This window comes from Photobacterium sp. DNB23_23_1 (assembly GCF_052873815.1).
Window position 1 is genome coordinate 57,672 of sequence record NZ_JBNNXT010000010.1, and the last position, 57,671, is coordinate 115,342.

The window sequence follows — 57,671 nt, forward strand, 5'->3', positions numbered from 1 at the left end:
CCATCAACAGAGGTGCTTGCCCTGCAACTTCCAGACGGTGAAGAAATAATACCGTCTGATGCGACAGCACCGAACAAAACAGCCAGCAACTAATCTGCACTTCCCCCCTGCTCTGGCAGGGGGATCTTGCTCACACCTTTCTGTTCTTATGTGTGAAAAATGATCGAAAAGCGTGACCGCTACCGTTAGAGAGATAACAGGGAATAAGAGATACTAGCCCTAATACGGTTTTTACTCGCTCCGATTCCGAGCGGCTCTAATACCAACCTACATAAATATTTGATCAGTCTTGCAGGTTAAAATCGCTGTTCTCTGCGTTAGATATTTTGTAATTAGAGCCACTAGTTACTGCAATATCTGCCTTAATAACAACGATTTTTCCAGTGCAAATACTTGATCAACGACTTATCCAGATTGGTATAAAGGAGAGGCTCTATGCGCTTTTCGAACAAGAAAATCAGTAATAACATGCGCATGCGGATAGCATCCGCTGCCACTCGACGCAAGCGACTTAACGCGAATACCCGCAAGAAAATTCTTTGGCGTCAACGAAGCTATATCATTAACAGTTCGGCAGGGATCTAATCGCTTCAATCGACTGAAAAATATGGGGGGAGTGGTTAGCTAGATTTATCAGCGGCCTGCTGGCGCGCTTTCTTTTCAGCTTTTTTCTCGGCCCGACGGCGCTTGAAAAAAGCCTGCAACTGATGACGGCACTCATCGGCTAACACCCCAGACTCAATTAACACATGATGGTTGACCTGCTCGTAGCTAAGCAAGTTCATGATGCTGCCTGCTGCGCCAGTTTTCAGATCATGGGCACCAAAAACCACCTTGCCTATACGGCTGTGCACCATGGCACCAGCGCACATAGGGCATGGCTCTAGCGTCACATACAAAGTGGCATCGATCAGACGGTAGTTCTGCAGCACCTGACCGGCTTGGCGCAGAGCCATGATTTCGGCATGGGCAGTGGCGTCATGCTGGGTAATGGATCGATTCCAGCCCTCCCCGACAACCCGCCCCTGATAGACCACCACAGCACCGACCGGCACTTCACCGGCCTCTTCGGCACGGGATGCGAGCTCCATGGCACGGCGCATAAAGTCTTCATCGTTAAATTCAGGGGCTGCATCTGTCCTGGTTGGCTCTGACATAGATCGCTCTGACATGAATGATTTTACTCGCTATTACTTGTGGCCGCTGATTATACCCAAAAGCCCGAGGGATGCGAGGTATTGGGCCTCCCTGCGGTTATCCTACGCCAATGATTCGGCCAAAAAATCCACCAGTAAACGAACCTTAGGCGATAAGTGCCGGTTATGGGGATAGAGCGCCCAGATCCCTTCATCAGGCTCACGGAACGTATCCAACACCGTAACCAATGCACCTTTCTCCAGATCATCACTGATGTAGTAATCAGGTAACTGCACCAAGCCAATTCCCTTCAACACGGCATCACGCAAAGCATGTCCACTAGCACAACGTAAAGTACCGTCAACCCTCATACTGCGCGCTTTACCTGCTTCTTGAAAACGCCAATGATCATAATTACCCATCAAGCAATTATGGTGACGAAGTTCAGACAGCGAGTGCGGTACGCCAAATTTTGCCAAATAAGCCGGTGAAGCACAGACAAACTGAGTACGACTAGCCAAGCGCTTGGCCATCATGGTCGAGCTACTGAGCTTGCCAAGACGGATCGCCAAGTCATATCCCCCCTCAACCAAATCCACCGTTTGATTAGTCAGCACCATATTTACATCTACTTCGGGGTACAGCTGCATAAAATCGACCACCAGCGGCATGATGTACTGCTCACCATAGGTATAAGGTGCCGTTAGTTTAAGGCTCCCCTGTGGGGTATCGCGTCGATCGCTGATCGCCCTTTCGGCTTCTTCCAGCCCATCCATCAAACGGCGGCAATGCTGGTAGTAAATGGTGCCTTCTTCGGTCAGCGAGACCTTACGGGTTGTACGGTAAAACAACTTGGTATTGAGTCGGTTTTCCAACGCACTGACCTGGCGACTAACTTGGGCCGTGGAGATACCGAGCTGCTTGGACGCGGCCGTAAAACTCTCGGATTCTGCTACCGCAACAAATTCACTCACCCCTTCCCACAAAAACATACCCCACCATTATTACACAATGGAAAAAGTTATTTGCATTATAGAGCAATTATCATCCACCAAGAAACAAATATACTAAGCCCATCACAACGAAGCAGCACCACACACACTCGCTGCACCATCGGTAAACATTCTCTCCTACTGTTATAGCAACCGTAGGAACAACATAGGGCTTAGCCCAACGATCATAAGAGAGAAATGAAATGTCTGAGCAATTTATCAAATCCAAAGCTGCCATCGCATGGGGTCCGAACCAGCCTCTTTCTGTTGAAGAAGTTGATGTGATGCTGCCGAAAAAAGGCGAAGTACTGGTTCGCATTATCGCAACAGGTGTCTGCCACACTGATGCATTTACACTATCAGGCGATGATCCAGAAGGGATCTTCCCGGCAATCCTCGGCCATGAAGGCGGCGGTATTGTTGAAATGGTTGGTGAAGGCGTGACGAGCGTAGCAGTCGGCGACCATGTTATTCCGCTTTACACCCCTGAATGCGGCGAGTGTAAGTTCTGTAAGTCAGGCAAAACTAACCTATGCCAGCAGATCCGCGAAACCCAAGGGAAAGGCTTGATGCCCGACGGTACCACCCGTTTCTACAAAGATGGCCAGCCAATTTACCACTACATGGGCTGCTCGACGTTCTCCGAGTACACGGTACTGCCTGAGATCTCACTGGCTAAAGTCAACAAAGAAGCACCATTGGAAGAAGTCTGCCTGCTAGGCTGTGGCGTCACTACCGGTATGGGTGCAGTGCTGAAAACAGCCAAAGTACAAAAGGGCGATACTGTTGCTATCTTTGGTCTTGGCGGGATCGGCCTATCGGCAATCATTGGTGCAACGATGGCTGGTGCAAGCCGAATCATCGGTGTCGATATCAACGAAAGTAAATACGCATTGGCGAAAGAGCTCGGTGCGACAGACTGCATCAACCCTAACGACTACGACAAGCCTATTCAGGAAGTGATTGTCGAAATGACCGATGGTGGCGTGGATTTCTCATTCGAATGTATCGGTAACGTCAACGTCATGCGCTCAGCCCTTGAGTGCTGCCACAAAGGTTGGGGCGAGTCGGTGATCATCGGTGTTGCCGGTGCTGGTCAGGAAATCTCTACCCGTCCGTTCCAGTTGGTAACTGGTCGTGTATGGCGCGGCTCTGCGTTCGGTGGTGTGAAAGGCCGCTCAGAACTACCTGAGATTGTTGAACGCTACATGGCAGGTGAGTTCAAGTTGGATGACTTCATTACCCATACCATGGGTTTGGATGCCATCAACGAAGCCTTTGATCTGATGCATGAAGGTAAGAGCATCCGCTCAGTCATCCACTACGACAAATAATGCTACCGGCTAGGCTCCCGCGGGAGTCTAGTCTAGTAACTTAGGCTACGAAAGAGACGCTAATGACTATCGAAAACATAAGTTGGAACAAAAGCTTTGGCGGCTGGCACAAACAATACAGCCATCACTCTGCAGTACTGAACTGCGACATGCGCTTTGCCATTTTCCTCCCGCCGCACATAGCCCAAGGGGCAAAAGTCCCAGTACTTTACTGGTTGTCGGGCTTGACCTGCACCGATGAGAACTTCATGCAAAAAGCCGGTGCCCAGCGCCTGGCAGCAGAACTAGGTATTGCTATTGTGACGCCGGATACCAGCCCACGCGGTGAAGGGGTACCGGATGATCCCGAAGGGGCCTACGACTTCGGCTTGGGAGCAGGCTTCTATGTCAATGCAACCCAGGCACCATGGAACCGCCACTACCAAATGTATGATTATGTCGTGAATGAGCTACCGGCGTTGATCGAAGAACACTTCCCGGTGAGTGATAAGAGAGCGATCAGCGGCCACTCAATGGGTGGTCACGGCGCTTTGATGATTGCCTTGCGCAATCCATCTCGCTACAGCTCAGTGTCTGCCTTCAGCCCGATCAGCAACCCGGTAAATTGCCCTTGGGGTGAAAAAGCCTTGAGTGGATACCTTGGTGACGATCGCACCAGCTGGCTGCAATACGACACCACAGAGTTGCTCAAGAATAACCAGCAGCCCGTTCCTGCGCTAGTTGACCAAGGGGATCAAGACAGCTTCCTAGAGGAGCAGTTGAAACCTGATTCTCTTGCTGAAGCCGCTCAAAGCATCGACTACCCGCTCGAACTGCGTATGCAGGAAGGCTACGATCATAGCTACTATTTCATCGCCAGCTTTATTGACGATCACCTGCGCTTCCATGCCCAGCATCTTCTGTGAGCAGTTGCCTGAGGTTATCGACTGACATAAAAAAGCCCCAATCAAGGGGCTTTTTGTTCAGCAAAGTAAATTACATGCCGTAAGTATAAGGTGCTTGGATACCTAGAGGAATGCCGATTGCCCAGTAGATAAGTAGGAAGATAGTCCAACCAATCAGCATTGCAATCGAGTAAGGCATCATCATTGAAGCCAGAGAGCCGATACCTGAGCTCTTCACGTAGCGCTGCATGTAAACAACAACTAGCGGGAAGAACACCATCATTGGAGAAATGATGTTAGATACAGAATCACCAACACGGTATGCCGCCTGAGTCAGCTCAGGAGAAATACCAACAGCCATTAGCATCGGCACCATGATAGGACCGATCAAGGCCCACTTCGCAGATGCTGAACCAACCAGTAGGTTAACGAATGCTGTTAGTAGAATCATACCAACGATAGTTATCTGACCCGGTAAGTTCATCGCTTGAAGAAGCTGAGCACCAGAAAGAGCGAGTAGCGTACCAAGGTTAGATTGAGTAAAGGCAACAAGGAATTGCGCGATGAAAAACGCCATAACCATGAAGCTACCCATGCTGCTCATCGTGGCAGACATTGACTTGATAATATCGTCACTTGCTTTGAACGTACCCGCAACCTTGCCGTAAACCACACCAGGGATCACAAACAAGATAAAGATTAGCGGTACGATAGACTGCATTACCGGTGCGTTGAATGCGGTGATTTCACCTGCTGGGTTACGCAGTGGTGATGTCTCAGGGATCAGCGCCACAATCAGTACGGCAATACCGGCCATCATCGCCCAACCAGCACGAGAGAAAGCTTTACTTTCTAGCTCTGTGAAAGAGCCCATATCCGGTGCTTCTTCTGCATCATCATCAATAGCCGTCTGAGATAGACGAGGCTCGATAACGCGATCAGTGATGTACCAACCAATGCTCACAATAAGCAGTGAAGACAAACCGGTGAAGAATAGGTTTGATAACGGGTTAACAATATACTCAGGGTCAAGAATTTGTGCCGCCTCTTGGGTGAAGCCAGCCAATAGTGGGTCGATACCTGAAGGAATAAAGTTTGCTGCAAAGCCACCTGATACACCCGCAAATGCAGCTGCAATACCCGCTAGTGGGTGACGGCCTGCTGCGTGGAAGATGATACCACCCAGAGGGATTACCAGTACGTAACCTGCATCAGCAGCTGTGTGCGATACGATAGCAACTAGAATCAATACCGGAGTAATGAATTTAGCTGGTGTTACGTTCAGCATCTTCTTCAAACCAGTATTGATAAAGCCAGAGGCCTCAGCAACACCCACACCCAGCATTGCTACAAGCACAATACCCAGTGGTGCAAAACCGGTGAAGTTAGTCACCATGGTCGCAAGGAAGTTTGCAAACGCTTCACCCGTCAGTAGGTTGTTAACTTCTACTGCTTGGCCAGAAACAGGGTGAATTAAGCCAAATTCGAACTGAGAGAAAACTGCAGATAAAACCCAAACAAGGATCAATCCCCAGAAGAAGAGCAAGGCAGGATCAGGGATCTTGTTACCTGTACGCTCGATAAAATTAAGAAACTTATTCATCGCACTTGGCGATTCATTCGGTGTCTTGTTGACAGCTTGATTGCTCATGGGAACTCCATGGTCATTAGTGATGTTGTAAGTTTGCGGCGTTAGATTGTGGTTTTATCGCCGTCAATCCGTTTTTTCTGCAACAGAAAAAGCTTGCGGCGAATTGTAATGAAAAGTTCAAACAAAAACGCACGATTCACCATGCATTCGGCAAATTCAACAATAGCATATTGTAATAAAATATTAACGCAAAACATTACACTAACAAGCACGTTACAAGCCCCATCCCAAAGCACAACAATACTTTCATTTGTGTAAATTATTTCCTTATCTCATTCCTAAGTCATCCCCACGGGTATCACATCTATTCGAATACCACACAAAGCAACTTTTCGTCACTACAGTTTAGCCAAAAAAAAGAAGCACCCGAGGGTGCTTCTTGTTATTCAGTCAATCTAAGCAACGCTTAGTATTCGCGAGAGGATTATTCCCACTCGATCGTCGCTGGTGGCTTACCCGATACATCGTAAACAACACGTGAGATGCCGTCGACTTCGTTGATGATACGGTTAGACACCTTACCCAGGAAATCGTATGGTAGGTGAGCCCAGTGTGCCGTCATAAAGTCGATAGTCTCAACCGCACGCAGTGACACAACCCAATCGTACTTACGGCCGTCGCCCATTACACCCACAGAGCGAACAGGTAGGAACACAGTAAATGCCTGCGAGACTTTGTTGTACAGATCCGCTTTGTGCAACTCTTCGATGAAGATAGCATCAGCACGACGTAGCAAATCACAGTATTCTTTCTTCACTTCACCCAGTACACGTACACCTAGGCCAGGACCCGGGAACGGGTGGCGGTAAAGCATGTTGTAAGGCAGGCCAAGCTCAAGACCAATCTTACGAACTTCATCTTTGAACAACTCTTTTAGCGGCTCAACCAAGCCCATTTCCATATCATCAGGCAGGCCACCAACGTTGTGGTGCGACTTGATAACATGCGCCTTACCGGTTTTCGATGCTGCTGATTCGATAACATCTGGGTAAATCGTACCCTGTGCCAACCACTTCGCATTGGCTAGTTTCTTCGACTCTTCATCGAACACATCAACAAATACGTGGCCGATGATCTTACGCTTAGCTTCCGGCTCTGCCTCACCCGCAAGTGCATCGAGGAAACGATCTTCGGCTTTGACGTGTACAATCTTCAAGCCAAAGTGATCGCCAAACATTTCCATTACCTGCTCACCTTCGTTCAAACGAAGCAGGCCATTGTCGACAAACACACATGTCAACTTGTCACCAATCGCACGGTGGATAAGCATCGCAACAACAGAAGAATCAACACCACCTGACAGGCCAAGGATCACTTCATCGTCACCCACTTGCTCTTTGATACGTGCAACAGCGTCATCAATGATGTTCGCCGACGTCCATAGCTTCTCACAACCACAGATGTTCAGAACAAAGTTCTCAATAATGCGCATACCCTGACGAGTATGGGTAACTTCTGGGTGGAACTGCACACCGTAGAAATTTTTCTCTACATTGGCCATTGCCGCGTAAGGGCAGGTTTCAGTTTCCGCGACCTTAACGAAATCAGATGGGATTTCGACCACTTTGTCACCGTGGCTCATCCATACATCTAGCAGTGCCTTGCCATCTTCAGCAATTGAATCTTCGATATTTTGGAAGAAAGCAGTTGGCTCAACCACTTTAACCTGAGCATAACCGAACTCACGTTCAGTTGAACCCGCTACTTTACCACCAAGCTGCTCGGCCATTGTCTGCATACCGTAGCAAACACCGAATACAGGTACACCAGCATCGAACACATACTGCGGTGCGCGAGGGGAACCTTCTTCAGTCACACTTTCCGGGCCACCAGAAAGAATGATGCCGTTAGGGTTGAAGTCGCGAATATCCGCTTCATCAACGTCCCAGCTCCATAGTTCACAATAAACACCAATTTCACGGATACGGCGTGCAATAAGCTGGGTGTACTGGGAACCAAAGTCCAGGATCAGGATACGCTGGTCATGAATATTTGTGGTCGTGGTCATTCGAGCTGTCTCAAAAAATAATGGAAAGGTGGGGGCATAAAAACGCCCCCGATCTTATACAAGTTTCGCGTTTAGGCAAACGTTTTCGTCAGTTGCAGGTGCAGCTGATGAAAATTAACCCAAGCGGTAGTTTGGTGCTTCTTTGGTGATCGTCACATCGTGAACGTGTGATTCATTCAGACCGGCACCTGAAATGCGAACAAATTCAGCTTTGGTACGCAGCGCCTCGATAGTCGCAGAGCCGGTTAGGCCCATGCTTGAACGCAGGCCACCCATTTGCTGGTGAACGATTTCTTTCATGTGGCCCTTGTAAGCAACACGGCCTTCGATACCTTCAGGAACCAACTTATCAGCTGCGTTATCCGTCTGGAAGTAACGGTCAGAAGACCCTTTCGACATTGCGCCCAAAGAACCCATGCCACGGTAAGATTTGTAAGCTCGGCCTTGGTACAACTCAACTTCACCCGGTGCTTCTTCCGTACCTGCGAACATTGAACCGACCATGACACATGATGCGCCAGCAGCAATGGCTTTACACATATCGCCAGAGAAACGGATACCACCATCGGCAATAACAGGGATATCGAACTGGTCAGCCACAGCAACTGCATCAGCGATAGCCGTTACCTGAGGTACACCCACACCGGTAACGATACGGGTAGTACAGATAGAACCTGGGCCAATACCCACTTTCACAGCGCTTACACCAGCGTCGATAAGCGCACGAGCACCTTCAGCCGTAGCGACATTACCACCAACAATTGGCAGATCAGGGAACGCTTCGCGCGTTTCGCGGATTCGGGTAAGTACGCCTTCAGAGTGACCGTGTGAAGAATCGATAAGTAGTACGTCAACGCCTGCTTCTACCAGCGCCTTAACACGCTCTTCGTTGCCTGCACCAGCACCTACGGCTGCACCTACGCGAAGACGGCCACGCTCATCTTTACATGCATTAGGCTTACGCTCTGCTTTCTGGAAGTCTTTCGCGGTGATCATACCACGAAGCTGGAAGTCATCGTTGACTAGCAGTACTTTCTCAACGCGGTACTGCTGCATGATAGCTTCAACTTCTTCACGCGATGCGCCTTCTTTAGCAGAAGCCAGTTTATCTTTTGGCGTCATCACTTCTTCAACCTTCATCGAAAGGTCAGTCACAAAACGAACGTCACGGCCAGTGATAATACCAACAAGCTCATTGGTATCAGAAACAACAGGGTAGCCGGCAAAACCGTTTTCAATTGTCAGACGCTTCACATCTTCAATTGTGTTGTAAGGCTTCACGGTAACAGGTTCAGAAACCACACCGGCTTCGAATTTTTTCACCATGCGAACTTCATTGGCTTGTTGCTCAATGGACATGTTCTTGTGGATAAAACCAATGCCGCCTTCCTGGGCAAGGGCAATTGCCAGGCGACCTTCTGTCACTGTATCCATTGACGCAGACACCATAGGGATGTTCAGCGTAATGTCTTTCGTCAGGCGGGTGCGCAGATCGGCAGTGTTAGGCAGTACAGTAGAATGGGCTGGAACCAGTAGGACATCATCGAAAGTCAAAGCTTCTTGTTTGATTCGTAACATTGCAATATCTCACACCAAGTAGAGGTTTAAAGAAGGATAAAATATTGCGGACGAATTATACGGGTGAAGCAATCGATTGGCTAGACTTTTTTTAATTTATTTAATTGACAAATTTGTCTTGCTGTGTAGTATATTTCGGTTAAGTTTCCGGTGCTGCGGTCAGCATATTACGACCAAGATCTGTCCATAGATCTGCCCAGGCTTTTTTCACCACGTCCTGTCGCCCGTCTACCGCACACCCCAGCCTTCCAATACAGGTATCTTGTCTCGTGACGTTATTTGCTCAACAGAACCAGACCAATGACCGTATCTACACCGTTTCCAGCCTCAATGCCCAAGTTCGTTTGATCCTTGAAAACGAAATGGGAGTGGTTTGGCTGGTCGGTGAGCTATCGAATCTCTCCATGCCCGTTTCCGGCCATTGGTATTTCACCCTTAAAGACTCACGCGCCCAAGTTAAATGCGCCATGTTCAAAGGCAGCAACCGACGTGTGACCTTCAAGCCGGCAAATGGCACTCAGGTACTGGTCAAGGCCCGCCTTTCACTCTACGAACCACGTGGTGATTATCAGTTGATCATCGAGAGTATGCAGCCCGAGGGGGATGGTCGCCTCCAACAGCAATTTGAACAGCTAAAAATGAACTTGGCTGCCGAAGGTCTATTTGCCCAATCACTCAAGCAGCCACTGCCAGAGCAACCACAACGTGTGGGGATTATCACTTCCAAAACCGGTGCTGCCCTACATGATATTCTTAATGTCCTGCAACGCCGCGATCCAAGCTTGCCCATTGTCATCTATCCAACAGTTGTCCAAGGGGAAGGTTCCGCAATCTCGATCGCCCAGGCCATTGGCCGTGCCAATGCCCGCCGTGAGTGTGATGTGCTGATTGTCGGGCGAGGTGGCGGTTCACTGGAAGATCTCTGGGCCTTTAACGAAGAAATCGTGGCGCGGACCATAGCGGCCAGCCAGATCCCAATTGTCAGTGCTGTGGGCCACGAAGTCGATGTCACTATCGCAGATTTTGTTGCAGATGTTCGAGCACCAACACCATCAGCGGCTGCAGAACTGATCAGCCGAGATATGGGTTTCCAAACCCAAAAAATTAGCCAAAAAAAGCAGCAACTTCAGCATGCAATGCGTCATTACCTATCTGCTAAGCAAGCACAAACAATCCGTCTGCAGCATCGCCTTGATCGGCAGCACCCGCAAGTGCGCCTCAACCAGCAGCAACAGCAGTTGGACGAATTGTCAGGCAAGCTAGAATTGGCCATGAAACAGCATCTGGGCCGTCACCAACAGCACATTGACCGTATTGACTACAAACTGGCTCTCAACTCACCGGCACAAGTTGTCAAAGCGCAACAGAATCGGCTTGAGAAATTGCAGCAACGACTTCAAGATGGAATGGATCGCCGCCTGCTCAATGCCAGCCATAAGCTCGCTATGGCAGCTGAAAAACTGGAAACAGTTAGTCCACTGGCGACCCTAGGCCGCGGCTACTCAATTACCCGCAATCGCAAGGGACAGGTCGTCCGTAGTGCTGGGCAAGTCAAACATGGTGATAGCCTGCGGACAACCCTCGCCGACGGGGAAATCCATTCGATTGTGTCTGAAACAGCAGACTAGCGGCCGTAACACGCTGATAAGTACAAAGCGTCAAATCAAAAATGCCGCCAGTAATCACACCTGGCGGCATTTCTATTTCAGCGACTTATTCCGATTGAGATTACGCTTGTTCAAATATAATTCTGACCCGAGATTTGGACTTCAGCTCATTGCAGCTATTGCAGAAATAGCTCGCCGCCCCGCACGCCTGAAGCTTATCCAACTCGGCCTCGCAATCAGGACAAAAAGCCTTTTTGATAAACGTCGTGCTGCAGCACCCGCAATGGTACTTCCCTTCCTGCCACTCGAGATCTTGTTGACAACTCGGACAAATATTCTGGTTCATTTTCTCTCCCTTAAGCCCAATAATAATTCAATTTGCCAGCCTGCGCCTTTGATCCGGCTCAGCAACCGTAAAGATGCGCTGTAATACAAAACTCAGTAATAACCCGCATCCTGATCGTACTTCAAACCGGTGATCAACGCTAAAAGCCACGGTGATCAGCGATCAGGTACCAAAAGAACATTTATCAATACGCATCCCGAAAGCATAAGTTACATGTTCTGTTTTTCAATTTTTAACGATATTTAACACTGAATCTTCCGCTATAAATCCAGTTGATCAAGAATATTAGAAATCAGCAGTAAAAAGATCGTACTTATAACAAGCGACTCAACCAAAAAATATAATTAACTGATAAATATAAAAAAATCGCCATTAGGCGATTTTTCCTGTCTTCAGACGGTTGATCAAGCTGGATTGCTATATGTTAACATCACCAGTTCCTGATCGCTGTCTATACGGAACTCTACCCGCAATGCCGCATATTCTGCGAGTGAGCGGACATGAGTACCGCCACAGGGGATCTCCACTACTTGGCCTTCCTGCAGATCACAGCGCCAGTAACGTGAATCGGTCAGCGCTTCCCCTTCCCTTCGCAAGTGCACCGGATAACCCGCCTCACACCACAACGCAAGTTGCTGATTGATTTGCTCAGTGATAACAGGCAAAGCTGCCAGCATATCGGCCGCGTTGAGCCCACGTTTGCGTAAGGTTTTACCAATACGATAGGTATCTGTACTGCAATCTTCGGTTACCCTGCTCTCTGTCTGCGCGTAGCTATGAAAATCATAATGCCCGAGTTCATCTTTACGTGATGCGTCCTTACGCCAAAAGTCATGGTGCAGCACCTTATTCAGAGCGAGTGACGACAGGTGGCCGCCACTGTGGCCCCGGCTCAGGGCGAGCTGATAGTGCTCATCAACATTCAGCATGACCTTGCAACCTGCGTGAAGATCGACAACTTCAGCCAGCTGATGCACCACCACAAACACCCATCCTGGCTCATCGCGTTTCACCGGGATATCTGCACCAACGTGCAGCTGACCGCTCTGCTGTTCAACGGCGCCAACGAGGCAATCGACCACTTCATACGCCTGCCCTGCTAGTGTCAATGTACCGCGATCAGCTGGGTGATCTGGCCAGATATGGCTAACAGGATGGAATGGCGTCTTATCGGTAACAACGTAGCAGCCCTGGGACGGAGTGGCCACTGCTGTCAGTTGTACGTCCGCTTCACATTGGTAAATACGCTCAGGAAAAAGTACATGGGTCGCGCTGATCACAATGATGGATATCCTTGCAGGTAGATGGAAAAGTGTAATATCAATCTGGATAAGTCGTTGATCAAGTATTTATGTAGGTTGATATCATAACAAAAAACCCGACCAAGTGGCCGGGTTTGTCTATACAGCTTAATAAGTAACTTGGCGCTACTTCAGCAGTAATTAACTGTCGCTGTCGCGATCACGGTTCTTCAGAGCTGTTGCCAGACGCTTGCGCTGACGCTCCTGAGAAATCGTTAGCTTTTGCTTCTTGGTTTCGAACGGGTTCTCGCTGTTCTGGAACTGAATACGGATTGGCGTACCCATCATTTCCAGTGACTTGCGGTAGTAGTTCATCAAGTAGCGCTTGTACGAGCCCGGCAGTTCATTCACCTGGTTACCGTGAATAACAATAATCGGTGGGTTATAACCACCAGCGTGGGCATACTTCAGTTTCACACGGCGACCACGGATCATTGGTGGCTGGTGATCGTCCTGAGCCATCTGCATAATACGGGTTAGCAACGATGTACTGATACGTTTGGTCGCAGACTGGTAGGCTTCCTGTACTGATTCGTAAAGGTGACCAACACCAGTACCATGCAAAGCCGAGATAAAGTGAATACGGGCAAAGTCGACAAAGCCCAAGCGACGGTCCAGTTCTGACTTCACACGCTCTTTGACTTCGTTATCCAAGCCATCCCACTTATTCACGGCAATAACCAGTGAACGACCGGCGTTCAAGGCAAAACCAAGCAGGCTCAAGTCCTGATCAGAAATGTTTTCACGCGCATCGATGACCAGCAGAACAACGTTGGCATCTTCCACCGCTTTTAGCGTTTGGATCACCGAGAATTTTTCTACCGCTTGACTCATGTTCTTACGACGACGGATCCCTGCCGTATCAATCAGAACATACTCTTGGCCTTCGCGCTCCATCGGAATGTAGATGGAATCACGGGTCGTACCCGGCATATCGTATACAACAACACGCTCTTCACCCAGAATACGGTTCGTCAGTGTCGACTTACCCACATTCGGGCGGCCAATAATTGCCAACTTAATTGGCTGCTCTTGCAAACGCTTATACGCTGCTTCCGCATCCGCTTCAGACAGATTGGCTTTCTCGATATCTTCAACCGACGTAAGATCTTCGATGAACACTTCATCGCTTTCTTCATCTGTTGACTCGTTCAGGCTATCTGCGAACGGGGCCAGTGCACGCTCCATCAGTGCCGTCACACCACGGTTTTGCGCCGCAGCGATCTGGTACATGCCGTTCATACCCAGCTTCCAGAATTCAGCACATGCGCTGTCGCCATCAACACCGTCAATCTTGTTTACCACCAAGAAAGTCGGTTTTTCGCGGCTACGCAGGTGCTTAGCAATCGCTTCATCTGACGAAGTCAGGCCAGCACGACCATCTACCAGGAACAGAACAACATCCGCTTCTTCAATCGCCGCCAGTGACTGCTCGGCCATTTTGGTTTCGACGCCTTCTTCAGTTCCGTCGATACCGCCGGTATCAATCACAATAAATTCATGCTCTTCGAGCTCAGCCTTACCGTATTTACGATCCCTTGTTAGGCCAGGAAAGTCAGCTACCAGCGCATCCCTTGTACGGGTAAGACGGTTAAATAACGTCGATTTACCCACGTTTGGGCGCCCGACAAGGGCAACAACAGGAATCATAAGTACCTCTTACTTTTCATAGTCATAATGACATATTTCCATTCATTCTTGCCTCCAGCCAGGCCAGCGGCCTGTACCTTCATCCGACAATAATATCGCGAACGGATATAACAACAACGGCTCCTGACTGTGTCCACAGCAGGAGCCGAAAATAATAATGGCGCGTATTATAACGGCAAATTACGGCATTTGCATTTTGTTAATACGTCCATTGCGGGTGATCACCAAGTAACCATCACTCATCCGGACCGGTGGTACCGCAATACCGCTGCCGTCAGTTTCCTGCTGGGCAACAAAATCACCGCTGTAAGGGTCAAGCCAGTGCAAGTAACCTTCACTATCACCCACAACCAGGTAACCACCAATCACAGCGGGGGCGCTAAGCAAGCGGTGCTCCAGTTGGCTATTCGACCACAGCTCCGTGCCACTGCGTGTATCTACCGCAACAACATGGTCTTTATCTGTGATCAAATATAGCTGACTACCGTCAATAGCAAAATCAGTGGCCGAAGAATAGTTGCGTTTCCATGCAGGCTGACCGGTACGCAAATCAATCGATACCAAGCTACCATTGAAGCCAAGGGCTAACAGGCGCTCGCCATCAATAACTGGGGTCGCATCGACATCAACCAGACGGTCAATTTCGGTACCACCTTTTGGCGAACCAATCGGCTGTTGCCATAGCATCTGGCCATTGCCCATCAGGGCTCCCGCCAAACGCCCATTGGCCTGTCCCCAGAATACACCACCAGAGATCGACACTGGCGAGCTGTCGCCGCGCAGAGTCAAGGTGGGTACTTCACTACCTAGCTGCCAGCGGCTTTCACCGCTGTCTGCATCCAGTGCCTGCAAAATGCCACGGCTGGTATTAACCACCACCAAGCCTTCATCGACCAATGGCTTTGATAATACCTCGCCTTCTACCGTCTGACGCCAAATGACTTCACCGGTTTCTTCATCGAGGGCAATAACCTCGGCATTTTCCGAGCCAATGAACACTTTGCCGTAAGACAAGGTCATACCGCCAGCCAATCTTGCGGGTATATCTCCTTCAAGATCCTGCTGCCAAATTTCCTTCCCTGTATCAGGCTCCAGCGCTTTGACCAAACCATTACGGTCAGCAACAAACACCTTACCGTAACCTACTGCCGGGCTCAGCTTGGAAAAGAAATGGCCAACACCATCCCCTACCTTGCTGCTCCATCCCTGCACTGGGGTAAACGTGCTTTCAACCACAGGCAACGGTGCCATCTGGATAGTGTCTTCCTCACTGGCACAACCGGCAAGTAAACCGACGGCCAATGCGACCGACACTGCTTGCTTCAACACCTTCTGCATACGCTCTACCTTACTGTGCCAAGTCGTCTAGCTTGATCTGCAAGGCCGGAGATGCACCAAGCTGCTGTGCGCTAATATAAGCTTCACGTGCCGCTTCAGCATCACCTTTTTGCAACAGAACATCACCACGTAGCTCAGCCACTTTGGCCTGCCAGCTTTCAGCTGTCACTTTGTCCAGCTCTGACAAGGCCTTATCGAAAGTATCCTGCTCGGCGTAAATACGTGCCAAGCGGGTTTGAGCAATTGGCAAGATCGCAACATCTTTGGTATTGGCGATAGCCCAGCTCAACTGCTCGGCGGCACCATCCAAGTCACCACTATCAACCTGCGCTTTCGCTAGTTGAAGTGCAGCCAAAACAGAGTACTGGCTGCTTTCATGGGCTGCGATAAATGCTTGTACATCTGCAATGGCTGACTCATTACCACTTTCCAGGCGGTTAACCACTTGGGTATATGCATCGGATGCCTGCTCCTTGGCTGACTGAACTTCCGACTGGTAGTAACGCCAGCCAAACAGCCCCCCCAAACCAATCACAGTACCGAGAACAACGGCTTTACCGTTTTCTTTCCACCAAGCCTTTATCTGTTCAACTTGTTGTTCTTCTGTGATATTGCCGTCCACTTCCTGTCCTCTCTTAAATCAATTCGGCCAGCTTCGCTGCCACTTCGTCTTGCGCCATCGTGGTTTGCTCACCGCCGCGAAGATCTTTAACTACCACGGTATTTTCAGCGATTTCGTTTTCGCCCAGTACCAATGCTACTGCTGCGCCGACATTGTCAGCGCGCTTGAATTGCTTCTTGAAGTTACCACCACCGAAGTGGCTCATTACACGCAGGCCAACAACTTCTTCGCGTAGCTTCTCAGCCAGCTTCATGCCTGCCATCATGGTGCCTTCGCCCGCCGTTACCATGTACACGTCAACCGGACGGCGTACATCAGTCAGCTCTAGGGTTTCCATCATCAATACCAGACGCTCTAGACCCATAGCAAAGCCAACGGCCGGTGTCGCTTTGCCGCCAAGTTGCTCAACCAAGCCATCATAGCGGCCACCGCCACATACCGTACCCTGCGCACCAAGGCTCTCGGTGATCCACTCAAATACTGTACGGTTGTAATAGTCTAAACCACGTACAAGACGTTCATTTACCTGGTATTCGATACCAGCAGCGTCCAATAGTTCACACAAACCGGCAAAATGTTGTTTTGACTCGTCATCAAGGTAGTCAGACAGCTTAGGAGCATCAACCAACACAGTCTGGATGGCCGCGTTTTTGGTATCAAGTACACGCAGCGGGTTAGTGTGCATACGACGCTTGCAGTCTTCATCCAAAATATCGATGTGCTGCTCAAGGAAAGCAATCAATGCCTGGCGGTAGTCAGCACGGGCTTCAAGCGAACCGATAGAGTTCAGCTCAAGGCGAACATGCTTATCAATGCCCAGCTCACGCCACATGCGAGCAGTCATCATAATAAGTTCTGCATCAACGTCCGGGCCATTTAGACCAAAGACTTCCACACCGCACTGGTGGAACTGGCGGTAGCGACCTTTTTGAGGACGCTCGTGGCGGAACATAGGGCCGGTGTACCACAGACGCTGTTCCTGGTTGTATAGCAGGCCATTCTGGATGCCGGCACGTACACAGCCAGCCGTTCCTTCCGGACGCAAAGTCAGGCTATCGCCGTTGCGGTCCTCAAACGTATACATTTCCTTTTCAACAACATCCGTTACTTCACCGATTGCCCGACTAAACAAATGCGTCGACTCGACGATAGGCATACGGACTTCACTGTAACCGTAAGCGCTTACAACTTGTTTAATGGTCGATTCCACTTTCTGCCAAAGTGGAGACTGGGTTGGAAGGCAGTCGTTCATGCCTCGAATTGCTTGAATTTGTTTCGCCACGTTTATTCTCGTTAACCGATGGGGAATGGAGTTGAATATATAGGTTATAACGCAAATAGTGAACCGCCCCAACACGTGTAGGGGCGATTCTTGCTAATTTCGTTATTTTTCTGTCACATCTATGCGGTTTGCTGTATCCAGCATCGATGCTTTCGCGCGAATTTTAGCTTCCAGCTGCTCAATCACGTTATCGTTATCGAAACGCTCTTTCTGGCGCAGGCCGTCTTCATAAAACGCACTTTTGCGGTTACCACCAGCAATACCAAGGTGTGACACTTCTGCTTCACCCGGGCCATTGACCACACAACCGATAACCGAGACATCCATAGGTATTGTGATGTCTTCAAGTCGCTGCTCCAGCTCGTTCACAGTGCCAATTACATCAAACTCTTGGCGTGAACACGTTGGGCAGGCAATAAAATTAATACCGCGAGAGCGGATACGCAGGGATTTGAGGATATCAAAACCGACTTTGATTTCTTCAACCGGATCGGCTGCCAAAGAAACACGCAAAGTATCACCGATACCTTCAGCCAGCAGCATACCCAAGCCAACAGCGGATTTCACCGAACCTGCACGTGCACCACCGGCTTCGGTGATCCCCAAGTGGAGTGGCTGTCTGATCTGCTGGGCCAACCTGCGGTAAGAATCTACCGCCAAGAAGACATCAGATGCCTTCACGCTGACCTTGAATTGGTCGAAGTTTAGACGGTCCAGTATATCGACATGGCGCATCGCCGATTCCACCAAGGCATCTGGTGTCGGCTCACCGTATTTCTGCTGGATATCTTTTTCCAGCGAGCCACCGTTCACCCCGATGCGAATAGGGATGTTGTTGTCACGGGCGCAGTCTACAACCGCACGGATACGATCTTCACGACCAATATTACCCGGGTTGATACGCAGGCAATCAACACCGTACTCGGCGACTTTAAGCGCGATACGGTAATCAAAGTGAATGTCAGCCACCAGAGGAATATTCACCTGCTGCTTAATTAGCTTAAACGCCTCAGCCGCGTCCATGGTTGGCACCGAAACACGGACGATATCAGCACCGACATTTTCCAATGCTTGGATCTGCGCGACGGTCGCTGCCACATCGGTGGTGCGAGTATTGGTCATTGACTGCACCGCAATAGGTGCACCATCACCGATTGGCACATCACCGACATAAATACGGGTGGACTGACGGCGTTTAATTGGAGACTCGTTATGCATTACATCTACTCTTTACTGCGGCAGTTTCAATCGCGCCACTTTACCTGCAGGGTACCTGCTAAGATCAACAGGTTTACCTTTATAGCTCATGGTGACGACGCTCGGTGCACCTAGCACCACACGGAAAGGCTCACTGCCATCAAGCTTCAGGACATCGCCGGCTTTCTTAATACCAGTATCCAAGCGGCGACCATTGGCATCACGGATGTCGATCCAGCAATCACCGGTAAAACTCAGTTCAAGATCAGAACTGGCGACGACGGTTTCCTCTTCAGAGACCACCTCGTTCAACTGCTCGGCAGCCAAGCTGTCAGCGCTGTCTACATCGGCATCTGCCTGCTCTTGTGGTTCGGTAAAGCTGTCTTCGAAGCTGGCCTGAGGCTCAGGTTCGATCGATGGTAGCTGTACCTGTTGCTCAGCATCGACCGTACTCACGATACTCGCATTATCGTCCGAACCCGGCTCGGTGACTGCCGTCAGCACTGCTGTACTGCTGCCGTTGCCAGCATTGGCAATCGCCTCATCCAGCGCCTGCACCTCTGCAGGATCGGCGGTAAGCTCTGCTTCTGGGGTCATCTGCAAGCTCTGCCACCACCAGATCCCGGTCAAACCGACAAACAGGGCGCCCAGAGCCCAGGTCAATCGCATGATACGGCTATCGTGCGCTTCACGCTTGGTACGGCGTGAAAAGCTCTGCATCTCCTGCTCTTGAGGTTGAGCGTGACCTTGCTGGTCAAGTTTGGCCAGTATCTCAGCCTCATCAAGGCCGACAAATTTGGCATAGGAACGCACATAACCACGAGTAAACGTGGCCAGTTGCGCTTCTTCGAAATGGTTATCTTCGATATCGCTGACAACCGAGAGGCGGAGCCTCAATCGGCTTGCAACATCCTTCTGTGAATAGCCTAGCTTCTCTCGAGCCTGACGCAGCATATCCCCTGGAAGAATGATATCTTCTGTTGATCGTTCTTCGTTCTGTTCAGTATTCATTGGCTAGATATTTTTGATATTGCTGAGAGTTTGGGTATTGGGCTTTGAGAATACCAGCGTATTTATCCGCTTGGCTATCAGAGCCAGCCAGCTGCTCTAGCTGGATCAACAGCCAAAGGCTGTCGGCTTTATACCCGTATCTTTTGTTAAATTTAAACAGCCTGACGCGGGCTTCCTTGAAGTTCTGCGTCTCAATGTCCAACTTCGACAGATTCAGCATCGACCTTGCCCGGTATGGATCGTAAGACAAGGCCTTTTCAAAGTAGCCGCGAGCTTGTGGTTGGTTGCCTTGCTCTAGACTACACAGTGCTGCATTTTCATAACTGGCCGAAGTCAGGTAGTAATATGGTTGCTTGATAGCACGCTCAAATTCATTGATCGCATCATCATAGCGCCCCTGACTACACAAGAATACACCATAGTTGTTTCTTACATCGCCATTTTTTGGCGAATCTTTCAGCGCCTGGCGATACATGGTTTCAGCTGATTCAGGTTCGTCCACCCGCTGGTAGTAATAAGCCATCGCATTTTGCGCCCGGTAATAACGTGGCGCATAGCGCAGGGCGAGCTCAAAATTATCACGCGCCCGCTGCCATTGTCCTTTCTCTAAATACCCCAGCCCAAGAGTGACTCTGGCTTCTGAAGCCTCAATCTTGTTCATGCTCTGGGGAACATTGCCAGACTCGTCGACGGTAACACAACCGGCCATAAAACTACACAATAATAGGTACATCGTCCATCGCACCATCCCAATCTCACCTTAATATCCATATTAATGTGCAGCCAAAGCAGATATCCTCTCCGCCTTGGCTAGGTAATTTTCTATTAGACTGATTTTACCGGGATTTGTTCAGCTTTTTGAGCCTTAGCTTGCGTGCGTTTCGTGCGGTCAATCACATCACCTACCAATTGTCCGCATGCCGCATCGATATCATCGCCACGGGTCTTACGAACGGTTACCGTAAAGTCGTATTCCATCAACGTTTTCATGAAACGGTCAATACGAGAGTTACTCGGCTTCTTGTACGGAGAACCTGGATAAGGGTTGAATGGGATCAAGTTCACCTTGGCCGGCGTATCTTTCAATAACACACCCAACTGACGCGCATGTTCCATATCATCATTAACATGATCAAGCAGTACGTATTCCACGGTCACACGGCCACGGTTTGCATTGGATGAATCAATGTAACGGCGAACCGACGCGAGAAAATCTTCGATATTCCAACGATCGTTGATTGGCATGATTTGCGAACGCAACTCATCGGTTGGTGCGTGCAAAGAGATCGCCAGTGCCACATCAATAGTGCCCGTCATCTGGTCAAGGCCTGATACAACACCTGATGTTGATACCGTAACGCGGCGCTTAGAAAGACCAAAACCAAGGTCATCAAGCATGATTTCAAGTGCTGGGATCAGGTTCTTCATGTTCAGCAGCGGTTCACCCATACCCATCATGACAATGTTGGTAATAGGGCGACGACCGGTTTCTTTCTCGATACCGATCTCTTTAGCAGCACGCCAAACCTGACCAATGATTTCCGACACGCGTAGGTTACGGTTGAAACCCTGCTGGGCCGTTGAGCAGAACTTACATTCCAAAGCACAACCTACCTGAGAGGACACACACAATGTCGCACGGTCCTCATCAGGAATGTAGACCGTTTCCACATCCTGATCACCGACTTTCATCGCCCACTTGATAGTGCCGTCGCTCGAGTGCTGGGCCTCTGCGACATATGGCGCACGAATTTCTGCCACTCGTTTGAGTTTTTCACGCAATTTCTTGTTGATGTTCGTCATCTGATCGAAATCATCACAACCGAAATGATAAATCCACTTCATTATCTGATCGGCGCGGAAGGCTTTTTCACCCAGTTCATCGGCAAAATACTTACGCAGCCCCTTGCGATCAAAATCCAGCAGATTTGTTTTAACAGTTGTCATCGGTTGTTGCCTCTTTAAATTACGTGACGTTATCTGTGCCTTGGGCATACCGGTGCACGGTATACGACAGGACCTTTAAGCCCAAACTGTGGTCATGCGCTATGAAATAACCCACCTGTTGTCAGTTTGGTTTTATACCCGGGTAACTGCAAGGTGCCTATTCCAGCGAAGATTACCTGAAGCCCCTGAGTATAAGGCGCGAAATTGTACAGGCTTTGGCAGTGAGATGCCACTTGTTCACTCAGCAGGGGTATCGCGGACAAATAAAAACGGGAAACCTTGGCTTCCCGTTTCTTTACTTAAGGCTTAACCTCGTCGCTTAATCGCGAGCACAAATCTCGTCATCAGCAAAGAAGTAGGCAATCTCACGTGCAGCAGACTCTGGGCTGTCTGCGCCATGTACCGAGTTATGACGCAGGCTGAGTGCATAGTCGGCACGCAGGGTACCGCATGCCGCATCTTCCGGGTTGGTCTTGCCCATCAGCTCACGATATCGCACCACGGCATTGTCACCCTCCAGCACCTGAACCATCACCGGCCCCGACGTCATAAAAGCCACCAGATCATCAAAAAACGGCTTACCCTCATGCTCGGCATAAAAGCCTTTGGCCTTGTCGGCATCCATGCGGATCATTTTTGCAGCGACCACATGTAGCCCCGCCTTTTCGATTCGGTGATAAATAGCACCAATCAGATTACGCTTAACAGCATCTGGCTTTACGATTGAGAATGTTCTTTCAATTGTCATTATTATAGTTCCCTCTGGCTAAAATCTACGGCTAAAGCAGCATCGCTGCAATGTTGGCAACCCCAACTCCCGTCGCACCAGCCGCCCAGCGGGCGTCCGCGCTATCTCGGAAGCAAGCCGCCAAATCAAAATGAACCCAACCGCAATTGTCAGTATCAACAAAACGCGACAAAAAGGCAGCCGCATTGGATGCACCACCCATTCCGCCACCTTTCTGCACCCGGCTATTGGCGGTATCTGCGTAGTATGACGGGCAGTTGGCCTGATGCCAGCTCTCCAACGGCAACGGCCATGCTGGCTCATTGACCAAGTCAGACAACTGCTGTGCTTTGAATACCAGCGCCTTGTCCAAGCCAAACAACGCATTATAGTCAGTTCCCACCGCCATCATCGCAGCGCCGGTCAGGGTCGCCGCATCAATGATGAGTGGCGCTTTGGTTTCACTGGCAGCAATCAAACCATCCGCCAGTACCAAACGTCCCTCGGCATCGGTATTTACAATTTCTACGGTCTGGCCATTCTTGTACGTTAGCACATCACCTAGTTTATAGGCGTTTCCGGCAATCATGTTTTCGGCACAACACAAGATCAACTTCACACGTTGACGTAAACCTTGCTCTATCGCATAGCCCAACGCTGCGGTTACCGTGGCGGCACCGCCCATGTCGCACTTCATGGTCACCATGCCAGCGCTCGACTTAATGCTATAGCCGCCCGAGTCAAAGGTGATCCCCTTGCCGACCAAGCACGCCGATACTGGCGCGTCGGTATCCCCTGTTGGGTTGAAGTCCACAGTCAGCATGACCGGTGGACGGCTGCTGGCTCGGCCCACACTGTGGGTACCAATCCAGCCTTGTTCGGCTAGGGCATCGCCAACGACAACCTCGTGAGAAAGGGCTTCGCCAGCAATCGACGACAAGAAGGATAATGCTTCATCCGCCAACTTCTCCGGATACATGTCTTCCGGCGTAGCATTTACCACCTTGCGCACCCAGTCGGCACTGCGACGGCGAGCGTTGAGCAACTCCAGTTCGTCCTCATCGATAGAGGCCCAGCGCAACTGGACCTCGGCTTTCGGTGTTGCGAAACCACAATAAAACGCCCACTGGCGCTCATAACTCCAGCCTTCACCGTCAAGGCTAGCTTGCGTGATCCCTTGCGACTGTAGCTGACGAGCAGCCTGTTGAATACGGCGGAGCGGGTACTCACCAGCAAAATGTACAACGGCACCCTCGGCTTCATACGCCACCAATGCCTTTTCTCCCCATACTCCCGAGTGTGGGACTGACGATAATGAAATCTTTAACATTCTTTCTTCCTGAAAAGCTGCCGCTCATTGGCAGCAACATTATATTTTTAGTTTTAGTCTTGTTCGTGGTCACACAGGATATTTGCTAAGGTGCGGACCCCCATCCCTGTCGCTCCTGCCGCCCACTTATCATTGGCAGATTTGCGATAGGTACCACTGGCATCAATGTGCATCCAGCCATTCTGGTAATCTTCAACAAAGTAAGACAGGAAAGCCGCAGCAGTGCTGGCTCCCGGAAGGAATTCACCCTGTGAGATATTGCTCAGATCTGCAAAATTCGACGGCATCATCGCGCGGTGTTGTTCAGCCAGCGGTAACGGCCATAGACCTTCATTTTCATCACTGGCTGCCATCAGGGCTTTCTGGGCCAAACCGTGATCGAAGCTGAACAGCGCATGGTAGTCATTGCCCAGTGCATTCTTCGCCGCACCGGTCAGAGTGGCACAGTCAATGATCAGTTCTGGGTTCTGGCTACTCGCATAGATCAGACCGTCAGCCAGTACCAAACGGCCTTCGGCATCGGTATTGAGCACTTCAACGGTTTTGCCATTCTTGTAAGTAATGATATCGCCCAGCTTGAACGCGCGACCTGATACCATATTTTCGGCACAACACAGGATCAGCTTGATACGCTTGTTGGTACCACGGGCAATAGCCAGTGCCAGCGCACCGGTAGCCAACGCCGAGCCCCCCATATCAGCCTTCATCGCAATCATACCGGCAGAAGGCTTCATGCTGTAGCCACCTGAATCAAACGTAATACCCTTACCTACCACACACGTGTGTACAGGCGCATCGGCATTACCGGTTGGATTGTAGTCAAGGCGCAGCATTGCTGGTGAGCGCTCAGAACCACGGCCGACGGTATGGATACCGTTCCAGCCCTCATCCAACAGGTCGTTGCCCTTGATAATTTTGTAAGTCACATGCTCCGGCGCTAGTGACTTGATCAGCTCCCCAGCTCGGGATGCCAGTTGCGAAGGACGAACCACTTCTGCTGACTGATTGATAATATCGCGAACCCAGTTGGTTGCCATTAGGCGTGCCTGCAGCTCAGCTTCATCAGCATCTGACAGCCCGCTCCAGCTTATCTCATTCCCCGGTTTGGCATTGCGGTGTCCCTGCACAAAGGCCCAGATACATTCCAGATCCCAGCCGTCACCAATTAGCTCGATGTTCTTGATACCTTGCGCATCCAGTTTACGGCCAGCACGTTGAATGGCAGGCAATGCATTTTCTTCTGTCAGGTGGACTACCGCACCATCAGCTTCGAAGGTTACTAGGGCATTTTCGCCCCATTTAGCGTCAGCTGCTTCCGTAGACAGTAGCACACTCATTTTGGCAGACATGAAAGACTCCTTGGATTGTTGTTACTCCACCATGTTACGGCGCAGTAACGGGATGTGATAGGACGAACCTAACGCCTGAATACATTATCTTGCACGCATTTAGATAACAAATACATGACAATGGCGTTACCCGTTATAACAGATGTTATTGGGGCGCATTTCGGCATTACAAGGGGTTTCACAGCGATTTCAGCACGTTCCGGGCTGTCTTCCCTAGCAAGACAAGACATGACAGATGAAAATAAGGCCATTGATCCAATTTTCAGGATTTATCTTACTCTGCCTTGGTTAATGTCAAGAAACAAGCTGTTTACAACGAGAGTAGGAGCAAGATCATGGCGGGGGAATTAGTGGGAAGGGCGTTTGGAAGAAAGCGGGTTAATCCGCCTCTTCAATCCAGTACATCTGTACGGCTTCGAGCACCCGCTCGCTGCAATGCTCGGGATCATCATCAAATGCCTCCAGTGCCAGGATCCATTCCCTTAAATCAGTAAAACGTAGTGTCACCGGATCAACATCTGGGTGTTGCTCGGACAGCTCGATCGCCAACTCCCGCGAGTCAATCCACTTCAAGCCCATAACGACCTCCTATTCTTCCGTCCATAGCCTTTAGCCAGAATAATTTTTGTTTGGTATTAGTGTAGCTAACCGCAAAGCAGTAACATAAAAAAAGCCCTGATAAATTCACCATCAGGGCTTTCAATACATATCCGTGGGTATTAGTGATTTTCCGACGCTAGGTTCAACGTGTATTTCGGAATTTCCACCACCAAATCCTCATCGGTTACTTTAGCCTGGCAGCCCAAGCGTGATTCAGGCTCCAGTCCCCATGCCTTGTCCAGCATGTCATCTTCCAGCTCATCACTTTCTTCTAGTGAATCAAAACCTTCGCGCACAATACAGTGACACGTGGTACACGCACAGGATTTTTCACACGCATGTTCAATGCCAATACCGTTGCGCAGTGCCACGTCAAGAATAGTTTCGCCTTCTTGCGCTTCTAGCACTGCCCCTTCCGGGCAAAGCTCATCATGGGGTAATACAACAATTTTAGGCATGCCTAAACCTCATCTATCGACTGACCAGCCAGTGCACGGCGGATAGACTGATCCATCCGGCGTGATGCAAATTCCTGACTCGCCTTATCTGTTTTCTTAATTCCGGCTTCAATCGCGTAAGGGTCAGTACCCTGACGCAGCTGAACCAGCTCCATCATGACGGCTTCCAGCTCGTCGCGCTCTTCTTTGCTCAGCAGGGATTCACCATCCTGAGCCAGCGCTGCAATCAACCCTTCCAGAACACGATCCGCTTCCACTTGTTGTTCGGCAAGTGCGCGGGCGTCTTTATCGTTCTGGGCAAAAGTCATTGAATCGCGGAGCATCGTCGCGATCTCATCATCACTCAGGCCGTAAGACGGCTTAACCTGAATAGAAGATTGTACGCCACTGCTCTTCTCCATCGCGGTTACTGACAGCAAGCCGTCGGCATCAACTTGATAGGTCACACGAATGTGTGCAGCACCTGCAGCCATCGCCGGGATACCACGCAAGGTAAACCGTGCCAACGAACGACAATCACTGACCATTTCACGCTCGCCCTGTACCACATGGACTGACATCGCAGTTTGACCGTCTTTGAAAGTCGTGAATTCTTGGGCACGGGCAACAGGGATAGTGGTGTTGCGCGGGATAATCTTTTCAATCATGCCGCCCATGGTTTCGATACCCAAAGACAGCGGGATCACATCCAATAGCAACATATCAGCATCTGGCTTGTTACCCGCAAGGATATCAGCCTGAATCGCTGCGCCAATTGCCACGACTTGGTCAGGGTCAATCGATGTCAGCGGATCTTTACAAAAGTAGCCGCCCACCATTTCACGAACCAAAGGCACGCGGGTCGAACCACCGACCATGACAGTTTCAATCACCTCATCGGTTGTCACATCGGCGTCCTTCAACGCACGACGGCATGACATCAAGGTCTTTTTAACCAGCGGTTGGATCATGGCATTGAACTGCGAACGAGTCACATTCCCCTGCCAACCCAACACATCAACCGCGACCTCGTCAGCATCAGACAATGCTTCTTTGGCTGCCTGTGCCGCATCTTGCAGTTTACGCTGTACAATCGCATCACGTTCTGTAATACCGGCTTGCTCGGCTAGCCAATCCGCCAATAGGTGATCAAAATCATCACCACCCAGAGCCGAATCACCACCTGTTGCCAACACTTCGAATACGCCTTTCGACAATCGAAGAATGGAAATATCAAACGTACCGCCACCCAAGTCATAAACGGCAATCACCCCTTCTTGACCTGAATCCAAACCATAGGCAATCGCAGCGGCTGTTGGCTCGTTGAGCAAACGAAGTACATTAAGGTTAGCCAGTTTGGCGGCATCTTTTGTACCGGCACGCTGAGCATCGTCGAAGTAAGCAGGGACAGTGATCACCACACCTTCAAGTTCACCGCCAAGGGTGTCTTGAGCACGTTGATTGAGCGTCTTCAAGATTTCCGCTGACACTTGCACAGGATTAACATCACCGCCACGGGTGATCAACTGTGGCAACCCGTTATCAGTTGCACTGAACTGGTATGGCATATGCGGATAACGCGTTTGAATATCAGCCAGCGAGCGACCCATCATACGCTTAACAGAAATGATGCTATTGACCGGATCCTGCTGGGCAATCTCGCGGGCCTCATGGCCGACAACAATGCCGCTTTCGCTGTAGTGAACCGCCGATGGCAAAATCGCCCGGCCGTGGTCGTCTTTCAGGGTTTCCGGAACGCCGCTGCGTACTGCAGCCACGAGAGAGTTAGTAGTCCCCAGATCAATACCCACCGCCAATTTATGTTGGTGCGGCGCAGCGCTTTGACCGGGTTCAGCAATCTGTAACAGTGCCATTTTCGTTCCTGTGGTGTTTATACCGGGCTTGGATAAAATCAATCAAGCAGGCTATCTTCCAAGCGCTCAACTTCTTCCCGCAGCTTAACAATAAATTTTAGCTTGCGCACGGCGTCAGCCGCCACTTCCCAGCGTTCATCAACAAGTAATTGTTCAAGCTCAGTCAACTGTGCTTTGTAGAGCGTAGAGGCGTGCTGCTCAAAATCAAACAACGCGCTTTCTGGATCACTCGATTCAGGGATCTCTTCCAACTCTTCACGCAATTCCATTTGTTGCATCAAAAAGGCCGGATCCTGCAGCGTTTTGTTCTCACTGCGGATATCAACACCGTTGACCGACAACATGTACTCGGCACGGGAGATAGGGTTTTTCAATATCTGGAAGGCATCGTTGATCTGCGCGGCTTTCTGGACTGACAACAAGCGGTCTCGCTCGGAAGCCGTAGCAAATTTGTCTGGATGGAAATGACGTTGCAATTCGCGGAACTGAGTTGCAAGAAGGCTACCGTCCAGCTGGAACTGAAAAGGTAGCCCAAAGAGTTCGAAATGATTCATATCGCGTGAGTTTCTGTAAAGACTGAGTCTAAAATAACTGAACCTGATCCTCCCTTAAATAAAGGCAGCAATCAGGTCCAATTGGCTCAGCGATTATACGTTGAAGCTTTCACCACAGCCGCATTCGCTGGATACGTTAGGGTTGTTGAACTGGAAGCCTTCGTTAAGACCTTCTTTGGCAAAGTCCAACTCGGTGCCATCCAGATATACCATACTCTTGGCATCGATGATGATCTTCACCCCTTTTTCTTCAAAGATCTGATCACCTTCATCTAGCTGGTCGACAAATTCCAGTACATAAGCCATTCCCGAACAACCTGAGGTCCGGACACCTAACCGTAGGCCGATGCCTTTCCCTCGGTTTTCCAGGAAACTAGCTACGCGACTGGCTGCCGCTTCAGTAATCGTTATGGCCATACAACAACCTTTAGAAAATTAATGTTCTTCGTGTTTCTTTTTGTAATCGCTAACTGCTGCTTTAATAGCGTCTTCCGCTAGGATTGAGCAGTGAACTTTTACAGGTGGAAGCTCAAGTTCCTCGGCAATTGCAGAGTTCTTGATACTTGCAGCTTCGTCCAACGTCTTACCCTTAACCCACTCAGTGATCAATGAGCTTGAAGCAATCGCAGAACCACAGCCGTACGTTTTGAACTTGGCATCTTCGATAATACCTTCTTCAGTCACTTTGATCTGAAGTTTCATAACGTCACCACAGGCAGGTGCACCTACCATGCCGCTACCTACGTTTTTGTCGCCTTTATCAAATGAGCCTACGTTACGTGGGTTCTCATAATGATCAATAACTTTTTCACTATATGCCATGACAGTTTCCTCGAATACGTGGTGATGACCGCAAGATTAGTGGTGTGCCCACTCGACCGTGTTCAGGTCAATACCTTCCTTATACATATCCCATAGCGGAGACATGTCACGTAGTTTCTCTACCGCACCGCGGATCTGTGAAACTGCGTAGTCTACTTCTTCTTCTGTCGTGAAGCGACCGAAAGAGAAGCGAATTGAGCTGTGTGCCAGTTCATCGTTCAAGCCAAGGGCACGAAGAACATAAGATGGCTCCAAGCTGGCTGATGTACATGCAGAGCCTGATGATACTGCAAGATCCTTCAGTGCCATCAGTAGTGATTCACCTTCAACAAACGCAAAGCTGATGTTTAGGTTGTTCGGTACACGTTGCTCAAGATCACCATTGATAGTCATCGCTTCAAGACCTTCAAGACCTTTCAGCATACGTTCACGCAAAGCAAGTGCGTGTTGGTAATCTTTGTCCATCTCTACTTTAGCAATGTGGCAAGCTTCACCCATACCCACAATTTGGTGAGTCGCTAGCGTACCAGAGCGGAATCCACGCTCATGGCCGCCGCCGTGCATTTGTGCTTCTAAACGGATACGTGGCTTTCGACGAACGTAAAGAGCACCAATACCTTTAGGGCCGTAAATTTTGTGCGCAGACAAAGAGATCAGGTCGATTTTCATTTCCTGAACATCGATTGGCAGCTTACCTGCTGACTGAGCAGCATCAACGTGGAAAATCACTTTCTTGTCACGACATAGCTCGCCGATAGCGGCAATATCTTGGATAACACCGATTTCGTTGTTCACGTGCATGATTGAAATCAATACCGTGTCTTCACGCATCGCGTCACGCAGCTTAGCCATGTCAATCAAACCGCTTTCTTCCGGCTCAAGATAAGTCACCTCATAACCTTCACGCTCTAGCTGGCGACATGGATCAAGTACTGCTTTATGTTCAGTCTTACAGGTGATGACGTGCTTGCCTTTCTTACCGTAGAAATGGGCCGCACCTTTGATAGCCAGATTGTCTGACTCGGTAGCACCTGAAGTAAATATGATTTCGCGTGGATCGGCGTTCAGCAGTTCAGCAATTTGCTCACGGGCGGTATCAACCGCCTCTTCAGCCTGCCAACCGAAGCGGTGAGAACGAGAAGCCGGATTACCGAAGTTTCCATCCATGGTCATGCATTGCATCATTTTTTCTGCAACGCGAGGATCTACTGGGCAAGTAGCGGAATAATCAAAATATATTGGCAGTTTCATCTTCATCTCCGAAAACACGGACGTCTGGTCTCTAGGAGCGAACATCGACACCGATTACGGTGCTGTCGTGTGTATTTTTATGTCCAAATGACGACTTAGTTAGAACCTGATCCTGACGATCTGATATTTCTTGTACGTCATTATCTTGCATCAACTCACCAAGAGTGATGTTGTTCAAAAAGCCGCTGATACGGGAGCTTAAATCACGCCATAGCGTGTGTGTCAGGCATCGAACACCACCTTGGCAATCAGCTTTGCCGTGACACTTTGTCGCATCAACCGACTCATCGACCGCAGCAATTACCATCCCTACAGCGATATTGTTGGCATCTTCGCCGAGGCGATAACCCCCACCTGGTCCACGAACACTGGCAACAAGGCCAGCCTTGCGCAAGCGAGAAAATAACTGTTCCAAATAGGACAACGAAATCCCCTGTCGCTCTGAAATATCAGCGAGAGGAACCGGACCATCCTGAGAGTGCAAAGCCACATCTAACATGGCCGTGACTGCGTATCTTCCTTTTGATGTCAATCTCATAACACACCGCTACCCACGTTTGTCTATGAGAGGGAGTGTCGCATACCCGACTAAAATGGTCAAGTATTTACCTGACTGTTTTAGTCAGGTTTTTAACCATAAAGTTAATGTGTCTATTTGTCTTTATGTTCGAGCGATTTTTCAACCGAGGATAAGATACCGCGCAGAATATTCAACTCCTGGGACTCAGGGCGAGCACGGGTAAATAAGCGACGAAGCTTCGCCATTACCATGCCAGGGTGCTTCTTATTGATAAACTGAGTTTGCTTGGCCACTTTTTCAAGGTGCTCGTAGAACATTTCTAGCTCTGCGGCACGCGGGTACTCTTCGACCAACCCATCGTTGGCGTGTTTTTGTTGCTCGAGAAACGCCATGCGCACTTCATAGCTAACAGTTTGCACCGCCATCGCTAGGTTTAACGAGCTGTATTCTGGATTCGCAGGGATATAGACGTGGCAATGACAGCGCTGCAGCTCTTCATTGGTCAACCCTGTTCGCTCACGGCCAAATAAAATAGCCACATTGTGGGACGGCGCCTCAGCAATGGTTTTGATACCGCATTCACGAGGGTCTAGCTGTGGCCATTCAAGGGTACGTGATCGTGCACTGGAGCCGATAACCAAACCACAATCGGCAACTGCCTCATCAAGGCTAGAGACAATTCGTGCTTGCTCAACAATATCGGCTGCACCCGCCGCCAACGCGTAGGTTTTCTCATCAACCTCACAGGCTGGATCAACCAAAATCAGGTTGGTCAATCCCATAACTTTCATCGCTCTGGCCGCAGAACCAATATTTCCGGGATGCGATGTTCCCACAAGAACTACACTGACTTTATCTAACATAGGAGGTGCAACTTTCAACTCTATCAATCGAACCGACAGATTTTAACACAGAGATTTTAAAAATGGTGAAAACATGTAAAAACTTTATACCTAAACGAGCTCAGTAGTGGGGAGGATCCTGGCCATTGACTTTACAGCGACTGCGCGAATAAAAAATAACCACTTCCCTTTTGCCCTAGCTCTGATATACTCGCCGCCGCTTTTTAGTTCTTTAACATCCGTTGGGAAGATCCTATGCATCCTATGCTGAACATTGCCATTCGTGCTGCACGAAAGGCAGGTGACCATGTCATTAAATCTCTAGAAAAATCACAAGCTATTGAAGTTGCCAATAAAGGCAATGATGTTGTTACCAACATCGATAACGAAGCAGAAGCTATCATTATCGACACTATCCGTAAGTCTTACCCTGACCACTGCATCATTGCAGCGGAAAGCGGTACGATTGAAGGCAAGGACAAAGAATGTCAATGGATCATTGACCCAGTGGATGGCACCAAGAACTTCGTTCGTGGTTACCCTCACTATGCAATCTCTGTTGCACTACGCATGCGCGGCCGCACTGAAGTCGCAGCCGTTTACGACCCTATGCGTAACGAGCTTTTCACAGCTACTCGTGGCTCAGGCGCACAGCTAAATAGCCAGCGTCTACGTGCTTCTCAGCCTCGTGACCTTACCGGCACCACTCTAGCAACTGGCCTACCGTTTGATGCTAAACAGCACGCTGAAAGCTACATCAAGATTCAGAGCGCTCTATTCGTTGAATGTGACGATATGCGCCAATCAGGTTGTGCAGCTCTAGACCTATGTTACCTAGCAGCTGGCCGTGTTGACGGTCTATTCCGCCTAGGTCTTAAGCCTTGGGAAATTGCCGCTGGTGAACTAATCGCGCGCGAAGCTGGTGCTATCTGTACTGACTTCACTGGCAACACTAACTACCTTGTATCTGGCAACATCGTTGCTGGTAACGCTCGCGTAGTTAAGCCACTGCTTAGCAAAATCCGTGAACACGGTAGCGAAGCACTAGCGAAGTAATTCTCGCTAAGCCAAAACAACAAACGCCCCGGTGATGAAAATCACCGGGGCGTTTTTTTATATTTATACCAATCTGGATAAGTAGTTGATCAAGTATTTATGTAGGTTGGTATTAAACAACGTCACTTCTCCTGCGTACCAACAATGCCTTGCCCAATGAGGCGATTGTGGTAAAGCCGTAGACGCTACCATGCCAGGATCTTCAGCCGACAAGAAAGGCGCAAAACCGAATAGCCAATAGCCAATAGCCAATAGCCAATAGCCAATAGCCAATTCTACCCATAAAAAAACGGAGCACATTGGCTCCGCTTTTAATTCAAAGAGTTAATACACCACCATTAAGGCATGGCATCAAACTCTTCACCTTCTTTGTCTACTTGTGGTGGCATCAAGTGCTCACGGACAATACCCAGCTTAAGTGCCAGTGCCGAAGCGACGTAGATAGACGAGTAAGTACCGACAGTGATACCAATCAGCAAAGCTGCGGCAAAACCGTGGATCATGGTACCGCCTTTCAAGAACAGCGCAATAACCACAAACAAAGTGGTCGCCGAGGTGATCAAGGTACGGCTCAGGGTTTGAGTCACCGAGTTATTCATGACCTCTATGGCATCACCCTTACGCATCTTGCGGAAGTTCTCTCGGATCCGGTCGAAGACAACAATGGTATCGTTGAGCGAGTAACCAACAACCGTCAGCAAGGCTGCTACGATAGTCAGGTCGATCTCGATCTGAGTAAACGAAAAGATACCGATGGTGATAATCACATCGTGCGCCAATGCCAGTACTGCACCAGCCGCCAGACGCCATTCGAAACGAACGGATACGTATAGCAAGATACAGATCAGCGACACCAAGATCGCCAAGCCACCCGCTTCGGCCAGTTCGTCCCCAACATTCGGGCCAACAAACTCGATACGGCGCATTTCTACTGGTTGACCGGTACCCACTTTCAATGCATCGATGATCTGGTTACCCAGCTTCTCGCCTTTTGCATCTTCACGCGGCTGAAGGCGAACCATGACATCCCGTGCAGTACCGAAGTTCTGCACGATGGCATCACCAAAACCTGCATCTTCCAGCGATTCACGGATCAGGCCTAAATCGGCAGGCTGTTCGAAGCCCACTTCAATCAGAGTACCGCCGGTGAAATCCAAGCCCCAGTTTAGTTTCTGGGTGGTCACGGTACCAATGGCCGCGAGAATCATAAGAACCGAAAGGACAAATGCCACTTTCGACCAGCGCATAAAGTCGATCACCTTATCCGCTTTCATTATCTGAAACATGTCAGCGTCTCCTTAGATCGACAGTTTATCGACGCGCTTACCGCCGTAAACCAAGTTAACCAGTGCACGAGTACCAATAATGGCCGTGAACATGGAAGTCAAAATACCAATTGATAACGTCACAGCGAAACCTTTAATCGCACCGGTACCCACGGCAAACAAGATAATTGCAGTGATCAAGGTGGTAATGTTGGCATCGGCAATTGTACTGAAGGCATTGGCATAACCCTGCTGAATCGCATGCTGCGGGCTGCGGCCCTCACGAAGCTCTTCACGGATACGTTCGAAAATCAGTACGTTGGCATCAACCGCCATACCTACCGTCAGAACGATACCGGCAATACCCGGCAAGGTCATGGTTGCGCCCGGGATCATCGACATCACACCGATAATCAGTACCAGGTTCATCAATAGCGCCATATTGGCAAATAGACCAAAGCGACGGTAGTAAATAAGGGTAAACAGCATAACTGCAACCATACCCCAGATCATCGCCTGGATACCCATATCAATGTTCTGCTGACCCATTGATGGACCAATGGTACGTTCTTCGACAATTGAGATAGGAGCAATCAGTGCACCAGCTCGTAGCAGTAGCGCCAAGTTATGGGCTTCAGCCTGCGAGTCGATACCGGTAATACGGAAGTTACGGCCTAGCGCAGTCTGGATAGTTGCCTGGTTAATCACTTCTTCGTGTTTTTCCAGGATAACCTTGCCACTTTCTTCACGCTCGCCACTGTCTTTATATTCAGTAAAGACAGTCGCCATCAGCTTGCCCACGTTATTACGCGAGAAGGCTGTCATCTTGCTACCACCTTCGCTGTCTAGCGAAATGTTTACCTGAGGGCGGCCATATTCATCGGCACTTGAGCTGGCGTCAGTAATGTGAGAACCCGATAGGATCACACGCTTTTTCAGCACAACAGGACGGCTATCACGAGTGAACTTCACTTCGCTACCCGGAGGAACACGGCCAGAAGCCGCTGCCGCTAGGTCAGCCGAGTTATCCACTTCACGGAACTCAAGCGTTGCTGTGGCACCGAGGATTTCCTTGGCACGGGCAGTATCTTGAACACCTGGAAGCTCCACTACGATGCGGTTGGCACCCTGGCGCTGAACCAATGGCTCGGCCACGCCCAGTTCGTTAACACGGTTACGCAGGATAGTGATGTTCTGGTCGACTGCGTAATTACGGATTTCCTGCAGGCGAGCATCGGTGAATGTCGCACTTAGCAAGAAGCCGCTAGTTGTGTCGGTAAACAACATATCCGGATGAAGACGCTGTAGCTCACGCTTGGCTTCTGCCAATTGCTCTACATTACGCAGACGAACTTCGACAGCCTCATCGGTTTTGCTGATTGCGCGATAACGAATTTTCGCTTCACGTAATTCGGTACGGAATGTTTCTTCTTGCTGGCCCAGCAATTTTTCCATTGCTGCGTCCATATCGACTTCCATCAAGAAATGCACACCGCCACGCAGATCAAGACCCAGTTTCATTGGGTTAGCGCCGATGGATTCAAGCCAGTCAGGAGTCGAAGCGGCAAGGTTGAGGGCGACAACGAAATCGTCACCAAGCTGTTCGTTAAGAATATCGCGAGCACTGATTTGGGTATCAGTGTCGTTAAAGCGGACCAGGACAGTACCGTTTTCGAAAGCGACTGATTTATAAGAGATTTGATTTTGTTCCAAATCTTCGGTGACGGCATCCAGCGTGGACATATCTGCCGAGGCGCCACGCGCCCCGGAGATTTGAATTGCTGGATCTTCACCGTATACATTGGGAAGTGCGTAGAGCAAACCGATAAGTAATGCGAACACTACCATCAGGTTCTTCCACAAGGGATAACGGTTTAGCACTGCAGTGATCCTTCAAAGCAAATTTTTACAGAGACTTCATTGTGCCTTTTGGCAGAACGGCAGTAACGAAGTCTTTTTTGATAGTCACTTCGGTAGTATCGTTCAGACCGATAACAATGTAGTCGTTTTCTTCAGAAACCTTGGCGATTTTGCCAACAAGGCCACCGCTGGTAAGCACTTCATCACCTTTGCCCATAGAAGACATCAGGGTTTTGTGCTCTTTCACACGTTTCGCCTGCGGGCGGTAAATCATGAAGTAGAAGATTACGGCAAAAAGGCCAAGCATGATAAATAGCTGCATACCGCCGCCCTGTGGTGCACCTTCCGCTGCCGCGTGTGCTTGAGAGATCAGACTCATTTACTAACGTCCTCGATTATTTGTTGTCATTTAATGGTGGAACTTCACGGTTGCGACGTGCATAGAATTCTTCTACGAACACATCGAAACGATCTTCTTCAATCGCACTGCGGATACTTTCCATCAAACGCTGGTAGTAACGCAAATTGTGGATTGTGTTAAGGCGCGCACCCAAGATTTCATTACATTTATCCAGGTGATACAGATACGCCTTCGAATACTTGCGACAAGTGTAACAGTCACAGTGCGGATCGAGAGGGGTTGTATCCGTTTTATGTTTCGCATTACGGATCTTGATCACACCTCCGGTCACAAACAGGTGGCCGTTTCGGGCATTTCGAGTCGGCATCACGCAGTCGAACATGTCGATACCGCGGCGAACACCTTCAACCAAGTCTTCTGGTTTACCCACGCCCATCAGGTAACGCGGCTTGTCTTCAGGTAGCTGCGGACACGTGTGCTCAAGAACACGGTGCATGTCTTCTTTCGGCTCACCGACAGCAAGACCACCTACCGCATAACCGTCAAAGCCAATTTTAGTCAGGCCTTCAACGGAAACATCGCGCAAGTCTTCATATACACCACCTTGGACGATACCAAACAGTGCATTTTTGTTACTAAGTTTGTCAAAGTGATTACGGCTACGCTGTGCCCAGCGCAGAGACATCTCCATCGACTTCTTCGCTTCGTCGTGTGTCGCCGGGTATGGCGTACACTCATCGAAGATCATAACAACATCAGAACCTAGGTCCTTTTGAATTTCCATCGACTTTTCTGCGTCCATGAAAATCTTGTCACCGTTTACCGGGTTACGGAAGTGAACACCTTCTTCGGTGATTTTACGGATATCGCCCAAGCTGAATACCTGGAAGCCGCCTGAATCAGTCAGGATCGGCCCCTGCCACTGCATAAAGTCATGCAGGTCACCGTGCATTTTCATGACTTCTTGGCCAGGACGCAGCCAAAGGTGGAAGGTATTACCCAGCAAGATTTGCGCGCCGGTTTCTTCCACTTCTTCCGGAGTCATACCCTTAACGGTACCGTAAGTACCCACAGGCATGAAGGCCGGTGTTTCTACCGTACCACGCTCAAACTGCAAACGACCACGACGGGCACGTCCCAGGGTTTTATCTAATTCAAATTTCACAAAGCCTCCAACAGCCAGAGAAACAATCTGACATAAATGTCCCCATCCCGCTAAGGTCAGGGACACAACAATGGCAGCACCAGCACACGCCAGTCCTGCCTAAACATACCTGCCAATAAGAGTGCAGGTGTTCCACTCCGCCCTAAAGCCTAGTGGAAGAATATGTCATCGTCTGGGCTTTTCGCCGAGAGATGAAACGTACAAAGGCCGCATTTTAACAAATGCAGCCTTAAGTAACACTGACTTCGTCAATGAAAAATACGATTACACGGTTTTGCGGGTAATGAACATCGAGTCACCATAGCTGAAGAAACGGTATTTATTTTCAACAGCTTGCTTGTAAGCGTTCATCGTATTCTCGTAACCGGCAAAAGCACTCACCAGCATGATCAGAGTAGATTCTGGCAAGTGGAAGTTGGTGATCAATACATCAATCAACTGGTACTCATAACCTGGGTAGATGAAGATTTCGGTATCGCCGAAAAATGGCTTCAGCTCTGTGCCTTTCTGCTTAGCATCTTGGGCGGCACTCTCCAGAGAGCGTACCGATGTCGTCCCTACCGCAATGACACGCTTGCCATTGGCCTTGGTGGCATTAATTGCCGTAACAACGTCTTCAGGCACTTCAACATATTCGGCATGCATGTGATGGTCGTTGATATTATCAACGCGCACCGGCTGGAAAGTTCCTGCGCCAACATGCAAGGTAACAAAGGCAAAGTTCACCCCTTTCGCCTTGAGATCTGCCATCAACTCATCGTCAAAGTGCAGGCCGGCCGTTGGGGCTGCCACCGCTCCCGGCTTGGCGTTGTATACCGTTTGGTAGCGCTCTTTATCAGAGTCTTCATCAGGACGGTCAATGTAAGGAGGAAGCGGCATATGGCCCACTTCTTCTAAGATTTCCAACACCGTTTTGTCGCTGTTAAAGCGGATTTCGAACAATGCGTCATGGCGGGCAACCATTTCTGCCTGATACTCATCATTCTCACCAAGGAACAATTCATTACCCGGTTTAGGTGATTTTGACGCACGTACGTGGGCAAGAATACTCTTGTCATCCAGCATACGCTCAACCAAGACTTCCATCTTACCGCCAGATGCTTTGCGACCAAATAAACGCGCAGGGATCACTCGGGTATTGTTGAACACTAACAAATCACCCGGTTCTACCAGATCCAGTACATCCTTAAAGCCTTTGTGCGCCAGTTGACCAGTATTACCGGTCAACTGTAACAAGCGGCTAGCAGTACGCTGAGGTTGTGGATAACGAGCAATCAGCTCATCAGGTAAGTCAAAGTCAAAATCGGAAACTTGCATCATTAGGGCCCTAAATTACAGCAGGCAGCTAGTATAGGCTGCCACACTGCAATATCAAGCAAAGATCACCTTGACAGGCCGGGGCTGGAGTCGATGCAAAGGCTAAATCGCAACGCGACGGCGTAACCCGATAACAACACTCAGCAATACCAAACTACCGATCCCTATCATTCCCCCCCCGCCGCTACTGCTATTACCTCCGCTGGCGACCGACTGAGAGCCTTCGACGGCATCACCCGCCCCGTCGTAATTGGCGAGGAAGGGATCAACGGCAAACTCCGGTGTCATCTGATTGAGGAAGCCCTGGCCTATTTCTCCCTCCAGCCAGGTCGTTTGACCCGCCACTTCCGAATAGACACCAGGCAGTCGCCCGGCACAGCCTTCGCCAAAGCTGACTAGCCCAACTAAGCGTAAACCGAAGTCGCTATCTCCAGCGGCAAGCGGATCCTGCCACACCAAAGGACCTCCCGAATCGCCGAAACAACTGTCTCTGCCAAGCGTAGGCGATACCGAACCTGCACAGAGGAAGATAGCCGCCTCGCTACTGTTGATATTGCTCCCCCACATAGAGTTAGAGCGACAGATATTATCCGGCACCCCTGAAAGCAAGGTTTGCTGAAGCCGGGTTGCCCCGGAGCTGGAATCATTGGCATCGGTGCTCCCCCAGCCGGATACCAATAGGTTAGGCTGACGCTCACCATCTGTTACCCAACCATTGGCAAAAGCCTCGTCAGCACGCTGCTGCTCAGCCGTAGAGGCGAGGCGAATAGGTAAGGCGTCGTCCGGTAAAGTGCTGGATAGCTTGAGGATGGCCATATCATTGGCAAACCGAGAAGAGTTGTAATTAGGGTGGAGTACGATTTCACTCACTGACACAGAATTTAGCGAGCCAGCACTGAATATACTGGTAATGCCAGCCCACACCCGTACATTTTCGGGTTTGGCCGTCTCGCTACCGTTTCGCATGCAGTGGGCGGCGGTCAATACAACATCAGCACTGATAACAACACCACCACAGATAAATGTCCTTTCGTCCGATCCCTCGCCGAACGTCATATTAAGGTAAGCCTGCCAAGGAATTTCATTCGTTCCAGACTCAATTCCACCAATAATTTTGGCTTGCGGCTCGGGGTCATCACTGTAAACAGAGAATGGAAACAACATCGCCCAAGACAGCAAAATAAACAGCAGCTTACGCATCGACTCATTCCTCTACGGCATCATTTTATTGAGTATACGACACAATCTCTTTTTTAACTTATGAGAAACAAATGAGAAACAGTGAAATAACTTGCCATTCTTTGACTGGCGTCATAGGTCGTGCAGTCAGGATTAGCTACATTCATAGAGAAAGCAAAATAAAGAAAGTTATACAGCCTGCAATGCGGGCAATAACAACAAATAGCTCACCGTTATTGAGGAGGCTCTATGTTTACCGTTTCCGACATGATGACGCCCTGCCCCCATACCTTGACCGCATCCCACACTCTGGCCGATGCCAAGCGGATAATGGCAAAACATCATATCCATCATGTACCTATTACCGACAAAGACAACCACCTTATTGGCTTAGTTAGCCAGCGAGATATCTTATCAGCGCAAGAGTCTAGTCTTGAGCAAATATCCAAAAGCACCTTTATCTCAGCTCTGGATATCCCCCTTGAGCAAACCATGCACCGTAACCTGAGAAGCGTCGAGCCGACGGCTGGGCTGAAAGAAGCGGCACTCTACATGCAGAAACACCAGATTGGCTGTTTACCCATTGTCGACCACAATAAACTAGTAGGGATCATCACTGATACTGACTTTGTCTCCATCGCCATCAATTTACTGGAGCTGCAAGAAGAGGTCGAACCGATTGAAAGCGACTCTGCATCCACCTACTGAAACATCAGCCAAGCACTGTGCCAGAAAGCCCAGCGATATTTAGCCGCGCATGAACTTTCTGGCTCACCTCCACCTTGCCCAGCAGTGCAATAGCCACCTCGCAGGTAACCTGCTAGCCGATTTCGTCAGGGGTGATCCCTATCGGCAATTCGAACAAGACATCGCAGATGGCATCAAGCTTCACCGCTTCATCGACAGCTATATCGATGCGATGCCGGAGGTACGCCAATGCCGGCAACTGTTTGGAGCGGACACCCGTCGGGTCAGCGGTATCGCCCTCGATATGGTCTGGGACCACTTTCTGGCTCGTCACTGGCAGCAATTCCACCCTCAGACACTGCCTGATTTTGTTCGCGAAGCCAGGGCCGAAGTCGAGCAATATCAACACAATATGCCAGAGAACTACCTCCTTACAGTGAACCGGATGTGGCAGCAAAACTGGCTTTTGAAATACCAGTACCCCGAGTCACTGGAAACATCCTTAACCCGGATGGCCAGCCGTAGGCCACGGCTCCACCAACTCGCCCTTACTCCCGCCGTTTTGATGATTAACTATAACGAGTTAGAGCAACAGTTCTTTTCGATTTACCCGCAAGTCGAACAGGCTGCAAAGCGCTTTCGACCTTGAAAAAAAGAGCGCCAATAAGGCGCTCAAAAATCAAAAATAGATTGTCAAAAATACTAGGAGGTTTGGTATACCAGTTATTTGAACTGCTCTTCCTCAGTCGAGCCAGTCAAGGCTGTCACCGACGAGTTGCCCCCCTGAATGGTATTGGTCATCTTATCGAAATAGCCGGTACCCACTTCCTGCTGGTGAGCGACAAAGGTATAGCCTTTATCAGCTGCTTCGAATTCTGGACGCTGCACTTTCTCGACATAATGACGCATGCCTTCGCCCTGAGCATAAGAGTGAGCCAGTTCGAACATGTTGAACCACATATTGTGGATACCAGCCAAAGTAATGAACTGGTACTTATACCCCATATCCGATAGCTCCTGCTGGAACTTAGCAATAGTCTCTGCGTCCAGATTCTTCTCCCAGTTGAAAGAAGGCGAGCAGTTGTAAGCCAACAGCTGGTCTGGGTACTGGGCATGGATAGCCTCGGCAAACTTACGTGCCTCTTCCAGACAAGGGGTGGCCGTTTCACACCAAATCAAATCGGCATAAGGTGCATAGGCAAGGCCGCGGGCAATCGCCTGATCAATACCGGCACGCACGCGGTAGAAGCCTTCTTGAGAGCGCTCACCGATAATAAAATCTTTATCGTATGGGTCACAGTCTGAGGTCAATAAGTCAGCGGCATTGGCATCGGTACGGGCAATAACCAAGGTTGTAGTACCTGCCACATCCGCAGCCAGGCGTGCGGCAACCAATTTCTGTACCGCTTCCTGAGTCGGCACCAGTACTTTACCCCCCATATGACCACACTTCTTCACAGACGCGAGCTGATCTTCAAAATGCACACCGGCTGCCCCGGCGTCAATCATGTTGCGCATTAGCTCATAGGCATTCAGTACACCACCGAAGCCGGCTTCGGCATCCGCGACAATTGGCAGGAAGTAATCGATACCTTCTTCAGGTGAGCTACCGGTTGACCATTGGATTTGGTCCGCACGGCGGAACGAGTTATTGATGCGCTTGACCACAGCCGGAACTGAATCTACCGGGTACAGCGATTGATCAGGGTACATGCTTGAGGCTGTATTGTTATCGGCAGCGACCTGCCACCCGGAAAGATAAATCGCTTCGATACCCGCTTTGGCCTGCTGTACCGCCTGACCACCGGTCAACGCGCCCAAACAGTTAACGTACCCTTTTTTTGCGTCACCGTTGACCAGATCCCACAGTTTGTCGGCACCGCGTTGGGCTATGGTGTTGGCCGGGGCAAAAGAGCCGCGTAGGTTAATGACCTCTTCCGCAGTGTAGGTACGCTTAACATGCTTCCAACGTGGGTTTTCCGCCCAGTCCTTTTCCAATGCTTCAATTTGTTGCTGGCGAGTCAATGTCATAATGATGTCCCTCGTTTCATTTGGCGATAATCGCATCACATTTTGTTATTGGCGAAACTGACTTTTTATTGGCCCGATAAGATTAAACGGTCACGGGCCTTTTCTCGTTATTGGCTTTTTTAATGTTGCTAATTGGTGTACTTATTTCTTTCAGTGCGACCTATCCACCGCTATGAAAGATACTCATAGCCCGGTAAGGTCAGGAAGTTAACCAGCTCATCACTGGTGGTCAGCTGTGACATCAATACCGCAGCCTCGTTGTATCTTCCCTGTTGGAAATGCTCACTGCCCAGCTCCTGCTCAAGCACTTGCATCTCATCTTTCAGCATTTGTTCAAACAGCGCTTTGGTTACCACACTACCGTTACTTAGCGATTTACCGTGCTTGATCCACTGCCAGATTGAAGCCCGTGAAATTTCAGCGGTCGCCGCATCTTCCATAAGACCGTAGATAGGTACACAACCATTACCGGAAATCCAAGACTCGATATATTGCACGGCCACACGAATGTTATGACGCATTCCCTCTTCGGTTCTGTCCCCTTGGCATGGCTCAAGTAGCATATCAGCGGTGATCGGAGCATCGTCGCTGCGCGAGATATCCAGTTGGTTAGTACGCGATCCTAATACCTCATCAAATACCGCTCTGGCGGTGCTGGCAAGCCCTGGGTGAGCAACCCAAGTCCCATCATGGCCGTTGTTGGCTTCCAGTGATTTATCGGTTTGGATCTTGTTAAGTACCCATTCATTACGCTCAGGATCTTTGGATGGAATAAAAGCGGCCATTCCCCCCATCGCAAATGCCCCACGGCGGTGGCAGGTTCTGACCAGCAGTCGTGAATAAGCATTGAGGAAAGGCTTTTCCATCGTCACGACTTGACGATCCGGCAAAATGCGATCGGGATGATTGCGCAATGTCTTGATGTAGCTGAAAATATAATCCCAGCGGCCACAGTTAAGACCCACAATATGCTCTTTGAGGCTGTAGAGGATTTCTTCCATCTCAAATACTGCTGGCAAAGTCTCAATCAGAACCGTGGCTTTAATCGTGCCTCTGGGCAGCTCAAAGGAATCCTCGGTATAGCTGAAGACTTCACTCCACCATGCAGCTTCCTGATAAGCCTGTAGCTTAGGAATGTAGAAATAAGGACCGCTGCCTTTCTCTAGCAGTTTCTGATAGTTATGATAGAAATACAAAGCAAAGTCGAGCAGGCAACCTGGAATGGGCTCCCCCTGCCAAAGCAGGTGTTTTTCAGGTAAGTGCAAACCACGCACCCGGCAGATCAACACCGCAGGGTCGTCGTTAAGTTGATATTGCTTGCCTGATTCGGGATTAGTGTAGGAAATCGTGCCGTTAACGGCATCTTTGAGATTCTGCTGCCCAGCGAGTACCTCTCCCCAAGCAGGTGCGAAAGAATCTTCAAAATCGGCCATGAAGACTTTGACATCGGCGTTGAGCGCATTGATCACCATCTTGCGCTCGACAGGGCCAGTGATCTCAACACGGCGATCCTGCAAGTCTTGCGGAATATTTTGTACAGTCCACTCGCTATTTCGGATTTCAGCGGTGTCTGGCAGAAAGTCGGGTAGGCTACCGGCGTCAATAGCAAGCTGACGGTGCTCTCGGGTCGCCAATAGCTCAGAAACCCGGCCAGCAAAGCGCTGTACAAGCCCCTCTAAGAAAGCCAACGCTTCATCATTGAGGATGTCAGCCTGCTCTGCCGATAACGGTGTCTGTAGCGATAGCTTCACTTCATGGTTAGTAGACATATCGTTTTCCATTCCTCACGCTCCCTTACGAATGTAACTTAATCACCACCCAAACCAAGTACGCTTTCGTCTACACGCAAACAAACTTGACTTTAACGCCCTATTTACGTTGCCGTAACATACGCCCAATTGCAAGACATGACAATTTGAGCTCGCTAGTGACAGCCCACTCATAACCATAAAAAACAATAACTTATTAAAAGTAGAGCAATAACTCAAAACACTGAATTGAAACAAATTTTAGGCAAAAACTCGGTTTTCATGACCGGATCTTAATTCCCGCCATTTCGTAACTACTTACGTAATTAAATTACACAAAACTATAATTCAAACACTTGTCCTGATTTGCGTTTCAAACATCGTTGATTTTTTTAAAAGCAGTTATATGCTTAAAAAATAATCATAAAGTAGACCAAAATGTCTATTTTTTATACACAGCAAGCATAGTACCTTAATCAACAGGTTTCATTTATTTTTAGAGCGAAACATAATAAACCTACAAATTAAAGGCAGTTTCATCAGATTGGGCTATTGGAAAATACCAACAGGGGATAAGAAATTAGCATTTTGTGCTGAGATAGACGGTTTTATCCAAGCACTTAATTCTCAGAAGGGAAATAAGACAAAGAAGCCGCAAAACTTGCGGCTCCATACTAAAAACTGGCGACAGAATGAAGTGCTTACAGTAATTCTTCGACAATATCAGCAAGTTGATGGAAGGTGCGGGTCCGGCTGGACGTCGGCCGCCATACTAAACCTATTTCGCGGTACGCTTCCTGACCCGGAGGTTCGACCACAACCAGATTTTGGTTATGCAGCAAACCATGATCAATAGCCATCTGCGGGATGAAGGTCGTTCCAAGCCCATTGGCGACCATTTGCACCAGCGTATGGAGGCTGGTCGCGGTGAACGGATTGATCTTCTCTTTGGTAGTCAGTTTACAAGCTGAAACCGCATGGTCGGTCAAGCAATGTTCTTTTTCTAGCAAGAACACTGACTCATCAGGTAAATCAGCATAGCGTAATGGCGTGGTAACCAGCTCAGCCTGATTACGGCTGATCACCATCTTGAAGGCATCACGACCGACCACTTGGCTATGCATGCCTTTAATCTCTACCGGCAATGCCAAGATCAGGACATCCATCTCGCCGCTGCGCAAAGCAGCCAGCAAATTAGTCGTAGTATCTTCGCGCAACAATAAGTTGAGATTCGGGTGCAACCGGTTCACTTCCTGTACCAAATCGCAGAGCAGGAAAGGGGCGATTGTCGGGATACACCCCACCCGCAACTGGCCTTCCATGCCATCTCCCATACAATTTGACAGCTCCATCAAATCTTGGCTTCTGGCTAGCAACTCCCTGCTACGGGCGACGACATCTTCGCCGGTCGAGGTAAAGACCAAAGACTTATTGTCCCTTTCAATCAGCTGACAACCTATCAGCTCTTCGAGATTCTGCACCCCGGAGCTCAACGTCGACTGACTAACAAAGCAACGCTTGGCTGCGTCACCGAAATGCCGGGTTTCAAATAAAGTCACTAAATAGTGCAATTGTTTTAGAGAAGGAAACTTGTTCATCGTAAATTTCGATTACATCAATCTATTTATTCCGCTTTTTTGAATTTATCAGTTTCGTTATAGTTTGTCTCGTCCAAACAGAGAGCCGACCGGAAAGGTAGGCGACAAACCGAATATTTAGGAGCACCAAAATGGTACTAGTAGGTCGTCAAGCACCAGATTTTACTGCTGCAGCTGTTCTAGGTAACGGCGAAATCGTTGATAACTTCAACTTCGCAGAATTCACGAAAGGCAAGAAAGCTGTTGTTTTCTTCTACCCACTAGACTTCACGTTCGTATGTCCTTCTGAGCTAATCGCTTTCGACAAGCGTTTTGAAGACTTCCAAGCGAAAGGCGTTGAAGTAATTGGTGTTTCTATCGATTCTCAGTTCTCTCACAACGCATGGCGTAACACTGCTGTTGAGAACGGCGGTATCGGTCAGGTTAAGTACCCACTAATCGCTGACGTTAAGCACGAAATCTGTAAAGCTTACGACGTTGAGCACCCAGAAGCAGGCGTTGCTTTCCGTGGTTCTTTCCTAATCGACGAAGACGGTCTTGTACGTCACCAAGTAGTTAACGACCTACCTCTAGGCCGTAACATCGACGAAATGCTACGCATGGTTGACGCGCTAAACTTCCACCAGAAGAACGGTGAAGTTTGTCCAGCACAGTGGGAAGAAGGCAAAGCAGGTATGGACGCATCTCCAAAAGGTGTTGCTGACTACCTATCTGAGCACACTGCAGACCTAGCTAAGTAATTAGCAATTAACACCACGCTCACGGTGTTAATCAGGCAACAAACGCAATAGCGTAAAGCCAAAGTCAGCCAATAGGCAAAAATAGAATGAGGCCCGGACACACCGGGCCCTTTTTGTATCTGGACGATGTCATTTTACCCACCTTCCACCTTACATCTTCCATTCGGTTTTTGATCTGACTAATCGTCTCAAAACCCAATATCATCTACACTGCTTGACACCCACCCCTTTGTACAGTCGTTGCTATGACCGTTGACCATATTGAAGTTTGTATCGACAACATTGAATCACTCCACCTTGCCCAGCAAGGCGGTGCCACCCGTATCGAACTCTGCTCTTCACTCACGCTTGGAGGGCTCACCCCCAATGCCGGATTAATGCAACTTGCCGCCAAACACGCCAAGGTGCCGGTTTACGCCATGATCCGCCCACGCCAAGGTGACTTCTTGTTCTCGAGCCAAGACAAGGAAATCATGCTGGCAGATGCCCATACTGCAAAACAGGCCGGGCTCGATGGGCTGGTGATCGGTGCGCTAAACAACGACAGTACCGTTGATGAGGATTTCCTTGCCGAGATCCGGCGCCAAGCCAGCGGAATGAGACTGACCTTCCACCGTGCTATCGACCAGTGCCTGGATCCAATGGCTGCCTTGGACATCATCATGAAGCATAACTGCGAGCGCGTACTCTCTTCTGGGCTCGAAGCCAATGCCTTCGACGGCATCCCAATGCTGCGCAAAATGGTGGCGCACTGTGGTGCACATGTCGCAATTATGGCGGGAGCCGGTGTCAATGCAGGCAATGTCGCACAAATAGTCCAACAGGCAGGTATCAGAGAAGTGCATTTATCGGGTAAATCCACCCGCCCTTCCAAGATGCGCAGCTATGCCAACTCTGCCCATATGGGCAATGCCGATATCGATGATTTCGCTATCCCGGTCACTGCACCTGATAAAATTGCTGGCGTGATACGTGCATTAAGCGCCCTTTAAATCACCGCGATTATGTGTGTCTTTCGAGGCCACTGGTCCATACCAATCTAGATAAGTCGTTGATCTCGTATTTATCTAGATTGGAAAAATAGTGCTATCTACCTCAAGCAATTCGCCATCTCATTCGTCAAATTCCAGTTTCCGAGTTACTCTTTTTCTATCAAGTTGAAGCTAAAATAGAGACTCGCTATGCCTTTTGTCCCACCAAAGAAGAAACTCCAAAAAAGCGATTACGACGCCGAGCTGGAACGGCTGCAAATTGAACTGGTCAAGCTTCAGGAATGGATCAAGCAAGAAGGTCTGAAAGTCGTAGTGGTCTTCGAGGGGCGAGATGCCGCAGGAAAAGGCGGAGTCATCAAGCGGATCACTGAAAAGCTCAATCCACGAATAAGCCGTATTGTCGCGTTGGCAAAGCCTACCGAGAGAGAGCGTACTCAATGGTACTTCCAACGCTATGTCGCACATCTTCCAGCAGAAGGTGAAATGGTACTGTTTGATCGCAGCTGGTACAACCGCGCCGGTGTCGAACATGTGATGGGATTTTGTAGCGATGATGAATACGAAGAGTTTCTCCGTTCCTGCCCAGAGTTTGAAAGGATGCTCAAACGCTCCGGGATCATCTTACTCAAATACTGGTTCTCCGTCTCAGACGAAGAGCAAGAAAAACGTTTTATGGAACGCATCAACACCCCGATAAAGCGCTGGAAGTTCAGCCCGATGGACTTGGAGTCCCGTAGCCGCTGGGCCGCCTACTCTGCCGCCAAAGATCGGATGTTCGCTTACACCGATACCAAGCAATGCCCTTGGTGGGTCGTCGATGCCGACACCAAGAAGAAAGCCAGGATCAATTGTATCTCCCACCTCTTGAGCCAAATCCCCTATCAGGATATCCACTACCCAGATATAGAATTACCAGAGGTCAATAAGGAAGGCTACATTCGAGCACCGGAAGAAAACCAGACCTTTGTTCCCGACTTGTTTGCTGATGAGTAAATGCATCAACAATAAAACAATGTTTTAATTGTTGTGTTTCATGTACTATTCCTGATATTCAGTAGTAAAGGAGTAATTGCACTCATGGCCAAGGATTTATCAGCAAATCTCGATTTAAACTTGCTTAAAACCCTACTGGTCATCTATCAGGAGCAAAACCTGCGCAAGGCATCAGAGCGCCTGTTCGTTACCCAGCCCGCCGTCAGTCATGCCTTGCAAAAACTCCGGCTGCATTTCGAGGACGATCTGTTTACCAAAACCCGTACGGGGCTGACTCCAACTCCCTATGCTAAACAACTCTGCCAGGTATTAGCACCGGCACTTGATGGGCTTTTCCAAGCAGTGAACACCAACCAGGAGTTTGATCCACAACAGCTCACTGGCAAATTGCGCATCGCGCTGGCACCACAGTTTATTTACGCATTAAGCAGTAAACTGTATTTAGCCATTCACCAACAAGCCCCCAATTGCCAAATAGAAGTATTTACCTGGAATGAAGCGACGTTTAGCGAACTACTCAATGGCCAGACCCATATTGCCCTTAATTATGATGTTGCTAATACCAGCAAAGAGCTCCATCGCAAGCCTATCCCAGCCAATAAACCGGTTGTTATAGTCCGAAGAGAACACCCGTATACGAAGTCAGAAATCGGCGTCCTTGATGGATATTCAGTTAAAGCAGTATGGGCCTGTTTGATCGTGCCGGAGCGAAATGAACTGCTGACCGATGTAGAACAGTACTATGCCCAACATAATCTAACAGCCAACATCGGTTTTCGCTCCAGTTCACCAGAGTCAATTTTGCAAGTGGTTAAACAGTCTGATCTCCTCTTTCCGACCCTCGATATAATGGTACCTGATGATCACCCCGACTTTCGTAAACTCAAAGCCCGCATCGACGGCCCACCCATTGATCACACCACCGTTTGCTATTATCACCAATCAAAGCAAAATGATCCTAAAACCCAATGGTTATTTAAGCTTATCGAAAGTTTGCTCCTCAAAACCAAAACGGCCGAACAATAAAAACACCATGCAATAAAACCCACTAATCAGTGATATCAACCAAAGTAATTAGATTGTGTACAGCGTTCAATTTAATATTCTTGCTATCGAAACGGGATAACACGTTTATCTGTACGCACCATATCTAACTAACTTTATGAGACTTCACATGAAAAAGACGGTTTTTGCTCTAACCATTGCTTCTCTGCTATCGGCTCCAGCTTTGGCATCAAAAGAAGGCTTCTACATTGGTGCTGACTTGGCATCTAACAGCCTAGATGGTGACTCATTTGATACCGGCGTTGGCTTAGTCGCAGGTTATGACTTCCAAGTGTCTCCTGACGTCGTAATTGGGGTTGAAGGTGAATACCGTCATTATGGTGAGGACAGCGAGTCTTACCTTGGTGACACCGCAAAACTAAAGGCTTACTCATACGGTATCAACGTAAAACCGAAATATTATTTCAACGACAACTTTTATGCCGGTGCCCAAGTAGGTCTGCACAACCTAGAAGAAGAGCTAAAGCTTACCATTGATGGGCATAGCGGAAAGTTTTCGGACAACAACACTGTCCTATCGCTTGGCGTAGAAGCTGGCTACGACTTCAACCGCAACGCTTCTGTCAAAGGCGGTTACAAGTCACTCGATTCAGACTACGGTAGCTTCTACATCGGCGCCAACTACAAGTTCTAACTCTTTCCAAGCTGGCGGTAGCATACCGTCAGCTCTCATACCAACCTACATAAATATTTGATCAGTCTTGCAGGTTAAAATCGCTGTTCTCTGCGTTAGATATTTTGTAATTAGAGCCACTAGAATGAAACCACGTATTATATTGTTACTTGCTGCACTACTCTCGACCAGTGCTTTTGCCAGTTCGGTTTCAGGGCCATATGTAGGTCTGAAGCTAGGATTTACCGATTACAGCAAGTCAACCCTACCTGGCCAATACGGCCTAACGGCAGGCTATGCGTTTGACATTACCCCAAGGGTAACAATGGGGATGGAACTCAATGCCACTGAGCTTGGAGATAGTATTTTCTTCAAAGGTTTTACTGGAATCGACTATAAAACCTATAGCTACAGTGCAGTATTGAAGCCCAAATACCACTTTATGGCATTAGGTCATCAACCTGGTTATGTTGCTGCAGTTCTGGGAGTAAGCCGAATCGAGGAAAGCCGAAAGTACTATGTTGGGGGAGGTGAATATCAAAAAGATCGCGATCAGGATACGACAGGAGTCTATGGCTTCGAGGTAGGTCGTGAAGTCACACTCAACCTTGATATCATTGGCTATTTCAATTACCAAAAAGCTGATTTGTTCGGTGAAGACAACTATTACCGTAGTTATGGAATGGGGATTAATTACCGGTTTTAGTTCGATAAATAATGGCTCGCCATTCACCGAATATGACGAGCCCCTCGAAACCGCTATTTAAGGATATTTTCCAACTCTTCCTGACTGGTATGGCGAATATCTTTACCCTTAACGAAATAGATAATGTATTCGCAGATATTCTGGCAGCGATCACCGACCCGCTCAATCGAGCGTGCCGACCACATTACCTGCAAGACATTCGGGATAGAACGCGGGTCTTCCATCATATACGTCATAAGCTGGCGGATTATCGCTTCATATTCACGGTCGATACGGTCATCTTCCTGATAAACATCAATCGCCGCCTTCACATCCATCCGGGCAAAAGCATCCAGTACCTCATGAAGCATACGTACCGCACTCTGACCCAATGCCTCCAACGACACCAACAAGTTATATTGCTTGTTAGTGAAGTTTTCCAGCGCCACTTTAGCAATACTTTCAGCGACATCGCCGATCCGTTCAAGATCCGTGATGGTTTTGATAATCGCAATCACCAAACGTAAATCGCTAGCCGTCGGCTGACGCTTGGCAATAATACGAGTGCAGGCTTCATCAATGGCCACTTCCATTGCATTAACCTTGTGGTCGTCTTTAATAACCCGGCGCGCCAATTCAATATCTTGCTTGTGCATTGCCTTTAGCGCATCGGCCAACTGCTGTTCAACCAACCCCCCCATCGCCAACACATGGGTACGAATACTTTCCAACTCGGCATTAAACTGGCCAGAGATATGACGGCCAAGGTTCAAACTATCCAACATTACTTTCTCCTTAACCGTATCGACCCGTGATGTAATCTTCGGTACGTTTTTCTTTCGGGGTGGTGAATATATCATTGGTACTGGTGTATTCCACCAGCTCTCCCATGTGCATAAAGGCGGTATTATCGGATACCCGTGCAGCCTGCTGCATGTTGTGAGTGACGATAATCACCGTATATTTGGTTTTCAGATCATTAATCAGCTCTTCAATAGTCAGAGTGGATATCGGATCTAGCGCCGACGTCGGCTCATCAAGCAGTAGAACCTCCGGCTCAATCGCTATTGCCCGTGCAATCACCAAACGCTGCTGCTGGCCACCTGAAAGGCCAAAAGCATTTTCATGCAGACGATCTTTAACCTCGTCCCACAAAGCAGCACCACGGAGCGAGCTTTCCACCGCATCATCCAACACCCGGCGATTCTTGATTCCCTGGAGTCTAAGGCCATAAACCACATTTTCATAAATAGATTTAGGAAATGGATTCGGCCGCTGGAACACCATGCCAACCCGGCGGCGCAGCGAAGCGACATCAACTCGGCCGTCGTAGATATTCTGCCCGTGCAGCATCACTTTACCGTCAACCTTACAGCCTTCAACGAGCTCATTCATTCGATTGATACAGCGCAATAGTGTCGATTTGCCACAGCCTGACGGGCCGATAAATGCCGTCACCTGGCCTTTGGCAATCCGCATATTGATATCATACAGGGCCTGATGGGTACCGTAATGGAGATCCAGCCCCTCGATTGACAGCGCCGTTTTCTCTTCCGGTAACGCTGACAAATCAACAGGCTCAAACAGGCCAATTGGGGAATTAATTGAAAACATACTCTTTCCTGAATCTCACTATTGCTCCAAGGAGCGGAATTTTTCACGCAAGTGGTTACGGATCCCAATGGCTGTCAGGTTCAAACCCACAATAACGGTGACCAACAAAAATGACGTGGCATACACAAGCGGTCGTGCTGCTTCCACATTCGGACTTTGAAAACCGACATCATATATATGATAACCGAGATGCATAAATTTTCGATCCAAATGCAGGTAAGGAAATTGGCCGTCGATCGGTAACGATGGGGCCATTTTCACCACCCCCACCAACATCAAAGGTGCGACCTCGCCAGCAGCCCGGGCAACCGCCAAGATCAAGCCCGTCATGATCGCCGGACTTGCCATCGGCAACACAGTTCGCCACAGAGTCTCAGCCTGCGTCGCTCCCAGTGCTAGTGAACCATGACGGATAGACGTGGGTATTCTGGCCAAGCCTTCTTCTGTGGATACAATCACCACTGGCAAAGTCAGAATCGCCAGGGTCAACGCTGACCATAAAATACCCGGTGTACCAAATGTCGGTGCAGGTAGCTGATCGGCAAAGAACACATCATCAATTTGCGCCCCAACAATATAGACAAAGAAACCTAGGCCGAAGACGCCGTAAACAATCGAGGGCACACCCGCAAGGTTAATCACGGCAACCCTAATCAACTTGGTAAAGATACTTTTCCCGGCATACTCATGAAGGTAGACCGCCGCCAACACCCCCAGCGGAGTCACAATTACACTCATCAGCAACACCATGAACACGGTGCCGAAAATAGCCGGGAACACACCACCTTCGGTATTGGCCTCACGGGGATCATCGCTGACAAAGTGGCCTAGCTGGCTGAGCCAATGGCCTAGCTTACCTGCAGTCGTAAAGTCATTGGGATACCAATAATCCAAAATCTGCTCGAGCGGCAGCGTAATTTCCTTCCCTGTCATTTCCCGAACAATCAAACTGTCACGATTAAGTTTCTGATGTAACGTCAGCAATTGTTGCTCAATGTGGGTGAACCGCTGCTCGAGCAACTGTCGCTCACCAATCAGTTGAGAAGGATCATCGTATTGACGAGCCTTGTCATTAAGCAACTCAAACTGCTGGTTCAGTTTAACCAGATCCGATTGCTCAATTTGACGGATTAAATCACGAACAATATCAGCTTGCTCCAGGCTGTGCTCAAGCTCTTCGAGTGGGATCGCCTCACCATTATCGGTAAGGCCAACCGGATAACCATAGAAGCGCCCATTCTTCAGCCGTTCTATCACGGCAATACCAGCTGCTGGCTCTTGGCTGACAATATGCGGGCCCAGTATGGTTACAAAGTCACTACCCAGCACATCTCGGTTACCGGTTTTGATAACGTAGCGGATAACAGTGTCGCCATCAAAAATCGTGGTATTGATACCGGCTTCTGTCAATTGCTCAACAGGGACCGTTTTACGCTCATACACCTCACCAATAACCGTGCTTTGGTGACCGTTTTGCTGGATTTCAAACTGATAAACAGGTGCAGGCCAGAAGTAGCCAAGCCCCTTCCAGCCAATCAATAGCAATAAGCCAAGCACCACGATCAAGCTAAGGCTAACAGCACCGGCGGTTAGCCATATCCAAGGTGCGCCTGATTTTAACCATCTATTCATTAAATGCGTAATTCATTGTTATTACTGTTTCCAGATCATTCATGGGTGCCTACTTTGCAAGAAATTACAGGGAGCTGTATTTTTCACGTAGACGCTGACGTACTAACTCAGCGACGGTATTAAACATAAATGTAAAAACGAACAGTACAAAAGCGGCCAAGAACATGACCCGATAATGAGAACTTCCGACTTCACTTTCCGGCATTTCAATCGCGATTGTCGCTGACAATGTGCGCATGCCTTCTAAAATGTTCCAATCCATGATTGGTGTATTACCGGTAGCCATCAGCACTATCATGGTTTCACCGATAGCCCGCCCAAGTCCCATCATAATGGCCGAGAAGATCCCCGGACTTGCCGTTAACAGTACAACGCGTGTCAGCGTTTGCCAATGGGTTGCCCCCAAGGCCAATGAGCCGCTGGTCAAATGGCCAGGAACGGAAAAAATCGCGTCTTCGGCGATAGAGAAAATGGTCGGTACCACAGCAATCCCCATCGCAATCCCTACCACTAAGGCATTACGTTGATCGTAACCAATCCCCCACTCGTCGCTCAGGTATGCCCTGACATCTCCAGCAAACCACATTTGTTCAAGCCAAGGACTAAGGTCAAAACAGGCATAGGCTATCAGGACGATCACCGGCATCAGTATGAGGACGTGAAAGCCATTTGGGATCCGACTTCGCCAACTGTCCGGCAGCAAAGACCAACCAATACCGGCCAGCAACATCCCTACAGGGAACATCACGACCAAAGCAACCATGCCAACTAAATGGGATTCCACTATCGGCGCCAGCCAAATACCAGCGAGAAAGCCGAGGATTACGGTCGGTAGCGCCTCCATCAACTCCACGGTGGGTTTCACTATGCCGCGCATCCGCGAAGACATGAAATACGCCGTATATATCGCCCCCGCCAGCGCTAACGGAACGGCAAACATCAAGCCATATAACGCGGCTTTCAACGTACCAAAGACCAATGGTACCAAACTTAGCTTAGGTTCGAACTCATCACTGCCCGATGTCGATTGCCAGACATAATCCGGCTCAGGGTAGCCCTCGTACCAAATTTTCTGCCACAAAGAGGCGAACCCTATCTCGGGATGAGGGTTATCGACATCAAAAACCTGCCAATCATTGCCCTTTAGCGCGACTAAGCGATCTGCCCGTGGCGAAATCATAATTTGCTGCGGTGGGCCATCAGCAAAAACCGGTTCGCGGTATATCGCCCCTTTTACCGTGGTATAAAATGCCGATAGCTGTCCATCCTGCTGCAGGGCAAAAAAGCCCTTGCGGGTATACTCAGGGATCAAAGCGGTTACCGGGCTATCACCAACGGCAAAATTGCGGGTTCTGACCAGTTCACGCTTACCACCTTTACGGGTTTCAAACCACTGGGACAACGATTGATCACTGTGACTGATAAGCAGGGAGTTGGCACCCGATAGCAAAGCCAGCTGTTGTGCCTGGCTACCTGTAGGTTCAATCTCAACCACTTCACGAACCCAGCCTGAAGTACTACCAAACGCGATAACGTATACCTTTTCACCCGCGAGAACATAGGCTGTACGGGCATCAGGTGTCACCGCAATGTCTTTGACTTCAGTTGGCAATCCGCTGATAGCAAAAGAAAAAGATTGCCAATTCGTTCCATTCCCACCCAGCACATTGCTCGTTTCAGAAAATAACGCCGCTCTGGCCCGGCCATCAGCCGTGATCCCGAGAATGATAGCCTGCGTGTCTCGAACCGACGCCGCTAAGCTCACAATCGGCTGGCCTTTGGGGTCTAATTGGATCCGCTCGTGACCTAATGGATAGCTCAATGAAAGGGCGTTATTACCCTTTGTCACAGCCAAGGAAGGTTTGGCAATCAGTACCTCTCCGGACTCGCCTCCCAAAGCATATAATTGATCGGCAGGGAGCGTACGGCCAATACTGACCACATCGTCGAGAAGATTAACCGTACCAACAACGTCTCCCGCAGCGGTTCCGGTAAGGCTTATCGCACTCAGGGAGCCGTCGTCAGCAAGACGGAACAAATGGTCATTGCTGTCACTGACACGAATATCAGCAGCCTTGGTGGTAAAAGCGGTGGTAAATTGCTGCAGGGAGGTCACCTTGACCGATGAGAAGATCGGCAGGATCACATAGAGGAGGTAGAAAAAGATCAAAATGAGGGTAACAAGGACAAAGATCCCACCGGACGTCACACCATAACGAACCAATTTATCTTTTACCTTACGGCCAGGACTCTCTCCCATCAATATCGCACCGGCCTTTGCCATCATTACCTCAATAAATTTACACGTTTACTAATAATATTTCCTTTAGATGACAATTATATGACAGGGCGCCTTTTCCGTCATGTCGACCTCTTAGACTTGAATGACATAAAAGTGAAATAAAAAATATTTATTATTCATTTCTGTGATTTCGTAAAAAATTCAATATCTTGATCGGCCTGTAAGCCTAGACAGGTTCTGCTCATGCTCACATAATAGTCAATATAGAACGGGCAATGACGCCACTTGTATAAGGATATCGTTATGAAGCATCTGATCATTACTGTCATCGGCCAAGATCGCCCTGGCCTAGTAGAAACGCTGTCAGACACGGTTTATCAAAACCATGGCAACTGGCTTTCAAGCAGTCTCAGTAAGTTAGCCGGTCAGTTTACCGGTATCCTGCAAGTAGAAGTCGCCGACCAATATGTCGGCGTGCTCAGCAATGCGCTCAAACAGCTTGATGCCCTTCAAGTTCAGGTGGTCGAAGAAGAAAGCAAAACCCTGCAAACTTCGGTTGTGCACCATCTATTGGTCACAGGTAATGACCGCTCAGGTATTGTCAAAGACGTCACGACCAAGCTCAACCAGCTTGGGA

The 57,671-nt window shown here is 49.2% G+C and carries 56 protein-coding genes (2 of these 56 cut by a window edge); 15 read left to right on the forward strand and 41 right to left on the reverse strand.

Going from position 1 to position 57,671, the window contains the following annotated elements; translation table 11 throughout:
- Window positions 1-93: the end of a membrane-bound lytic murein transglycosylase MltF gene (mltF, locus tag ACVA53_RS08780; RefSeq protein ID WP_255040660.1), read on the forward strand. The gene continues 1,371 nt to the left of window position 1, outside the view; 93 of the gene's 1,464 nt are visible here — the last part of the coding sequence; its start codon lies beyond the left edge, outside the window; its stop codon occupies window positions 91-93.
- Between the two features lie 342 nt (window positions 94-435).
- Window positions 436-585, forward strand: coding sequence for a hypothetical protein (locus ACVA53_RS08785; protein ID WP_255040734.1), 150 nt, complete (start codon window positions 436-438; stop codon window positions 583-585).
- Between the two features lie 35 nt (window positions 586-620).
- On the opposite strand, the gene tadA is transcribed toward ACVA53_RS08785, so the two are convergent.
- The gene (tadA, locus tag ACVA53_RS08790; RefSeq protein ID WP_255040659.1) at window positions 621-1,157 is read right to left on the reverse strand and encodes a tRNA adenosine(34) deaminase TadA; all 537 of its coding nucleotides are present in this window, start codon (window positions 1,155-1,157) and stop codon (window positions 621-623) included.
- A gap of 102 nt (window positions 1,158-1,259) precedes the next feature.
- The gene (locus ACVA53_RS08795) at window positions 1,260-2,129 is read right to left on the reverse strand and encodes a LysR substrate-binding domain-containing protein (protein WP_255040658.1); all 870 of its coding nucleotides are present in this window, start codon (window positions 2,127-2,129) and stop codon (window positions 1,260-1,262) included.
- Window positions 2,130-2,332: 203 nt separating this feature from the next.
- Here ACVA53_RS08795 and ACVA53_RS08800 point away from each other — a divergent pair, with 203 nt between their 5' ends.
- Together ACVA53_RS08800 and fghA are read left to right on the forward strand one after the other, a co-directional pair.
- Window positions 2,333-3,463, forward strand: coding sequence for an S-(hydroxymethyl)glutathione dehydrogenase/class III alcohol dehydrogenase (locus ACVA53_RS08800; RefSeq protein WP_255040657.1), 1,131 nt, complete (start codon window positions 2,333-2,335; stop codon window positions 3,461-3,463).
- 62 nt (window positions 3,464-3,525) lie between these two features.
- Window positions 3,526-4,368: an S-formylglutathione hydrolase gene (fghA, locus tag ACVA53_RS08805; RefSeq protein WP_274125119.1), complete on the forward strand. Its 843-nt coding sequence runs from the start codon at window positions 3,526-3,528 to the stop codon at window positions 4,366-4,368.
- 70 nt (window positions 4,369-4,438) lie between these two features.
- On the opposite strand, the gene ACVA53_RS08810 is transcribed toward fghA, so the two are convergent.
- The 3 genes from ACVA53_RS08810 to guaB all read right to left on the reverse strand — a co-directional run bounded on the left by ACVA53_RS08810 (window position 4,439) and on the right by guaB (window position 9,584).
- Window positions 4,439-5,998: an AbgT family transporter gene (locus ACVA53_RS08810; RefSeq protein WP_255040656.1), complete on the reverse strand. Its 1,560-nt coding sequence runs from the start codon at window positions 5,996-5,998 to the stop codon at window positions 4,439-4,441.
- Window positions 5,999-6,422: 424 nt separating this feature from the next.
- Entirely contained in the window at window positions 6,423-8,006 is a 1,584-nt protein-coding gene (gene guaA / locus ACVA53_RS08815; protein WP_255040655.1) for a glutamine-hydrolyzing GMP synthase, read from the reverse strand.
- Window positions 8,007-8,120: 114 nt separating this feature from the next.
- Window positions 8,121-9,584: an IMP dehydrogenase gene (guaB, locus tag ACVA53_RS08820; protein WP_255040654.1), complete on the reverse strand. Its 1,464-nt coding sequence runs from the start codon at window positions 9,582-9,584 to the stop codon at window positions 8,121-8,123.
- 269 nt (window positions 9,585-9,853) lie between these two features.
- On the opposite strand from guaB, the gene xseA reads away from it, so the two are divergent.
- Entirely contained in the window at window positions 9,854-11,212 is a 1,359-nt protein-coding gene (gene xseA / locus ACVA53_RS08825; RefSeq protein WP_446504913.1) for an exodeoxyribonuclease VII large subunit, read from the forward strand.
- A gap of 100 nt (window positions 11,213-11,312) precedes the next feature.
- On the opposite strand, the gene ACVA53_RS08830 is transcribed toward xseA, so the two are convergent.
- From ACVA53_RS08830 to trmJ, 22 genes are all read right to left on the reverse strand, one after another.
- A complete protein-coding gene (locus tag ACVA53_RS08830; protein WP_255040652.1) occupies window positions 11,313-11,537 on the reverse strand; it encodes a zinc ribbon domain-containing protein in 225 nt (74 codons plus the stop codon).
- A gap of 404 nt (window positions 11,538-11,941) precedes the next feature.
- A complete protein-coding gene (locus ACVA53_RS08835; protein WP_446504933.1) occupies window positions 11,942-12,823 on the reverse strand; it encodes an alanyl-tRNA editing protein in 882 nt (293 codons plus the stop codon).
- 156 nt (window positions 12,824-12,979) lie between these two features.
- Complete coding sequence (gene der / locus ACVA53_RS08840) at window positions 12,980-14,488, reverse strand: ribosome biogenesis GTPase Der (RefSeq protein ID WP_255040651.1); 1,509 nt, start codon at window positions 14,486-14,488, stop codon at window positions 12,980-12,982.
- 180 nt (window positions 14,489-14,668) lie between these two features.
- Entirely contained in the window at window positions 14,669-15,826 is a 1,158-nt protein-coding gene (gene bamB / locus ACVA53_RS08845; protein WP_446504914.1) for an outer membrane protein assembly factor BamB, read from the reverse strand.
- Window positions 15,827-15,836: 10 nt separating this feature from the next.
- A complete protein-coding gene (locus ACVA53_RS08850) occupies window positions 15,837-16,448 on the reverse strand; it encodes a YfgM family protein (protein ID WP_255040649.1) in 612 nt (203 codons plus the stop codon).
- A 13-nt stretch (window positions 16,449-16,461) separates the two neighbouring features.
- Entirely contained in the window at window positions 16,462-17,730 is a 1,269-nt protein-coding gene (hisS, locus tag ACVA53_RS08855) for a histidine--tRNA ligase (protein ID WP_255040648.1), read from the reverse strand.
- A 102-nt stretch (window positions 17,731-17,832) separates the two neighbouring features.
- Complete coding sequence (ispG, locus tag ACVA53_RS08860) at window positions 17,833-18,948, reverse strand: flavodoxin-dependent (E)-4-hydroxy-3-methylbut-2-enyl-diphosphate synthase (protein ID WP_255040647.1); 1,116 nt, start codon at window positions 18,946-18,948, stop codon at window positions 17,833-17,835.
- Between the two features lie 12 nt (window positions 18,949-18,960).
- The gene (rodZ, locus tag ACVA53_RS08865) at window positions 18,961-19,938 is read right to left on the reverse strand and encodes a cytoskeleton protein RodZ (RefSeq protein WP_255040646.1); all 978 of its coding nucleotides are present in this window, start codon (window positions 19,936-19,938) and stop codon (window positions 18,961-18,963) included.
- On the reverse strand, window positions 19,928-20,686 hold the full coding sequence (pilW, locus tag ACVA53_RS08870; RefSeq protein WP_255040645.1) for a type IV pilus biogenesis/stability protein PilW: 759 nt from the start codon (window positions 20,684-20,686) through the stop codon (window positions 19,928-19,930). The genes rodZ and pilW overlap by 11 nt, the downstream gene beginning before the upstream one ends.
- A gap of 77 nt (window positions 20,687-20,763) precedes the next feature.
- A complete protein-coding gene (locus tag ACVA53_RS08875; RefSeq protein ID WP_255040644.1) occupies window positions 20,764-21,885 on the reverse strand; it encodes a bifunctional tRNA (adenosine(37)-C2)-methyltransferase TrmG/ribosomal RNA large subunit methyltransferase RlmN in 1,122 nt (373 codons plus the stop codon).
- A gap of 319 nt (window positions 21,886-22,204) precedes the next feature.
- Window positions 22,205-22,633: a nucleoside-diphosphate kinase gene (ndk, locus tag ACVA53_RS08880; protein ID WP_446504915.1), complete on the reverse strand. Its 429-nt coding sequence runs from the start codon at window positions 22,631-22,633 to the stop codon at window positions 22,205-22,207.
- Between the two features lie 31 nt (window positions 22,634-22,664).
- On the reverse strand, window positions 22,665-23,942 hold the full coding sequence (pepB, locus tag ACVA53_RS08885; RefSeq protein WP_446504916.1) for an aminopeptidase PepB: 1,278 nt from the start codon (window positions 23,940-23,942) through the stop codon (window positions 22,665-22,667).
- A 53-nt stretch (window positions 23,943-23,995) separates the two neighbouring features.
- Window positions 23,996-25,291: an aminopeptidase PepB gene (gene pepB / locus ACVA53_RS08890; protein ID WP_255040641.1), complete on the reverse strand. Its 1,296-nt coding sequence runs from the start codon at window positions 25,289-25,291 to the stop codon at window positions 23,996-23,998.
- 378 nt (window positions 25,292-25,669) lie between these two features.
- The gene (gene iscX / locus ACVA53_RS08895; protein WP_255040640.1) at window positions 25,670-25,870 is read right to left on the reverse strand and encodes a Fe-S cluster assembly protein IscX; all 201 of its coding nucleotides are present in this window, start codon (window positions 25,868-25,870) and stop codon (window positions 25,670-25,672) included.
- A gap of 140 nt (window positions 25,871-26,010) precedes the next feature.
- Complete coding sequence (gene fdx / locus ACVA53_RS08900) at window positions 26,011-26,349, reverse strand: ISC system 2Fe-2S type ferredoxin (protein ID WP_255040639.1); 339 nt, start codon at window positions 26,347-26,349, stop codon at window positions 26,011-26,013.
- Window positions 26,350-26,351: 2 nt separating this feature from the next.
- A complete protein-coding gene (hscA, locus tag ACVA53_RS08905) occupies window positions 26,352-28,202 on the reverse strand; it encodes a Fe-S protein assembly chaperone HscA (RefSeq protein WP_446504917.1) in 1,851 nt (616 codons plus the stop codon).
- A 38-nt stretch (window positions 28,203-28,240) separates the two neighbouring features.
- Window positions 28,241-28,756 (reverse strand): co-chaperone HscB, encoded by a 516-nt coding sequence (gene hscB / locus ACVA53_RS08910; protein ID WP_255040637.1) that lies wholly within the window; start codon window positions 28,754-28,756, stop codon window positions 28,241-28,243.
- A 93-nt stretch (window positions 28,757-28,849) separates the two neighbouring features.
- On the reverse strand, window positions 28,850-29,173 hold the full coding sequence (gene iscA, locus ACVA53_RS08915) for an iron-sulfur cluster assembly protein IscA (protein WP_255040636.1): 324 nt from the start codon (window positions 29,171-29,173) through the stop codon (window positions 28,850-28,852).
- A gap of 18 nt (window positions 29,174-29,191) precedes the next feature.
- Window positions 29,192-29,578 (reverse strand): Fe-S cluster assembly scaffold IscU, encoded by a 387-nt coding sequence (gene iscU / locus ACVA53_RS08920; protein WP_107350527.1) that lies wholly within the window; start codon window positions 29,576-29,578, stop codon window positions 29,192-29,194.
- A 36-nt stretch (window positions 29,579-29,614) separates the two neighbouring features.
- Entirely contained in the window at window positions 29,615-30,829 is a 1,215-nt protein-coding gene (locus tag ACVA53_RS08925; protein WP_255040635.1) for an IscS subfamily cysteine desulfurase, read from the reverse strand.
- 31 nt (window positions 30,830-30,860) lie between these two features.
- Window positions 30,861-31,367 (reverse strand): Fe-S cluster assembly transcriptional regulator IscR, encoded by a 507-nt coding sequence (iscR, locus tag ACVA53_RS08930; protein ID WP_255040634.1) that lies wholly within the window; start codon window positions 31,365-31,367, stop codon window positions 30,861-30,863.
- Window positions 31,368-31,480: 113 nt separating this feature from the next.
- The gene (gene trmJ, locus ACVA53_RS08935; protein WP_255040633.1) at window positions 31,481-32,212 is read right to left on the reverse strand and encodes a tRNA (cytosine(32)/uridine(32)-2'-O)-methyltransferase TrmJ; all 732 of its coding nucleotides are present in this window, start codon (window positions 32,210-32,212) and stop codon (window positions 31,481-31,483) included.
- A 234-nt stretch (window positions 32,213-32,446) separates the two neighbouring features.
- Between trmJ and suhB the strand changes: the two genes are divergently transcribed.
- Window positions 32,447-33,247, forward strand: a complete 801-nt coding sequence (gene suhB / locus ACVA53_RS08940; protein ID WP_446504918.1) for an inositol-1-monophosphatase — start codon at window positions 32,447-32,449, stop codon at window positions 33,245-33,247.
- A 63-nt stretch (window positions 33,248-33,310) separates the two neighbouring features.
- Here the strand turns inward: suhB and ACVA53_RS08945 are convergent, their stop codons facing one another.
- From ACVA53_RS08945 to ACVA53_RS08975, 7 genes are all read right to left on the reverse strand, one after another.
- Window positions 33,311-33,547: a hypothetical protein gene (locus ACVA53_RS08945; protein WP_446504919.1), complete on the reverse strand. Its 237-nt coding sequence runs from the start codon at window positions 33,545-33,547 to the stop codon at window positions 33,311-33,313.
- A 38-nt stretch (window positions 33,548-33,585) separates the two neighbouring features.
- Complete coding sequence (gene secF, locus ACVA53_RS08950; RefSeq protein WP_255040629.1) at window positions 33,586-34,533, reverse strand: protein translocase subunit SecF; 948 nt, start codon at window positions 34,531-34,533, stop codon at window positions 33,586-33,588.
- Window positions 34,534-34,545: 12 nt separating this feature from the next.
- Window positions 34,546-36,393 (reverse strand): protein translocase subunit SecD, encoded by a 1,848-nt coding sequence (gene secD / locus ACVA53_RS08955; protein WP_446504920.1) that lies wholly within the window; start codon window positions 36,391-36,393, stop codon window positions 34,546-34,548.
- A gap of 25 nt (window positions 36,394-36,418) precedes the next feature.
- Window positions 36,419-36,751 (reverse strand): preprotein translocase subunit YajC, encoded by a 333-nt coding sequence (gene yajC / locus ACVA53_RS08960; RefSeq protein WP_255040627.1) that lies wholly within the window; start codon window positions 36,749-36,751, stop codon window positions 36,419-36,421.
- A gap of 16 nt (window positions 36,752-36,767) precedes the next feature.
- Window positions 36,768-37,898 carry a tRNA guanosine(34) transglycosylase Tgt gene (gene tgt, locus ACVA53_RS08965; RefSeq protein WP_255040626.1) on the reverse strand — a complete coding sequence of 377 codons (1,131 nt, stop codon included), beginning with the start codon at window positions 37,896-37,898 and terminating at the stop codon, window positions 36,768-36,770.
- Window positions 37,899-38,162: 264 nt separating this feature from the next.
- Window positions 38,163-39,215, reverse strand: coding sequence for a tRNA preQ1(34) S-adenosylmethionine ribosyltransferase-isomerase QueA (queA, locus tag ACVA53_RS08970; protein ID WP_446504934.1), 1,053 nt, complete (start codon window positions 39,213-39,215; stop codon window positions 38,163-38,165).
- A gap of 102 nt (window positions 39,216-39,317) precedes the next feature.
- Entirely contained in the window at window positions 39,318-40,415 is a 1,098-nt protein-coding gene (locus tag ACVA53_RS08975; protein WP_446504921.1) for a S1 family serine peptidase, read from the reverse strand.
- 228 nt (window positions 40,416-40,643) lie between these two features.
- Here ACVA53_RS08975 and ACVA53_RS08980 point away from each other — a divergent pair, with 228 nt between their 5' ends.
- Together ACVA53_RS08980 and ACVA53_RS08985 are read left to right on the forward strand one after the other, a co-directional pair.
- Complete coding sequence (locus ACVA53_RS08980; protein WP_255040624.1) at window positions 40,644-41,102, forward strand: CBS domain-containing protein; 459 nt, start codon at window positions 40,644-40,646, stop codon at window positions 41,100-41,102.
- A gap of 49 nt (window positions 41,103-41,151) precedes the next feature.
- Window positions 41,152-41,730 carry an acyl carrier protein phosphodiesterase gene (locus tag ACVA53_RS08985; RefSeq protein ID WP_446504922.1) on the forward strand — a complete coding sequence of 193 codons (579 nt, stop codon included), beginning with the start codon at window positions 41,152-41,154 and terminating at the stop codon, window positions 41,728-41,730.
- A 74-nt stretch (window positions 41,731-41,804) separates the two neighbouring features.
- Here ACVA53_RS08985 and aceA read toward each other — a convergent pair whose 3' ends face one another.
- From aceA to ACVA53_RS09000, 3 genes are all read right to left on the reverse strand, one after another.
- Window positions 41,805-43,112, reverse strand: coding sequence for an isocitrate lyase (gene aceA, locus ACVA53_RS08990; protein WP_255040621.1), 1,308 nt, complete (start codon window positions 43,110-43,112; stop codon window positions 41,805-41,807).
- A 170-nt stretch (window positions 43,113-43,282) separates the two neighbouring features.
- Complete coding sequence (gene aceB / locus ACVA53_RS08995; RefSeq protein WP_255040620.1) at window positions 43,283-44,881, reverse strand: malate synthase A; 1,599 nt, start codon at window positions 44,879-44,881, stop codon at window positions 43,283-43,285.
- 680 nt (window positions 44,882-45,561) lie between these two features.
- Window positions 45,562-46,458 (reverse strand): hydrogen peroxide-inducible genes activator, encoded by an 897-nt coding sequence (locus ACVA53_RS09000; protein ID WP_255040619.1) that lies wholly within the window; start codon window positions 46,456-46,458, stop codon window positions 45,562-45,564.
- A 131-nt stretch (window positions 46,459-46,589) separates the two neighbouring features.
- On the opposite strand from ACVA53_RS09000, the gene ACVA53_RS09005 reads away from it, so the two are divergent.
- The 6 genes from ACVA53_RS09005 to ACVA53_RS09030 all read left to right on the forward strand — a co-directional run bounded on the left by ACVA53_RS09005 (window position 46,590) and on the right by ACVA53_RS09030 (window position 51,567).
- Window positions 46,590-47,198 carry a peroxiredoxin C gene (locus tag ACVA53_RS09005; protein ID WP_036817749.1) on the forward strand — a complete coding sequence of 203 codons (609 nt, stop codon included), beginning with the start codon at window positions 46,590-46,592 and terminating at the stop codon, window positions 47,196-47,198.
- Window positions 47,199-47,443: 245 nt separating this feature from the next.
- Window positions 47,444-48,190 carry a copper homeostasis protein CutC gene (locus ACVA53_RS09010; RefSeq protein WP_446504923.1) on the forward strand — a complete coding sequence of 249 codons (747 nt, stop codon included), beginning with the start codon at window positions 47,444-47,446 and terminating at the stop codon, window positions 48,188-48,190.
- A gap of 189 nt (window positions 48,191-48,379) precedes the next feature.
- The gene (ppk2, locus tag ACVA53_RS09015) at window positions 48,380-49,183 is read left to right on the forward strand and encodes a polyphosphate kinase 2 (protein ID WP_446504924.1); all 804 of its coding nucleotides are present in this window, start codon (window positions 48,380-48,382) and stop codon (window positions 49,181-49,183) included.
- 84 nt (window positions 49,184-49,267) lie between these two features.
- The gene (locus ACVA53_RS09020) at window positions 49,268-50,209 is read left to right on the forward strand and encodes a LysR family transcriptional regulator (protein WP_446504925.1); all 942 of its coding nucleotides are present in this window, start codon (window positions 49,268-49,270) and stop codon (window positions 50,207-50,209) included.
- 148 nt (window positions 50,210-50,357) lie between these two features.
- Window positions 50,358-50,882 carry a porin family protein gene (locus tag ACVA53_RS09025; RefSeq protein WP_255040614.1) on the forward strand — a complete coding sequence of 175 codons (525 nt, stop codon included), beginning with the start codon at window positions 50,358-50,360 and terminating at the stop codon, window positions 50,880-50,882.
- A 124-nt stretch (window positions 50,883-51,006) separates the two neighbouring features.
- Window positions 51,007-51,567, forward strand: coding sequence for an outer membrane beta-barrel protein (locus ACVA53_RS09030; RefSeq protein ID WP_446504926.1), 561 nt, complete (start codon window positions 51,007-51,009; stop codon window positions 51,565-51,567).
- A 53-nt stretch (window positions 51,568-51,620) separates the two neighbouring features.
- Here ACVA53_RS09030 and phoU read toward each other — a convergent pair whose 3' ends face one another.
- The 4 genes from phoU to ACVA53_RS09050 form a co-directional block, all read right to left on the reverse strand.
- Entirely contained in the window at window positions 51,621-52,331 is a 711-nt protein-coding gene (phoU, locus tag ACVA53_RS09035) for a phosphate signaling complex protein PhoU (RefSeq protein WP_255040612.1), read from the reverse strand.
- A 10-nt stretch (window positions 52,332-52,341) separates the two neighbouring features.
- Window positions 52,342-53,160 carry a phosphate ABC transporter ATP-binding protein PstB gene (pstB, locus tag ACVA53_RS09040; RefSeq protein WP_255040611.1) on the reverse strand — a complete coding sequence of 273 codons (819 nt, stop codon included), beginning with the start codon at window positions 53,158-53,160 and terminating at the stop codon, window positions 52,342-52,344.
- Window positions 53,161-53,178: 18 nt separating this feature from the next.
- The gene (gene pstA, locus ACVA53_RS09045; protein WP_446504927.1) at window positions 53,179-54,792 is read right to left on the reverse strand and encodes a phosphate ABC transporter permease PstA; all 1,614 of its coding nucleotides are present in this window, start codon (window positions 54,790-54,792) and stop codon (window positions 53,179-53,181) included.
- Between the two features lie 64 nt (window positions 54,793-54,856).
- Entirely contained in the window at window positions 54,857-57,076 is a 2,220-nt protein-coding gene (locus tag ACVA53_RS09050) for an ABC transporter permease subunit (protein ID WP_446504928.1), read from the reverse strand.
- A gap of 261 nt (window positions 57,077-57,337) precedes the next feature.
- On the opposite strand from ACVA53_RS09050, the gene ACVA53_RS09055 reads away from it, so the two are divergent.
- Window positions 57,338-57,671: the 5' portion of a glycine cleavage system protein R gene (locus tag ACVA53_RS09055; protein ID WP_255040608.1), read on the forward strand. 170 nt of this gene lie beyond the right edge of the window; 334 of the gene's 504 nt are visible here — the first part of the coding sequence; the start codon lies at window positions 57,338-57,340; the stop codon falls past the right edge of the window.

Bases quoted from the DNA above. Each gene is read 5' to 3' on its own strand.
- ACVA53_RS08785 (WP_255040734.1), top strand. From the start codon at position 436: ATGCGCTTTTCGAACAAGAAAATCAGTAATAACATGCGCATGCGGATA.
- ACVA53_RS08975 (WP_446504921.1), bottom strand. From the start codon at position 40,415: ATGCGTAAGCTGCTGTTTATTTTGCTGTCTTGGGCGATGTTGTTTCCA.
- rodZ (WP_255040646.1), bottom strand. From the start codon at position 19,938: ATGAATACTGAACAGAACGAAGAACGATCAACAGAAGATATCATTCTT.
- secF (WP_255040629.1), bottom strand. From the start codon at position 34,533: ATGTTTCAGATAATGAAAGCGGATAAGGTGATCGACTTTATGCGCTGG.
- ACVA53_RS08795 (WP_255040658.1), bottom strand. From the start codon at position 2,129: ATGTTTTTGTGGGAAGGGGTGAGTGAATTTGTTGCGGTAGCAGAATCC.
- pilW (WP_255040645.1), bottom strand. From the start codon at position 20,686: ATGGTGCGATGGACGATGTACCTATTATTGTGTAGTTTTATGGCCGGT.
- ACVA53_RS09005 (WP_036817749.1), top strand. From the start codon at position 46,590: ATGGTACTAGTAGGTCGTCAAGCACCAGATTTTACTGCTGCAGCTGTT.
- queA (WP_446504934.1), bottom strand. From the start codon at position 39,215: ATGCAAGTTTCCGATTTTGACTTTGACTTACCTGATGAGCTGATTGCT.
- phoU (WP_255040612.1), bottom strand. From the start codon at position 52,331: ATGTTGGATAGTTTGAACCTTGGCCGTCATATCTCTGGCCAGTTTAAT.
- tadA (WP_255040659.1), bottom strand. From the start codon at position 1,157: ATGTCAGAGCCAACCAGGACAGATGCAGCCCCTGAATTTAACGATGAA.
- ACVA53_RS08830 (WP_255040652.1), bottom strand. From the start codon at position 11,537: ATGAACCAGAATATTTGTCCGAGTTGTCAACAAGATCTCGAGTGGCAG.
- fghA (WP_274125119.1), top strand. From the start codon at position 3,526: ATGACTATCGAAAACATAAGTTGGAACAAAAGCTTTGGCGGCTGGCAC.
- pstA (WP_446504927.1), bottom strand. From the start codon at position 54,792: ATGAATAGATGGTTAAAATCAGGCGCACCTTGGATATGGCTAACCGCC.
- ACVA53_RS08925 (WP_255040635.1), bottom strand. From the start codon at position 30,829: ATGAAACTGCCAATATATTTTGATTATTCCGCTACTTGCCCAGTAGAT.
- hscA (WP_446504917.1), bottom strand. From the start codon at position 28,202: ATGGCACTGTTACAGATTGCTGAACCCGGTCAAAGCGCTGCGCCGCAC.
- ACVA53_RS08980 (WP_255040624.1), top strand. From the start codon at position 40,644: ATGTTTACCGTTTCCGACATGATGACGCCCTGCCCCCATACCTTGACC.
- ACVA53_RS09050 (WP_446504928.1), bottom strand. From the start codon at position 57,076: ATGGCAAAGGCCGGTGCGATATTGATGGGAGAGAGTCCTGGCCGTAAG.
- bamB (WP_446504914.1), bottom strand. From the start codon at position 15,826: ATGCAGAAGGTGTTGAAGCAAGCAGTGTCGGTCGCATTGGCCGTCGGT.
- ACVA53_RS08875 (WP_255040644.1), bottom strand. From the start codon at position 21,885: ATGACAACTGTTAAAACAAATCTGCTGGATTTTGATCGCAAGGGGCTG.
- ACVA53_RS09030 (WP_446504926.1), top strand. From the start codon at position 51,007: ATGAAACCACGTATTATATTGTTACTTGCTGCACTACTCTCGACCAGT.
- der (WP_255040651.1), bottom strand. From the start codon at position 14,488: ATGATTCCTGTTGTTGCCCTTGTCGGGCGCCCAAACGTGGGTAAATCG.
- pepB (WP_446504916.1), bottom strand. From the start codon at position 23,942: ATGTTAAAGATTTCATTATCGTCAGTCCCACACTCGGGAGTATGGGGA.
- iscU (WP_107350527.1), bottom strand. From the start codon at position 29,578: ATGGCATATAGTGAAAAAGTTATTGATCATTATGAGAACCCACGTAAC.
- iscR (WP_255040634.1), bottom strand. From the start codon at position 31,367: ATGAGATTGACATCAAAAGGAAGATACGCAGTCACGGCCATGTTAGAT.
- ACVA53_RS09020 (WP_446504925.1), top strand. From the start codon at position 49,268: ATGGCCAAGGATTTATCAGCAAATCTCGATTTAAACTTGCTTAAAACC.
- pstB (WP_255040611.1), bottom strand. From the start codon at position 53,160: ATGTTTTCAATTAATTCCCCAATTGGCCTGTTTGAGCCTGTTGATTTG.
- ACVA53_RS08985 (WP_446504922.1), top strand. From the start codon at position 41,152: ATGAACTTTCTGGCTCACCTCCACCTTGCCCAGCAGTGCAATAGCCAC.
- trmJ (WP_255040633.1), bottom strand. From the start codon at position 32,212: ATGTTAGATAAAGTCAGTGTAGTTCTTGTGGGAACATCGCATCCCGGA.
- ppk2 (WP_446504924.1), top strand. From the start codon at position 48,380: ATGCCTTTTGTCCCACCAAAGAAGAAACTCCAAAAAAGCGATTACGAC.
- pepB (WP_255040641.1), bottom strand. From the start codon at position 25,291: ATGTCTGCCAAAATGAGTGTGCTACTGTCTACGGAAGCAGCTGACGCT.
- aceB (WP_255040620.1), bottom strand. From the start codon at position 44,881: ATGTCTACTAACCATGAAGTGAAGCTATCGCTACAGACACCGTTATCG.
- ACVA53_RS09000 (WP_255040619.1), bottom strand. From the start codon at position 46,458: ATGAACAAGTTTCCTTCTCTAAAACAATTGCACTATTTAGTGACTTTA.
- ACVA53_RS08810 (WP_255040656.1), bottom strand. From the start codon at position 5,998: ATGAGCAATCAAGCTGTCAACAAGACACCGAATGAATCGCCAAGTGCG.
- ndk (WP_446504915.1), bottom strand. From the start codon at position 22,633: ATGACAATTGAAAGAACATTCTCAATCGTAAAGCCAGATGCTGTTAAG.
- suhB (WP_446504918.1), top strand. From the start codon at position 32,447: ATGCATCCTATGCTGAACATTGCCATTCGTGCTGCACGAAAGGCAGGT.
- iscA (WP_255040636.1), bottom strand. From the start codon at position 29,173: ATGGCCATAACGATTACTGAAGCGGCAGCCAGTCGCGTAGCTAGTTTC.
- ACVA53_RS08800 (WP_255040657.1), top strand. From the start codon at position 2,333: ATGTCTGAGCAATTTATCAAATCCAAAGCTGCCATCGCATGGGGTCCG.
- ACVA53_RS09025 (WP_255040614.1), top strand. From the start codon at position 50,358: ATGAAAAAGACGGTTTTTGCTCTAACCATTGCTTCTCTGCTATCGGCT.
- yajC (WP_255040627.1), bottom strand. From the start codon at position 36,751: ATGAGTCTGATCTCTCAAGCACACGCGGCAGCGGAAGGTGCACCACAG.
- ACVA53_RS08945 (WP_446504919.1), bottom strand. From the start codon at position 33,547: ATGTGCTCCGTTTTTTTATGGGTAGAATTGGCTATTGGCTATTGGCTA.
- fdx (WP_255040639.1), bottom strand. From the start codon at position 26,349: ATGCCTAAAATTGTTGTATTACCCCATGATGAGCTTTGCCCGGAAGGG.
- guaB (WP_255040654.1), bottom strand. From the start codon at position 9,584: ATGTTACGAATCAAACAAGAAGCTTTGACTTTCGATGATGTCCTACTG.
- ispG (WP_255040647.1), bottom strand. From the start codon at position 18,948: ATGCATAACGAGTCTCCAATTAAACGCCGTCAGTCCACCCGTATTTAT.
- aceA (WP_255040621.1), bottom strand. From the start codon at position 43,112: ATGACATTGACTCGCCAGCAACAAATTGAAGCATTGGAAAAGGACTGG.
- guaA (WP_255040655.1), bottom strand. From the start codon at position 8,006: ATGACCACGACCACAAATATTCATGACCAGCGTATCCTGATCCTGGAC.
- hscB (WP_255040637.1), bottom strand. From the start codon at position 28,756: ATGAATCATTTCGAACTCTTTGGGCTACCTTTTCAGTTCCAGCTGGAC.
- iscX (WP_255040640.1), bottom strand. From the start codon at position 25,870: ATGGGCTTGAAGTGGATTGACTCGCGGGAGTTGGCGATCGAGCTGTCC.
- ACVA53_RS09010 (WP_446504923.1), top strand. From the start codon at position 47,444: ATGACCGTTGACCATATTGAAGTTTGTATCGACAACATTGAATCACTC.